Raw genomic sequence first — 56,552 nt, 5'->3', positions numbered from 1 at the left:
AAAACAAGTACGCAGAGCTAATGAAGGATGAATTTAACCAGTCTGTTGTAAAGACCATAATCAGGAGAATAAATAAAAGCACTAACACAAAAAAGGTTCCCCACTTCACATATTTATACGTTTTTGTATTCTTTGATAATGGCTCCATCTCTTTCCATTCATTCGGGATAAGAATATGTTGAAAATCTTTTTTTCCTTTTGGAAAAAGAGCATTATGGGACAACTCTGCTGCTTTTTTAATATTTAATCTGTATTGAATTAAATATCCAATACCTAAAATAAAAATAAGAATATATAAAATATCAAACATTGGGGTTCTCTTCCTCCTCTATATCAGATTCTACTACCTAATAGCCGGACACTTCTTACTATATAATACGGAACAAGTTTGTAAGAAGTTTCATAGTTTATGTAATATTTTACATTCAAAAATAAAAAACTGATCAGATTTTTTTGATCAGTTTTTTGTATATCTTTAAAATGGTGATACCCGATGTTTTGTTCCCTGCTCATATGAATAAGCAATTTCTATTAAGATTGGTTCCATGTATGCCTTCGCTGTAAATGTAATTCCCACCGGTTCTCCTTCAAGAGTGTATCCGGCAGGTACGGTAATCGAAGGGTAACCCGCTTTTGCAGGGATCATTGCCCCTATATTATTAGGAAAGACAATCGCATCTAATTCATGTTCTTTCATAGCAGCGTCTATTCCCTTTGTTTTTGATAAATAATCATCCTTCTCTAGACTCTCAATATATTGGGGATCGGTAAGATTTCCACTTGTAGCATCAGCGTCAAGAAAGACCTGTTGGCCATACTTTAATGCTTTTTCACCTAGTTTTTCGTTCGCTTTGATAACATCTGTTAATGAGTGAACCCCAACAATTGGATCAATCGTGTTTAAATAAGCATTGAGATCATTTTTAAATTCATAAAGCAATACATTGATATCCCATTGTTCATTCGTTGTTGGAATATCAACCAAATCAATAACAGTCGCGCCTAGATCCTCTAATTTTTTAATCGCCTCATCCATTACCGAAACCTGAGAATCCTTCAGTTCATCAAAATAAGTGTTACGAGCTATTCCGATTCTTTTCCCAGATAACCCATCTACTTTTAGGTTTTGTGTAAAATCGTAATTCGCTAACTCATTACTATGCGTTGCAGAATCAAAAGAATCTGTTCCTCTTAAACTATTTAGCAAGATGGTGGCGTCTTTTACGGTTCTAGCCATAGGACCTGCTGTATCTTGAGTATGAGAAATCGGGATTATTCCTTTTCGACTAATGAGCCCAACTGTCGGCTTGATTCCAACAAGAGAGTTTTGGCTGGCAGGACTTAGGATAGATCCGGAGGTTTCTGTTCCAACTGCTACAACAGATAAATTAGCTGCTATAGCAGCTCCGGAACCTGCGCTTGAGCCTCCAACTATGAATGATACACCATAAGGATTTAAAACCTGACCACCTCTGGAACTATAGCCTGTCGGCATGTCTTCTGCTATGAAGTTGGCCCATTCTGTTAGATTTGTCTTACCTAAAATAACGGCGCCCGCCTCCCTCAGCTGCCTTACTAGTGTTGCATCTTCCTTTGCATAAGAGTTGGCAAGCACAAGGGATCCTGCACTCGTATGCATTTTATCAGCAGTATCAATATTATCTTTAATGAGTATTGGAATACCATGTAACGGTCCACGACTTCCTTTTGTTTTTCGTTCATAATCAAGTGCTGCAGCAATATGTAATGCTTCTGGATTGACTTCAATAATTGAATTTAACATCGGTCCGGATTGGTCAATTTCGGCTATTCTTGATAAATACATGAGGACTAGTTCTCTTGAAGTAATTTCATTGCGATCTAGTTTCTCTTGGATCTCATCAATTGTTACCTCTACCAGCCATTCATTTTTCAACTTGTTAAGTTGCTCATTTATCATTCCATTACCCCTCCCACGTTACTTGCCATTTTCATTTTACTTGTTATATCCTTGTTCTTACAAAAAAGCAGTAAAACTCTCTCGTTTCACTGCCTTCCCTTTAATTATTTTTTAAATGTTTTAATACCACTGTTGCTAAACAGTCAATAAATTCAGGTTTTGCATTAGGCATTTCAGGGCGATAATAGCTTGCACCAAGCTCATCTGTAATAACCTTACATTCATAATCATTATCATAAAGTACTTCTAAATGATCTGCTACAAACCCGACAGGTACATAGACAAATGTTTTGTAGCCTTGATCATATAAATCTCTTGTTAAATCTTGAACATCAGGTCCTAACCATGGTTCAGGAGTATTACCGGCACTTTGCCATCCTGTTACATACTTTTTAACTCCTGATGCCTCTGCAATTAAGTCAGCCGTTTCCTGTAGTTGCTGTGGATATGGATCACCATTTGCAATAATTTTTTCTGGTAAGCTGTGTGCAGAAACAACTAATACAGAAGAATCCTTTTCTGCCTGTGTCATACTGCTGTAGGTTTTTTTCAGTTGATCTCCCCAATAAGAGATAAACTTAGGCTCTGTGTACCAGCTTTCAACTGATGTAATCGTTAAGCCTCCAAGCTTTTCGGCTTCTTCCTTTGCTCGTCCATTATATGACTTAACACTGAAAGTAGAGAAATGAGGAGCTAATACGATACTTACCGCTTCTGTTAGCCCGTCTTCATGCATTTGTTTTACAGCATCTTCAACAAATGGCTCAATGTGCTTTAAACCAAGATACATCTTAAATTCAATTTCATCTTGAATATTATTTAAGTGCTGTTCAAGCTTCTTTGCTTGTTCTAATGTAATTTTAGCTAGTGGTGATATACCACCAATGGCCTCATAGCGGTCTTTTAAGTCTTGAAGCATTTCTGGTGCCGGTTTACGGCCGTGTCTAATATGAGTGTAATAGCGCTCGACATCTTCCTCTTTATAAGGAGTTCCATATGCCATTACTAATAATCCCATTTTTTTCTTACTCACTTTATTCACCTCATAATTCTCCTGTAGTCTCACTTTATTGACTAACTTTTGCTTTCTTAGAATAATCATGGACAAAGGAAGTTAATTTTTTCAACGACTCAGGGTTTACTTGTGGGAAAACTCCATGTCCAAGGTTAAATATATAACCATCCTGTTTCATCCCTTGGTCTAATATTTCCTTTGCTCTTTCTTCAATTACTTCCCAAGGAGATAGTAAGATTGCCGGATCAAGATTTCCTTGTAATGTTTTTGTCAGTCCCATTGAACGGGCTTCTTGAATAGGTAGTCTCCAATCCAATCCAACTACATCAAGTGGTAAGTCATGCCATTCATGAGCTAGATGACTTGCTCCTACACCAAACATAATAAGTGGCACATTTTCCTCTTTTAGCTCACTAAAAATCCGCTCCATTGTCGGCTTAATAAATACACGATAATCTGCCACATTTAAGGCACCTACCCATGAATCAAAGACCTGGATAGCTTTTGCTCCAGCACGAATTTGTGCTTTTACATATGTAATGCTCATTTCAGCTAGTTTATCCATTAATGCAAACCAAGCATGTGGCTCAGAATACATAAATGCTTTTGTCTTGTTATAATTTCTTGAAGGACCACCTTCGATCATATAACTGGCAAGAGTAAAAGGAGCTCCGGTAAAACCAATTAAAGGTACTTCAAGTTGTTCTTGTGTTAATAATTTAATTGTGTCTAATACATAAGGTACATCACGTTCCGGATCAATTTCTCCCAGTTTCTCAACATCTTGAATAGAGCGAATCGGATCATCAATTACCGGGCCAATTCCTGTTTTTATCTCAACATTTACACCTAAGGCAGGCAGTGGTGTCATAATATCTTTATATAGAATGGCAGCATCTACATCATACTGTTCAACAGGCAGCCTTGTCACATACGCACAAAGCTCAGGTTGATGTGTGATCTCAAATAAGCTGTATTTTTCTTTAATCGCACGATATTCAGGCTGTGATCTGCCTGCCTGTCTCATATACCAAACTGGAACATAATCTGTCTTTTCTCCACGACACGCCTTTAGAAACGTGTCATTGATTCTTTTTTCAGCCATTCTAAAAAATCCACCTTTCTTCAAAAACGAGGACGCCTTGACATGCCTTTACCCCCAATTTTAAATTGGTTGTAGAACTAGAGGCAGGAGCTGGATGTCAAAGCGCTTATCCACAATTCAATTTTTTCGGGTGACCCCTATTATTAAATTATATTTATTATAAAGTAATACTTATTCTATATTATTATCTCTGCACTTTCAACTATAACGGTTTCATTTCCGGTTGTATAGCATAGAAAGACAAATGTCAAAAAAAAGACGAAAACACTTAGTTTGTAGAACTGAATAGTGTCGGCTTTGTGGACAGTGTTTGTTTTCCTTCTTTATTTGTTTGAACATTATAAGGAGCAACAGAATAAGCTGTATCTGAAAAAACATTAGCAAATGGAATTTCATAATATCCTTTGCCTGTTACAGTTCCTACAAGTTTCTTCTCCTCGTTTTGTGCAGATTCATAGATCCGATATTCTACACGCTCATCTGCTAAAGGTTCCCATTCAAGCGTTAACGTTATCAATCCTAATGGCTTAAACGTATATTTCGCGTTAACATTCTCAATTTCTTTCAGCCTTATTGGACTTTCCAAATCTTCGACACCTTCGGGAACGGAAAAAGCCACGTTTTGATCCCAATCAGCTTCCGTTAAAATATCCTTAAATAATTTGGTTGGATAGGAACTTCCATGCTTCAAGTAATGATTTTTGTCTGTTTTATCATACCCCATCCAAAGTGCACCAACAACATTCTCCGTATAGCCGACAAACCAGGCATCTTTTGCAGCGCCTTCAACACCGGGATAAGAGGTTGTACCGGTTTTACCAGCCAGTTCTCCATTAAACCTGCCATTTTGTGCAGTTCCTTCACTAACAACATGCTGAAGCATACGTGTCATATCCCAAGCCGTTTGTGGTGAATACACTTGATTTGGTTGTGATTGATGTTCTGCAACAACTTTTCCTTCTCGATCTTTTATTTCTTTTATAAGAAAAGAATTACTATAGATTCCATTAGCGGTAAAGGTTCTGTATGCATTCGCCATTTGAAGTGGTGTCACTCCTTCAGATAATCCCCCTAATGCAATGGCCAAGCCATCATCTTTAATATCAATTCCTACCTTATGCAAATACTGTTTACTCTCTTTAACCCCTAATTCAGATAAAGCCCATACCGCTGCAGCATTTTTTGAAGTAACTATAGCATCAAACATCGAAACTTCCCCTGCATATTTCTGATCAACATTTTGTGGAGAATAATCACCATATGATAACTTTTCATCTTTTAATAGCGAATAAGGCTGAAAACGTTTTGTTTCAAGAGTCGGTGCATAAACAGCTATTGGTTTAAATGTGGAACCAGGTTGCCTTGTTATATTCAATCGATTTAATCCCTTTGGTACATAATCCCGGCCACCTATAGCAGCAATAATCCCACCTGTGTTATTATCCATTAACACAAAGGCTCCTTGCGCATTTTCATCTGTCCCCGGAAAATAGTTCGCATCCTGGAATAACTCATAGGCAGATTTCTGGAGATTTACTTGAAGTGGTACTTTAATTGTATAACCACCTCTTAACAACTCTTCATTTGATAACGCATATTTTTCTTTTGCTTCATCAAACACCATATCAACATACGTTGTTAACCATGGATTTTCCTGCTTCTTATTCACTTTAAGGTTCACAGTTTTCCCATGGGTTCTTACAACCTCGTCATATGAAATATAACGTTGATCTCCCATTAAACTTAAAATCGTATTTCGTCGTTCCCTGCTCTTTTCCTTATTGGATATTGGAGAATAAGTTGAAGGAGCCTTCGGAATACCTGCAAGCAGTGCTCCTTCCTCTAACGTTAACTCAGAAACATCCTTATTAAAATAAAGGTCTGCAGCAGCTTTTATTCCATAGGCACCATGCCCAAAGTAAACCTGATTTAAATACATTTCAAGCAATTTTGATTTACTGTACCGATTTTCCAGGTTCACAGCAATAATGGCTTCCTTTGTTTTTCTCAGCCATGTTTTATCATTTGTCAGGAAGATGTTCTTGGCCAACTGTTGAGTGATCGTACTACCGCCTTCCACCTTCCCTCCAGCGAGGATGTCTTTATAAAGAGCACGCCCAATCGCTTGAATATCAATGCCGTGGTGATCATAAAAACGTTGATCCTCTACAGAGATAAATGCTTGTTGAACATATTCGGGAATTTCTGAGATGTTAACCAGTTCCCGGTTTTCTATATAAAGCTTTGTAATTTCATTGCCTTTTTCATCAACTAGTTTTGATGTTGTATTCATGACAAGTTTTTCTTCATCTATTACATAATTCCCCATAAATATGATAAATAGATAACCAAGAAGTGCGAAGATGACAATAGACACTAACGCAATTGCTGACAAGATGAACTTTCTTTTCATATCATCACCCCTTTTAAGCTTAGTATTGTTAAAAATAGGAATGTATATGTGTTAAAAACATTCCAACCGGGAAAAGAATAAAGATCATTGATATAATGACGTATAGACTAATAAAAACGAGGTGATTCAATCAATGCTCTACATTACATACGGGACAGTCGACTACTTAGAAAAATTGGTTAAAAACCATAGCAATGAGACACTAATATTGATGGCGAATCAAGATACTGCTGTTCTTTTTCATGAAACTGAAGGCTCAACCATCTTTAATGAACCCAAAAAATATGAAGTATTAGATTCAACTAATTTGATCACAAATGGTTCGTTTGCTGTTTTAAACAATATACCTGTTAGAGATGAAGGCAGACCTCTCTTTGAAAAAAGATTTAGCGAGAGAGCTCGATTAATTGAAAAAGAGCCAGGTTTTTCTGCAATACGTGTTTTACGCCCTACTCGCGGTGATACGTATATTATTCTAACACTGTGGGAAAGCGAACAACACTTCAAGGCTTGGCAGAATTCCAAAGCCTATGAACACGCACATAAAAAAAGAGGCAGTGAAGAGGGAATCGATCAAAAATCAATCTTTCCACGACCTTCATATGTCACAACGTATACAAAGGTTGCCATTGAAGATTAAAATGAATTTCCAGAGGAAAAGCCAGAGACAGTACCGTATGAACTGTCTCTTTTTTGGTTATTAAGTACCTATGGTGTATATCTGACAATATTTCCTTGGAAATGACAACTTCTTTCTACATAACATTACCCTGTATTTACCTACGTTACACAAATTCCCTACCATTCTGACAAACTATGAGTTTTTACATTAGAAAAGCTTATAGTACCGATTTATTCGCTTACATCCTAGATCCGATATACAACTAAAGCTAGACACGAAAATTACTTACAAACTTTTTTTACTTTTTCCTAGTGAAAATATATTCTTTAACCCTCCTCACACCTTCCTAACTTTGTTCATAAAGTGTAGTAAATACGTATAGGCATTTGCTGAGGAGTGATATAAATGGGGGTAGAAATAACACTCATTCATTGGGTTTATTTATTATTCATTATTGGTATTATTGGCTTCATGTTATTTCGTCGTGATACAACGATTGTTTGTATAGTTGGAATTCTAGCTGTTGCAGCTTTCTCAACATTATCTGTTAGTGATTCCATCTCAAGTTTATTTAATAGTTTTATTTTTGCTATTACTGAATTATTGCCTACCATACTAGTTATATCTATTATCGTCGCAATGAGTAAAATATTGATGAAATCAGGAATCAATGAAGTGATGATTGCACCATTTTCAAAGATTATTAAAAACCCTACTACTGCTTATTGGACAATTGGATTACTTATGATGATTATTTCCTTTTTCTTTTGGCCGTCACCAGCTGTTGCCTTAATTGGGGCAGTCTTATTACCAGTAGCCATTAGGGCTGGACTGCCGGCTCTTGGTGTTGCCGTTGCGATTAATTTATTTGGTCATGGAATTGCGTTATCTGGTGACTTTATTATTCAGGCGGCACCAAAACTAACAGCAGATGCTGCAGGGTTACCTGTAGGAGACGTCGTTGGGGCAAGTGTTCCACTCGTCATTACGATGGGACTCATTACAACTATTACAGCTTTCATTCTATTAAAAAGGGATATGAAATTAGGCAAGTCTTTTCCGACGGTATCAACAGAAACCTCAAATGAAGAAGCAGATCACAGTCTTTTATCCTCTACAACTAAGAGGTGGCTGGCGATTCTCATCCCTTTAATCTTTTTAGTCGATGTATTATTAATGATCACATTGAACTTGCAGGGTGGAGATGCTACAGCTTTAATTGGCGGAACGGCGCTTCTTATCTTAATATTGACCACTTGCTTAACACATAAGAAAAAGGGTCTTGAGGAATCGACGAATTATTTAATTCAAGGTTTTCAATTTGGTTTTAGAGTGTTCGGTCCTGTTATCCCTATTGCCGCTTTCTTCTATCTAGGTGATGCAGGTTTTTATACGATTATTGGAGAGTATTTACCGAAAAGCTCGGAAGGAATTGTCAATGACCTAGGTGTAGCCTTGGCAACCATTGTTCCATTAACTCCTGAAGTTGGGGCCATCACATTAACAGGTGTTGGAATTTTAACAGGTCTGGATGGTTCTGGCTTTTCCGGCATTTCGTTAGCAGGCTCTATAGCCCAATTGTTCTCTACAGCCATTGGCGTTAGTACTGCAACCTTAACTGCTTTAGGTCAGGTGACAGCTATATGGGTCGGTGGAGGCACCATTATTCCTTGGGCACTTATTCCCGCTGCTGCAATTTGTGGAGTCGATCCCTTTGAACTGGCACGGAGAAATCTACTGCCGGTTGCGATCGGATTAATAATCACAACGATTGTTGCGATGTTTCTTTTATAATTTCATGAGGAAAGGATGGCTCAGGACAACTAAGTCATCCTATTTTAAATTCTTTTCTGTGATTTAACCTTTTTTTCAACTAAAATACATATTGAGGGGAGGAATTTTTTTGAAACATCAAATCATTGTTGTAGGCTGTGGAAGCATGTCTAATACTTGGATTGATTATGTCTTACAAAGGGAGCATGCAGAAATAGCCGCATTTGTTGACGTTCATCTTGAAACAGCAAGAGCAATGGCTGCAAGCAAAGAATTAAATGTTCCTGTGTATTCTGATTTAGGAGAAGCATTAGCAACTCATCAAGATGTTAATCTTGTCTTTGACATCACCATTCCGGCAGCACATAAACACATTGTCTCAACTGCCTTACAAGCAAACCGCCATGTTTTCGGAGAAAAGCCCATGGCAGAATCCATGAAGGATGCTCGTGATTTAGTCAACATCACCCGCGGAACCGGTTTTACTTACAGTGTTATGCAAAACAGACGCTATAACAAACAAATTCGTGCTTTTCGATCGATACTTGCTGACAATGAAATTGGTCACATTACCTCTATTCATGCAGATTTTTTCCTCGGACCGCACTTCGGAGGATTTCGTGAAGCAATGGATAGTCCACTCATTCTTGATATGGCCATACATACATTTGATCAAGCAAGATACTTAACGAATGCAGATCCTGTGTCGGTCTATTGTCATGAATACAATCCATCAAGCTCCTGGTACAAAGGCAATGCTTCAGCTACTTGTATCTTTGAAATGAAGAACGGTGCTGTATTCACATATCAAGGATCCTGGTGTGCAGAAGGATTAAACACATCCTGGGAAGCGGATTGGCGTATTATTGGTAGTAAAGGAACAGCGAAATGGGATGGAATTCACCTTCCTTACTATGAAGTTGTTGACGAATCAAAACCGACTGAATTTATTCGTTCAGTAATCCGAAAAGAGGCTAAAGATATTTATTCAGGTTATGAAGGACATTGGGGCTGTTTAGATGAGATGTTTTTAGCACTAGAGAAAAACCGTAAAGCTGAAACAGATTGTGAAGACAATATAAAAAGCATGGCTATGGTTTTTGCTGCAATCGAAAGTGCTCGGTCAGGTAAAAAGATTTTGATTGATGAAATTTGATAACGCTAACAATATTAAAAGATCAGAAGGAAAGGACGTTCCCTTTCTTCCTGATCTTTTTTACAAATTTTTATCTTTTAAATTTCTCAAGAAACCGAGTTGGATATTCACTTGGAAGCTTACTTACTTCATCTAACTGATTCCATTGCTCTTCAGTTAATTCCCAACCGACACTTCCCATATTCTCCTCATATTGCTCTAAGCTGCTCGCACCAAAAATAGGTGAAGTAATTTCCTCTTTTTGCAGGAGCCATCTTAACGCAACTTGTGCAGGCGTTTTATCTAGAGATTGTCCAATTTCTTGTACAGCGTCTAAAATAGCAAAGTTCTTCTCATTCGCACGGTTTTCCCAGCTTGATTCTCCAACTCCATTGGAAAGTCTGCCACTATTCGGCGTTTCGTCTCTTCTATATTTACCTGTCAGGAAACCACCACCAATTGGAGCCCATGGGATGATGCCTACATTTTCTTCTTTACATAGCGGAAGAATTTCACGGTCCATTTCACGATTAATTAAACTGTACTGTGGCTGAATGGAAATAAATCTCACCATATTTTGAAAATCGCTATAAGATAATGCTTTCATCATTTGCCAAGCTAGAAAGTTGGAACAACCTATGTATCTTACTTTTCCGGAGCTCACAAGATCATCCAATGTTCGAATTGTTTCTTCAATCGGTGTTAAATTGTCCCATACATGAAGTTGATAAAGATCAATATAATCTGTATTTAGACGCTTTAAACTCTGGTCGACTCCTTCCATAATGCGACGACGTGAATACCCGAAATCATTCGGGTGAGGTCCTACTTTCATTCTAACCTTTGTCGCTAACACAACCTCTGAACGGCGCTCTTTAATCGCCTTGCCGACAATTTTTTCAGACTCTCCGCCAACATATACATCAGCCGTATCAATAAAATTACCACCTTGATCAAGAAAACGATGAATCATATTAATTGAATCTTCTTCATTCACTTCTTTTCCGAAGGTCATCGCCCCTAGGCAGAGCTCAGAAACTAGTAAACCACTTTTACCTAATGTTTTGTATTCCATTTGTCTTCCTCACCCATCCTTTTTCATTTGCTCTATTTTTTATATTCGTGGTTTAGTGATTTATTCCTTTAAATAGTTAATGTAAAAAGAAAAACCAACTCCGATAAGTTGGTTTTTGATCGAACCTATTCGGTAACATATTGAACATAGTCATACTTATCTACTAATTCCAAATCCTTAGGAATACGAAGGAAAAGCACATGTTCTCCCCATACATGATGTGAATCATCAAATAGCTCAAAGCCCTCATCACTCGTAAACTGAGAAATTGTAAATTCTTTATCAAACATTCCTATGTTTATATCTTCAAAATCACTATTCATTATTCTTAAATCTTCCTGAACTGTAACTGATATTGGACCAATTTCTTCACTAAGGTCAAGGTTTTCAATAATTGTCCTTGTTTCAAATTCAATATATTCAATCTCATTATCGTTTTCTAATTTTCTTTCAACAAGTATTGTGATAGGTCCATACGTATCTTCTACGGATAATTTCAGTTGTTTTCCCTCAAAAGGAATTGTCGACTCGTTCTTAATATTAACACCGGCAATATTTTCTTCACTAATATTTTTCCGATTGTATGCAGCCTTTACAAGCATCTCTCCAGCTTTTTCCGCAAGATCTCTTTCTGTATCTGATACTGTTTGATATTCTACTGATTTTCCAACAGGTAGTAGATAACTAAAAATCAATGCTGCCAACAGAATGGCACCATAGATGGCTAGAATCCATTTTAATTTAAGCTTTTGCAGAAGCGGTACCCTTCCAATATTTTTAACAAACAAATAAATCAGAGTAATGATAACTAATAGCAACACTAGGGGTACAAAAGCAGTCACAATCATTGTCTCACCTCCAACTTGTTTGTGAGAATACTAGAAATGGAAAATAATAAACCAGTTGTTACTCCTATTTTTAACAAAAAGAGAGGAAAGTGCGTTTCTTGTACGTAAAGGTTAAATAATTTCACAATAATCGATGGCTCTCCTATTGTGGTTGTCCCAATAATCATATAACCAATAACAATTGTAGGAAGCAGCACACTTAGCCAGCGATTAAGTTGAACAAGCATTCCAACTAAATAACCTAACGAAGCAAGTAAAAACACATACAAAATGCTTACAACAATACTCAATAACAGATCTGGAATTGGAACCGCACTTCCCATTACATATCCATCTTTTAAAATCAAATGCATCATGACCTTAAACAATTGTCCGGTAAGAACCGCAGAAATCCCGCCTATAACACTAGCAAAAAACAAAAAAGCCACATTTGATAAATGACTGCTTAATCGGTTAGAAACGAATACAAAATCATCATTCCGATAAGCCCTTGTTGTAATAATAATCGCTGTAATAAAACTCCATATTAAAGTGAAAATAATACTTAAATCTCCTGTATAGTAGTTAATATTAATTGAGAAACTGTTATAACTTGTTCCCATTGATCTGCTTCCGTTCGTAGATAATAAAAGACTAATAGCCTGGACTACAAGTAAAGAACTAAAGACGCCTAAATATGCTTTTACTTTATACAAAAATTGCTTTCTTACAATATCTGAAAGCTTAACTTCTGTTAAAGACATCATCTATACCTCCAATCGTCTTGTTTGTTAAATACGTGCACAAGTCATCCGCTGAGATTGGTGAAATATGAACCCCCATTGAAGCTGCTTCTTCCATCTCCAGGTTTGTAAGAGTATTTTCTATGCCTAGTTGCAAATGGTCGTGACCTAAGCTCTTTTCATAAAAGACTTCTTTGTTACCGGCAATTTCTCTTACACTTTTGTTAGAACCTTGCAAATAAACACCATATTCTTTCAGTTCCTCAATTGAAACATGGAGACATTTTTCCCCATCCTTTAATAACAGGATATCCTCAAGTAAATCTTCTATTTCATTTAATAGATGACTAGAAAGGATAATCGTTCTTGGATGATCAAGGTAGTCTTTTAATAATGCACGATAAAAATCCTTCCTAACCGAAGCATCCATACCTGTTGTCGGTTCATCAAATATTGTTAATGAACAACGTGAGGATAAGCCAATAATCATGTTAAATGTACTTTTCATTCCTTTTGAAAGCTGCTGATAACGCTGAGAAGGATGAAAGGTAAAATAATCGAATAGCTTATCTGCTAATGTGTGGTCCCAATTCATATAAAACGAAGCTGCAGATTGAAGAATGTCTTTGAGGGTTAACGTATTGGGAAAGTTCAGTTGATCGTCTATGTAGATTCTGTTTGCTGATACAAATAATGAATTAAATGGATTTTTTGAAAACACCTTAAGATCACCTTCTGTTTGATAAAAGAAGCCGGCGATTAGTTTTAGAAGTGTTGTTTTTCCTGCACCATTTCTACCGATAAGTCCTGTAATCGTATTTTCTTTTATCACAAATGATACTTGATGTAAGGCCCTCTTCTTTCCATAGTTCTTTGAAAGCCCCTTACATTCAATAACACTCATGACGTTCCCCCCTTACGTTGTTGATTTTCTTTTTTTACCATGTCTATTAATTCAGCTTCTTCTACTTGAAGTTGTTCTGCCTCAATTACGAGATCACGTATTAAGCGTTTTAATGTTTCATTTTTTCTTTTGGTAAGAATGATCTCCTTTGCATGTTCCGAAACAAACATTCCCAGCCCCCTCTTTTTATATAAAATAGCTTCATCAGCTAATATGTTTAACCCTTTGGCCGCTGTTGCAGGATTAATATTAAACATATCTGCCAGTTGGTATTGAGAATAGATTTTATCATGCTGCTTATGATGCTCTTTTAAAATCTCCGTCTCAAGCCATTCCGCTATTTGGATATATATAGGCTTAGTATGATCCCAATCTTTAATCAAACAAAGCCCCCCTTCCTTAGTGCATTACTAATGTAATGTACTGTATCATGATTTCCAGTTATTTGCAATGGGTGGATAAGTACTTGGCTTTTTACTTCATAGTATTGATGTAAGACATTTTGCCTTCTTATCTGACCCTCTTTGTCCTTCATCACACTCATGAAAGACATTCCACTCTCATATTGCAACCCTTCTGTCTTTCATCACACTCATGAAAGACATTTCACTCTCATATTGCACCCCTTCTGTCTTTCATCACACTCATGAAAGACATTTCACCCTCATATTGCACCCCTTCTGTCTTTCATCACACTCATGAAAGACATTTCACTCTCATATTGCACCCCTTCTGTCTTTCATCACACTCATGAAAGACATTTCACCCTCATATTGCAACCCTTCTGTCTTTCATCACACTCATGAAAGACATTTCACTCTCATATTGCACCCCTTCTGTCTTTCATCACACTCATGAAAGACATTTCACCCTCATATTGCAACCCTTCTGTCTTTCATCACACTCATGAAAGACATTTCACCCTCATATTTAACTCGTTTAGTCCTTTATCCCACCACAAATTACCTTTAACCATAAAAAAACAGCCCTATATTCATTAAAGGACTGTTAATCAATTAATATTTAGTTTTCAATATCTTAACGTTACATGGCAATTTCCTTCTTTATCTTCCTGTTTTTAACCAATTGATGTACGTACCTGTCAAGCTTGATCATCACAATCAACATAATACTTCCTGCGAGGATACCACCAATCACATCTGTCACAAAATGCTCTCCTTCCAGGAGTCTGCTAACACTAATAATTAGAATTAAAAAGGTCGTTATAGATATAATTGCCTGTTTAATATTCTTTTGGCTTGTTCTTTTCACAAGATTATATGTGATCATTCCAAGAAGAACTCCACCGATCATGACGTGACCGCTTGGGAAACTATAGCCTTCCTCTACATGCTCGGGAAAAGCCGGTCGCTCTCTTGCGATAATTGCTTTTAACAGCTTATTTCCGATATTCCCTAAAAGAGCGGTGAAAAATAGTACTGCTGATGAAACAAAGCTCCTTTCAAGCCAAGCTAGAATAATCATAAAAAGAAATAAGGTAGAAATGATACCAACTGTTGAGCCAATCATCCCTACACCTGATATAATCGTGGAAACGGGGGTATCGTGTAGATGATATAATTCCTTTCCAATTGTGTTATCCAAATCGTTCAATATATCCATTTTTATACATAGTATTAAGAAAAGAAAAGCTAAAACTAGTACAATTAGTATGTATTTTATTTTCATAATATTCTCCCTTCTCAAACAATTATCTTGTCTTTTACTTTATTTTTCAATACAATCTAGCTAATTATAAATTTCCCAAGGCTATTTTAATACAATTTATGTTTAGAACATATGATTCTATATCGCTTTTATTATTTTTTAAAGGAGGTAATTTTCATGCTTGAACATCTCTACAACGATCTTGATCATCACTTTTCTGAAATGGTCAACATCCGTCGGTATTTACATATGAATCCTGAAGTTTCTTTCAAAGAAGTGAAGACAGCTAAGTATATTGCTGAATATTATAAAGAACTTGGTATTAATGTTAGGGAACATGTCGGTGGAAATGGTGTTGTTGCGACTATTAAAGGGGGTTTTGAAGGTCCTACAGTTGCATTGCGCGCCGATTTTGATGCACTTCCAATACAGGATGAAAAAGAGGTTGAATACAAATCAACTGTACCTGGTGTTATGCATGCGTGTGGACATGACGGACATACAGCAACTTTACTAGTGTTAGCTAAAATTCTTTTTCAAAACCGGGAGCACCTGAAAGGGAATGTTGTACTGATTCATCAACATGCAGAGGAATATGCCCCAGGTGGAGCTATTTCCATGATTCAAGATGGATGCTTAGATGGGGTTGATGTAATTTTTGGTACACATCTTTGGGCAACTGAACCGGTAGGAAAAATTCAATATAGAGTCGGTCCTATCATGGCAGCAGCTGATCGATTCGAAATTAATATCCACGGTAAAGGTGGACATGGAGCACAGCCTCATAAAACAAAGGATGCGATTTTGATTGGGTCTCAGGTCGTCACAAGCCTTCAACAAATTGTTAGCCGTAAGATAGACCCCGTTCATTCAGCTGTTGTGACTGTTGGCTCGTTTGTGGCAGAGAATGCCTTTAATATTATTGCAAATTCAGCTACTCTTATCGGAACAGCAAGATCTTTTGACGAAGAAGTAAGACAACAAATTGAGTATGAAATTGAAAAGGTTGTTAAAGGAACTTGTTTGATGAATGATGCGGACTATCAGTATGACTTTTTTAGAGGCTATCCTGCCGTTGTGAATCATGAAGAGGCGACAAATTTCTTAAAAGATGTGGCAAGCGAAGTTCCAGGTGTTCATGAAGTTGAGGAAAGTCCTTTACAAATGGGTGGAGAGGATTTTTCTTACTATTTACAACATGTAAAAGGAACATTTTTCTTTACCGGTGCCCGACCTTATCAGCAAGATCATGCCTATCCACATCATCATCCTAAATTTGATATTGATGAAAAAGCTTTACTAGTAGCTGCAAAAACGCTTTGCGCTGCTACCATCCATTATCAGATGAAATTAAAGCAGGAATCCTTAACCGATTCAATGAAATAGAAAAATAGGGATGGTCATTGTGACCATCCCTATTTTTGTGCAGAAAATACCCTTAATCGATAGGCATTCATTGCACATTCCCCAAGATGCTGAACAAGATGATAGTTTGCAACTCCACCAACTACAGCACCGATACCAGGAACAAATTGCATCAATTTCACCAAATCAATATAATCCCGATATTCTTGTTGAAAAATACGCCAATCTAATTCTTTAATTTCTTCTTTTCTTATTTCCCAATTTTCAATCATATCGAGTACCTCTTCCTTATGCTTTTCACTCGAGAATGCCAGCTGAAAGACATACAATAAAAACAAGCGTTCTTCATATTCCTTTGTGCTGTATCCATATTCGCTTGCCACTTCAAAAAGGAATTTCATCTTAATACTTAAAAATAAGGGAAAATCAGCTAATCCTAACAAGATACCGCCTGCACCCGTTGATGCTCCTTCAACAGCAGCTGTTTTTTTATATACATCGATTGATTTTCTTACTAGTTCTTCCCTTTCTTCAAACGTCAGATTCTCTACTTTTCTAGGAAATGTTGTCATATTTGAACCAATTAAAGTGGCTTCTACCATTTTTTTGATCCCTTCAGTTACAGTTGCATGCACTTTTTCTGGGATAAACCCATTGATTTTACTTTGGGCTTTTTTTGATGAACGTTCTAAGAAGGACGGCTTTCTTAGAAGCTTTTGCTTCCATAATTTTGCTTCCTCTTCAGCTTGCTGTTCATAACTCATTAAACGACATCCTTTTCCTTTTTCTTTATTCTGCCTTGCATGTAACCATAGACAAACAGGGAAACAAAAAAGACTGTTACAATGAGTACTTCTACAAAGATCATCAGGCTGGATATAGCCAATGTAACAAGTGAATAAATGACAGCCTGAATAAGGAGTACTTTAAAGATGATCTTTAAAAAACTGCTCATTTTTTTCTTTTCGGCATGTGGATAAAGATTTGGCAGCTCCAATAATTCATAATGCTTAAATAAACTCATTATTTGTATGCCTGTTAAAAATGTAAAGATTAACGAAATCACAAGACTTCCGATCAGCCCATTATCCATAAAGGATAAAATTACACAGCCAATAATTGTTAGCCTTACTACGATTCCGAAATAATCTCCGGACCGAATGAATGCACGAAGAAATAAATATTCATATACATTATCCTGGCTGTATTTTACCCGATTGACAACCCAATCCAAGTAAGCACGACGCTTAGCCTGCTTCTTTAGCTTAGGTACGTCTGTAAACAAGTTTGCCAGCTTGTAAAAGGATTGTTTTTTCTGTTCTTCTCTCGTAATTAGTTGCTCCCATTTTAATGCCTTTTTCTTTGCTGCGTTTGAAAAATAGACATTATACACAGCCATGATGACAAATAGAATCACCACAAATAGAAATGCTTGGGATAAGATAAAAAAGATGACACACATATTGATCGCTAAGCGAATAAGGATATCTCCCCATTTTGCAGATGCTTCTGTAAAAAACCCTAGTCTCCAACTCACTCGCAGGTTCCAATATTTAACAAGTAGCAATAAAACAAGGCTAATAATCAAACTCTGTCCGTTTGCATTTGTTGCATTCACATAAAGAGGTATAAAGATAATGAACGGTACAATTACAAAAAAGCTTTGTGTAATAAAGCTATATGTAAAAGCCTTTTGAAAATACTCCTGCAGCTTATATTCCATAGGAAGAAGGAACACAATATCTGCTTCTTTCAAAAGAGTTCTAACACTGGAAGCGATCATGATAAATGCAAAGGTTACCGTCATAATTAAAACGGCCGGAAAGTCCGGTGATAAAGTCTCAAGCCATTTCGAATAGGTTAAAGCCCCGCCTGCTGCAAGGAAAATAAACACAAAAAGCAGATGGTCATTTAACATATATTTCAAGTATGACCTTGTTTCATTTATATGCTGATGAAGTCTTGTTTGCCAAATTTCATTAACGTTCTTCATCTTGATCTTCCTTTGTTAATTGAATATAAAGATCATCTAATGTTGCATCCCTCATTCCGAATTGCTCTCTCAACTGAAGCAATGTACCTTTTGCACGTATTTTTCCATTATGTAAAATAACAAATGAATCACAATAACGTTCAGCAGTTGCTAAAATATGTGTGGACATTAAAATCCCTGAACCTTGTTTTTTTGCTTTATCCATCATCTCAAGCAGAGAGTTAATCGCTAATGGATCCAATCCGACAAAAGGTTCATCAATGATATACAATTCAGGTTCAATTAAAAAAGCGCACATAATCATCACCTTCTGCTTCATTCCCTTTGAAAAATGAGCAGGAAACCATTTTAATCGCTTTTCCATTCTAAATTCCTTTAGTAAAGGTTGAAGACGCTTTTGGAATGTTTCTTTATCAAGTCCATATGCCATTGCCGTTAATTCAAGATGTTCATGCAATGTTAATTCATCATAAAGAATCGGTGTTTCAGGGATAAAACTAAATTGTGACCGATAAGCTGCTGAATCCTGAGCAAACGAATTTCCATTAATGGAAACTTGTCCTTTATGAGCTTCCATCGTGCCGATAATATGTTTAATGGTTGTACTTTTCCCTGCTCCATTCAAGCCAATTAATCCAACAATATGGCCTTTTTCAACTTCAAATGATATATCCTTTAAAACAGGATTTCGAGTATAACCACCCGTTAAATGTTCAACTTTTAATAAAGACATTTTTAGTGGATCTCCTTTTTCTTTTAATAGTATCAAAAATCAAGGCTTTTTCGCATACTTTGTTGCTTTTAAATGCAGTTAAAGGTAAAAATTAGTTCGTTTCATTCCACTATAAAGTTAAGATAGTATTCAAGGCAACTCTTTGCAAAAATCCCCATTAACAAATACACATGCCCAGTAAAGATGATTTTTTTTTGCATATCTTTCTGATCTCCGGACATCATAATTAGTGAGGAAGGGATCCTTGTCAAAACAAAAAACCTTATAAATGAGGTGTTTGTTCCAGACAATATCTTTTAACTCAAGGGATAAAATGAATAACCATTGCTTTGCTTTATAAACCACTTACGAGATGAGGTGTTTACGGGCCGCTATTCATCTGAATTAGACGCTCGGCATGACATCATTTTGTAAATGAGGTGTTTATCAAAGACAATATATTTCTCTTTTTGTTATGTTAAGTAAACAACTAACAAGGGGATGGTTGTATTGAACAATGGTCAGGACACTCAAGAAGCATTTAAATAAATGTTAAATGAGGTGTTTGTCAAAGACAATTTATTGTTTTTTAAACCATTGATGATAAAACACTTACTGAAATGAGGTGTTTACGGGCCGCTATTTACTTTAAATAAACGCTCGAATATAACATCATTTTTGTAAATGAGGTGTTTGTCAAAATACAGTTTCATTTCTCAATATGTTAGGTCGTTTATCACTTAACAAGGGGATGGTTGTATTGAACAATGGCGATTTCACATCAGATAACATTTAAATCTAAATGTTAAATGAGGTGTTTATCAAAGATATTTTTCCCATAAAATGAGTTATTTTATTCCCTTCTTCAGGAACAGAGTGAACAATCGTTTCACTCTGTTCTTTTTCATTTAAAGACGCTTGTGGTAAAATATAGCTGTTCATACATAGATAATTTCTGATTGAAACAATAACATACTTACTTTACAAATGATGTTGAAACATGTTGAACGTGAAAATTAATATCAAAGGATGTGTGCGTTGATGAGTGACTGCATTTTTTGCAAAATTGTAAATGGAGAAATCCCAAGTGCAAAGGTGTTTGAAAATGAACATGTTGTAGCATTTCTTGATATTAGCCAGGTAACAAAGGGTCATACACTTGTTGTACCTAAAGTCCATAAAGAAAACATTTATGAACTTACTCCAGAGATTGCCGGAAAATTATTTGAGGTTGTCCCTAAGATTGCGAATTCTATTAAAGAGCAATTTCAACCTATTGGATTAAATCTGCTGAATAATAACGGTGAAAAAGCTGGACAATCTGTATTCCATTACCATATGCATATCATCCCTAGATACGGCAAAGGTGATGGCTTTGGAGCTGTATGGAAATCACATGCAGAAGAATATACTCCAGAGGAACTACAGGAAATTGCTTCAACTATTCAAAACGGGGTATCTTAATTCACAGCCGCCTGGAGCGGCTTTTTTTGTGTATTTTTGTAATCGCTTTCTGTTATTAATTTCACAAAGATGAAAATTTTCAGTCTACATTTCCTTCTCTATTCATGATAGGATATGAGTATTATTTTACGTTCTAATCAAGGAGGCAAATTATGAGAGCTTATAATTTCAATGCAGGACCAGCAGCTATTCCATTACCTGTGCTCGAACGCGCACAAAAAGAACTAGTCAATTTCCAAAATACAGGCATGTCTGTTATGGAGCTTAGCCATCGTAGTAAAGATTACGAAGAAGTTCATAATCGTGCAAACTCTTTACTTAGAGAACTTCTAGGAATTCCTGACAACTATGAAGTCCTATTTTTACAAGGCGGGGCAAGCCTTCAATTCTCCATGATTCCAATGAACTTCTTAAAAGAAGGCCAAACAGCTCATTTTATTATGACAGGTGCTTGGTCTGATAAAGCACTTAAAGAAGCAAAATTTTTCGGAGAAACAAGGATTTTAGCTTCAAGTAAAGAAGACAATTACACACATATCCCAACAGACTATTCTTTAGATGAAGTAAAAGATGGTGCTTATCTTCATATTACATCAAACAATACAATTTTTGGAACTCAGTGGCAGAACTACCCAGATAGCCCAATTCCATTAATTGCAGACATGTCTAGTGATATTTTATGTAAAGAAATTGATGTAGAGAAATTCTCACTCATTTATGCAGGGGCTCAAAAAAACCTCGGTCCATCTGGTGTGACAGTTGTTATCGTGAAGAAGGAATTTTTAGAATCTGCAAAAGAGGATGTTCCAACAATCTTAAATTATCGCACTCATGCTAAAAATAATTCTTTATTCAACACACCACCAACCTTTGCTATTTATATGCTTTCACTTGTATTAGAATGGGTAAAAGAGCAAGGCGGAGTTAAAAATGTTCAAAAAATCAATGAAGAAAAAGCTGGATATATCTATTCTGCCATTGATAACAGTGACGGTTTTTATAAACCACACGCAACAGAAGATAGCCGTTCATTAATGAACATTACCTTCACTCTTCCAAACGAAGAGCTAACGAAAAAATTCCTTCAAGAAGCAAAAGAACGCCAATTCATCGGCCTTGCAGGACACAGATCTGTTGGTGGTTGCAGAGCATCAACATACAATGCTGTTCCAAAAGAAGCTTGTGTGGCACTTGCTCAATTTATGACTGAATTTAAAAATCAAAATAGCTGAGTTATTTAAAAGAAAAGGATTTTGATGGTCCTTTTCTTTTTTTGTTATTAATTTCTCCATATTTTCCCACAGTATAAACCCACTGTACGACATGCATAAATGTTGCTATAATAATATATAAGTTCTCTCGCAATAGGAAATGAGTTCACTATTGGGGAGAAGAAATTTAGGAGATTAGAAGAGGAGAGATGAGAAAATGAACACAAGAGTATTAGTTATTTTATCTTTATTTGCTGCAATTGGTGCTGTACTAAGTATGATAATGCCTCCATTTTTCGGTGGTATGAAACCAGACATGATGTTAACAATGATGTTTATCGGAATTATTATGTTTCCTGCAATTCAAAATGTCACATTGCTAGGTATTGTGACTGGATTTTTATCTGCATTAACATCAGCATTTCCTGGCGGTTTCGTTCCAAATATCATTGACAAAGTGGTAACAGCATTCCTATTTTACGGTCTAGTTCTAGCATTTAAGAAAATTGCACAAAAAATTGCAACAGCAACAGTACTCACAGTGATTGGCACAATTGTTTCAGGGACAGTCTTCCTTACTGCCGCTTCATTAATTGTTGGCTTACCAGGTGCTTTTACAGCATTATTCGTAACGGTTGTATTACCGGCTACATTATTGAACGGTGCTGCGATGATTATTATCCTGCCAATTGTTCAAGCTATTTTCAAACGCTCAAGAATGATTACAGTCGCTTAAGACACTACAAAGCAAGAAAGAGGATGTTTTCTAGATTCATCCTCTTTCTTGCTTTTTTATATTAGTTTATCTCAGCTTAATAGTATAAGAAGGAGCCCGATTAACAGCATGATGACTCCTCCGGTAGCAAGTACCGAAATCTTTTGTTTTACTAATTTTTTAGGTGGATAAGATGCTGATTGCTGTAGAAGCTTAAAGTAATGAAATGCACCGATAAAAAGTAACAAACTAATAATAAAAAATAAAAAGATTACACCTGACATTCTCATCCCCCCTTAGAAGTAACATCTTCTATAGAACTCTTCTGGATTATATTTTTTGTAAAGGACTTTTCCGGGGCTTTGTCGTTTAATTCTTATATGAAGGACATATTACAGGCGGCTTTTTTTGCTATTTGTCCTTTATTCCTTTTATGAAAGACATTTTGACGCACTTCCCGGACAGCTTTGTTCTTCATCCCTCATATGAAAGACATATCCAAACACTATCCGTAACAGCTTTGTCCTTCATCCCTCTCACGGAAAGACATACCCACCAGTCGGTACCTTATATCCTTAATTCTCCTATACATGTCCATCTAGAATAGGAGACTGGGACATATAAATGACTTAATAAATAGGTATGCTAACTTCTGGATATGTATGTATAATGTTTATAGAAGACATCTTTGGGTATGTTGAAGAATAGGTATGTCCAATTCATCTTACATAGTTATGGAGGGATACATTTTGTCAAATAATAAATCATTGTTAGTAGGATTACTTGTTGGAGGTGTAATAGGCGGTGTTGCCACATTACTCTCAACTCCCTCATCTGGAAAAGAATTACGAAGTCAAATTAACCTCAACCGTAAGCAAATTGAAGATCTAATTAATCAATTAAAAAAGGAAAGTAAAGCGCTAAAGGTTCAATTAATTCAAACAGCAAAAGAAGGTTCTGTCGTTGTAAAAGAAGTTTCTGCTGACTTAATGAAGTCTGTTCAACAGTACCAACAAGAAGCTGAACCACATAAAGAAAATATTATGAAAGAAATTGAAGAAATTGATAACAGAATTAAACAGCTAGAAAATACATTGAACTAGCATTTAAATTGAAATTACTTTTGGAGAAATAAAAAAGTGTGATAGACAAGCTATGTCTTCACACTTTTTTTTTGATCTAACCCTTGATATAAAAGGGTTTTGAAAAATTTTTAAAAATTTCGTAAATTTATATCTTTATTAATCTTTATTTTATTGGCATAATAGAGAATAATACTGGGAGGATCAGGGGTGACTGCTGATGAAACATAATGAAAGGGAATATACAGTTAAAGAAGCCTTGTTATTTAGTCAACGAATCGCTCAGCTGAGTAAAGCATTGTGGAAAACCATTGAAAAGGATTGGCAGCAGTGGATTAAGCCTTATGATTTAAATATTAATGAGCACCATATATTATGGATTGCTGATCATTTAAATGGTGCATCTATTTCAGAGATTGCTAAATTCGGAGTAATGCATGTTTCTACTGCTTTCAACTTTTCAAAGAAGCTTGAGGAAAGAGGATATCTTGAATTTTCAAAAAAGGCTAATGACAAGCGAAACACGTATATTAAGTTAACAAAACAAGGCGAAGAAGTACTGTCAAATCTTTTAGAAGACTTTAGTCCAGAAAGAAACTCTGTCTTAAAAGGGGCTTTACCACTACAAAACTTATATGGTAAATTTCCTGAAATGATGGATATGATGTGTATTATACGTAATATATATGGCGAAGACTTTATGGAAATTTTCGAACAATCATTCCATAATATTGAAGATTCATTTAAGAATGATCAAGAAAAAGAGTCTAAGACTGAACAGCTCATTTCTTCTCCTTAATGAAAAAATGAAAACTACAGTAGATCTACAAAATCCTTCATTAAGGAGCTATATAAATTTTGTCTATGTATGGCATGGATTGTTTCATATAATTCTAGCTTTGGGTTTAATTGGCCCGCAAATCGCGTAAGGAGGTCTGTATAGATCACTAATCCTTGCGCTTTTTGTTCTTCATGTAACCTGGAAAGTTCCTCGCAAATCTTCAGTACTTCTTCTATCTCATCCTTACTTAAACCTTTTGCCATCACTAAATGATAAAAGGGATATTTTGTTGGCTCCACTATTTTTAATAATAATGATTGGTAATATTCTAAGGTTTCCAATCTTTTTTCTATTGAATCCATTTCTTACCCTCTTTCTTATTTCACATTGTTGTTTTTTATTGTATAGTATTCCCTGTTCGAAAGGAAGTTTTTATCAATTTCCAAGTGTTCATAATATAAATTTCCCATTTTCTTTTTATTAATCGTTTACATTTGCAATTCCTTATTGATTTTTTCTTCACACCATCGTACAGTATGGTAGTAATTAGTTTTGTAAAGTTTGGATGGTGAGACAATGTACTGTTGGAAAACCATAAACCTTTCGAGGGATATTGGTCTACACAGAATTTTATTCATATCGATGCTAACAATGATTTTTGTGTTTATTTTAACCTACTTACCTATTAATCTGCTATTTCCAAAGATACATTATCATGATGAACATTTTTTATTATTTGTGTTTATTTTGATTAGTATGATGCCTATTCATAAATTACTTCATGTCGTTCCGTTAGTATTAACAGGATGTCGTGTATCGTTTCATATTAAATTTTATCGGTTATTCCCTACCTTCCAACTCAAGACTTGTGAAGGTATTAAAAAAAAGCGTATGATAATTTCATTATTAACACCTTTTCTTACCTTCATAATTTTATTTGGGATTGGCGGCCTTTATTATCCTGCCTATATGCATTACTTCAGCATTGCCCTTGCTTTCCATATTGGCATGTGTGTACCGGATTTCCTGTTACTAAGACACCTATTATTTGCTCCTAAGGTTTGTACGATTGAAGAGTATGAGGATGGATATGAGGTACTTGTCCAAAACAATAGATAAAGAAAACTCGATGACTGGCGAGCCCGAAATGCGAAGACAGAGTCGTAGTTGCGCTTATGCTTAGTTCTTAACGTATAAAGAAGTGACAATTTCGCTTGTCACTTTTTTACATTTTTGTGCAAATCGGGTGTCAATGCTATCTTTTTCATAAATAGTTTGGTAATCTAATATGTATAATGTGGGAGGGGATCTCTGATGTTAATTTTCTTTATCTTGTTTGCAGTCTTTATCTTGTTTTACATTAATAAGCTTACAAATACATTGTGTTTAGTTCGCGAGATTCCTGAAGACCGTCAAACAAAGGTTTTTAGAACAATTAATGTACTAATTACAATTTTACTTATTTCGTCATATATTGAAGTTCTCTACACCTAATCGCTCATGTACGGTACTCTTTATACGAGTCTTATGCTAAAATACTAGAAAAGCTAACAGGAAAGACTGTTAGCTTTTTTTATTAATCTTATAACCAAGCTGCACCAACAATGATCAACAAGATGAACAATACAACGATTAACGCAAAACCGCCTGCATAAGCTCCGCCGCCCATAATGACACCTCCCTTATTATCGTTACAATATCCTATGATTTAACCTCGTTAATGGTATAGGCAATTATCCACACTATCTCAATTAATTAGTAAAGATAACAAGCTCCAATAATAATTAACAAAATGAAAAGCACGACAATCAAAGCAAAGTTATCTGCAAAAGCGTGACCCATGATCAATTACCTCCTTTATTTCTTTCAATACATCCTATGTCAGAGAGCTCATGTTGATTGGACGATAGCCCAGTTCCATTTAATTGTTTTTAAGAGTGCAGAAACCGCATTTTATTTAAAATTCTTCAATCCTTCATCAAAGGACAGCGTTTTCAACGAAAAAACTTTTTGAACGTGACTCATTATGGTATAGTATTTCTTGTACTATCAGAAAGATAAAATTTTATGGTTGATAGTATAAGAAAAACTAAGGCTTTCGCCATTAGTGCTTGGCCATAAGCCAAGTTTTTCTAATATAATCTGGCATTACATAGAAAAGCTGGATCCAGTAAAAAACTAATTTAACTAGGAGTTGTAGAAAAAGATGAAAAAATTAGCCATTGTACTAGCAACAGCAACAAGCTTACTTGCGTTAGGCGCATGTAATAATGCTGATTCAGAAGTTGTTGTTGAAACAAAAGCTGGAAATATTACGAAAGATGAATTTTATCAAGCCATGAAAGAACGTTTCGGTGGAGATGTTCTGACAGAACTTGTTCACGAAAAGGTACTTAGCGATAAATATGAAGTAACAGATGATGAAGTGCAAAAAGAATTCGACAATTTAAAAACTCAATACGGTGCGCAATTTGAAAGTGTTATCCAAGCACAAGGTGAAGATGTAGTTAAACAAATGGTTAAAGTAGATTTATTAAGAAAGAAAGCTGCAGAAGCTGAAGTTGAAGTCACTGATGAGGATATTAAAGCTTATCACGAATCATTAGAAGGTCAAATTAAAGCTAGCCATATCCTTGTTGAGGACGAGGCAACAGCTAAAGAAGTAAAAGAAAAGCTTGATGCTGGAGAAAAATTTGAAGACCTTGCAAAAGAATATTCAAAAGATCCAGGTTCTGCTCAAAACGGTGGAGAACTAGGATGGTTTGGTGAAGGTGCTATGGTTAAGGAATTCCAGGATGCTGCCTTTAAATTAAAAGAAGGTGAAGTAAGTGCCCCTGTGAAATCTGAATTTGGTTATCATATCATCAAAGTTACACAAACAGTAAAACCACTGGAAGAAATGAAAGAATCACTGACTGAAGAGGTTCGCAAACAAAAGGTCCAACAGCCTGATACAATCCAAAGTGCTTTAGACAAGGCAATTAAAGACTCAAATGTTGATGTGAAAGACGAAGATTTAAAAGATCTATTTAAAGCTGAAGAAACGAAGGAATAAGGAACTGTTCCAAAATAAAAATAAGGCTCTCGTTAAAATGCGAGAGCCTTATTTTTTTAGCTAGCAGACTGGTCATCTTGCAGTGGTTGCTGTTCAAGCAGCGCCTTTTTCTTTTGGCGCTCCTGCTCGATTCGATCAAGATAGACTTGACCTTCCTTTTCAATGAAATCCTCATCAATCATTTTATCCTGACGGGATGTTTTAAATGCCATATATCCACTGATGAGAATTCCAATAATACATAAATAAATCCACCAAGGTAATATCACCATATGGTTTCCCCCTTTAACTTGTACAAAGACAAGCCTTTTTCTAGGAGCATATGATGACCGTTCTTATTTTATGCCTAATGATTTATTAATTATGAAAAGATGGCTTATAAAATGAACGATTATCTAAAGCAAAAACTCTTTCTGTATATTCACCTGGCTTCACACGTTCAAGTGCACGATCCAGCATGTTCATTTTTGCGTCCAGATTATCAATATAATGGAGAATTTCAGCTTCTTTGATCATTGGCGGCTTAGGACTTCCCCATTCTGCCTTTCCATGATGACTGAGAACTAAATGCTGAAGAACAACAATTTCTTCCCCTTCAATTTGCAAATGTTCTGCCGCTTTCGCAATTTCATTTACCATGATTGAAATATGACCTAATAAATTTCCTTCAACCGTATATGTTGTGCTAATTGGTCCAGACAATTCAATTACTTTTCCTAAGTCATGAAGAATCACACCGGCATAAAGCAAATCAGTATCAAGACTCGGATATAAAGTGGCAATTGACTTGGCCAAGTCTAGCATGGAGACAACATGATAGGCTAACCCTGATACAAACTCATGATGATTCTTTGTTGCGGCTGGATATTCCATAAAAGCTGAACCATGTTTTTTTAATAAATACCTTGTTACTCGTTGAATATTTGGATTTTTCATGTCAAATATATATTGAGTAATTTTATCATTCATCACATCTTTAGCAATTGGTGCCGTCTCTAAAAGATCTGATATTTCAATTTTCTCTTCGTCATGCTTTGGACGAATTTTTCGGATTTTCAGTTGATTACGTCCACGATAATGGTGGATATCCCCTAATACCTTTACAATACTTTGCGGGCCATACATTACTTCATCTTCTTGTGAGGCATCCCATAGCTTTGCTTCTATTTCACCGGAGGTATCTTGGAGAATTAATGTTAAAAATGCTTTTCCGTTACTGGCAACGCCTTTTGTAGAAGATTTGATTAATAAATGAACTTCTACCTGTTCCCCAATGTCATAATGTAATATTCCTTTTCCCATCCTAAGTTCTCCTCTCAATGCTTGTTTATCTTGTATTTCGATATCATTTTAATAATAAAGATCATTTGTATGGCTAGTATAGCATAGATAGGTTACATCCTGTTTGAGAAGTATCTTATCTTGTGTTATTTAGCCAATATTCGTAGTATCAGAGAGATTAACCATATTCTCCGGCTGAGCTGATTCAGCTATGTGGTGATGACATGTAAAGAAAATCACTTGTTGGTCTTTTTTTAGTTCATGCAATAGCTTTAATGTATTTGATGTTCTACTATGATCGAAATGAACAAAGCTATCGTCAATGATGACTGGCAGCTGTAGCTGAGAATTAATGTTTTTTATAATGGCTAGTCGAATTGATAGATAGAGTTGCTCTGCGGTAGCTTGACTAAGTTCCTCTGCAAAAAATTTCACTCCATCTTGACGTTCAACTATAAAGGATTGCTTTTCAATCGGTAAATATACTTTCTGATAGGAATTGGATGTAAGCAATTGAAAATAATACGTTATAGAAGCTAACAATTCAGGCAGCTTTTCCTCTCTATGCTGATGAACTGTTTTTTGAAGGAGATCTTTTGCAAGGGCCCTAATAATCCATTTCTCTGCTTCATCTTTCACCATTGCTCTTTCATTTTCAAAGGCATGTCTCAACTTAGAGTAAGTTCCGCTTTGCTCCATTTCTTCGATTTTGAAAAGAATACTTGAGTACTCCTGTTGCAACTGATTTTCCATTTTCTCCATTTGATCAATTTCATTCACTAATTCTTGTATTCTCACATCTATAGTTTCTATTTTTTCATTGGATAAAGCCCCTGGATCCAGATCGCTCTCCGTAGCCAATTGCTTTTCAACCCACTGCATTTTTCTTTGGATTTCTTCTCGCTGCAAATGAACTTTTGCCAGCTTTCTAAATTCATCTTCTGTTTCACACTTGCTGCACCTGATTAATTCATCTCGTTGTTGTTCGATAAAGACGATCTCTTCTGATAATGAAGTCAGTTCTTCTTCTATCTCTGCTTGTTTTTCCTTAATCTTCTCTCGCTTAGCAGCATTAGAAAGTTCCAAACTACTCTGTTCACCTAATATATAGACAGATTCTTTAATTGAGGAGCGCTCAATCTGACAAATTTCTGCTAATCTCTTCACTTCCTCTTCAAACTTCCATTGCTCCTGGTTGAGCAATCTGACTTCTGTACGGTATTTATTCAATTCCATAATTAGACTTTGGAGGTGTTGTAATGCTTCAAAGGCTTCCAAAACAACTTCAGATGAAGCATTTGTCTCCACTTGAATTTGTTCAGCAATTTCTGAAAGCTGCTCACGCTCATAGAATTGATTCTTTTCCCATTCTTCATACTGTTTTAGTAGTCTCTCATATGCCCTTTCCTGCTGTTCGAGGATATGCTCTTCATGCTGTAATGATTGTTTCACCATTTGATCTTTTTCTAAAGAAGTTATAATATCTGATAATGCTCTTCCCGATGTTGATTCATGTTGCTGAGCATGATATAACCTCTGTTCTAAAACCTTTAACTCAGATTCTAAATGTTCGACAAGTGTATCCTTTTTTGTTTGCAAATTCTTGATTTGAAAAAGGACACCAATACATGCGACTAATAAAATTCCGAAGAGTGGCCAGTTTTCTTGAAAAAATAGCCACGTAGATCCTATTAATAAAATGAGAGTAATTACACTGAGAAAAATAGATTGTTGTTTCTTTTCTCCTTTGTACTCCTGCTTTCGTTTTTTCAGTTCTGTAGAAACCTGCTTGTGTTCCTGCTTAAGTTCAGGAAGGTTAGCATTCTTTCTTGCGGTAAGTTCCTGCTCCAAAGAAGACCTTTCTTCATCTCTCAAAACGTCAGTTTTTAATTTACCTATTTTCCACTCAGCTTCTTCAAGAGCGCTTTGCACCTGTTCAAATTGCTCATCAAGCAATTGTTTTCTATGTTTTGACTTTACCTCTTGTTCAAGCAGCCTTTTTAGCGTGTCTTTCATCATCATTGTTGCTTGTATATTTAGGATGTCATCCTCGGTTAAAAACGGATACAACCTTTGTTTTAATACTCCATATTCGTGTTGAAGCTGTTCGATCTTATTCTCGATATATTGCTTATTTTTTAGTTTTTCCTCATATAGTGACAGCTGCTCACGAACATGTCCAATCTCGGTCTTATGTACAATATATGCATCATTTACATGAAGCTCTGATTCTTCTTCCTCAAGTTTTGCTATTCGTACTTGCATGGCATGCAGCTGCATGTTCAGTGGCTGAAGTGTCACATGAAAATGATCCAGCTTGTTTAGTCCATCTTCTGGTAAATGGTCTGTAGCCGGCAGTTGCCTCAACTGATCATTACACCATTTTTTTTCTTTTACTAATGGAAGAATTGTTTTCGCTTTTTCCAAGTATCTTTGCTCTGCCATTTTATCTCGTTTTGTTTGAGTAATAGATGAAAGTTGGGAATGTAGAGATGCTTTTTCAGCTTGCAATTGCTCATACTGATGATTTTTCCGTTTTGCCTCCTGTAGTTTTCCTGCATGTTCCTTTAACTTCACAAGTCCTTCATTTACTGTTGGTCTTCTTCCATTTGGTTTATATAAGAGGTCCAATTGCTTTGTTAGATGGTCTTCAATTGCAAAAAGTGCATCAGCTCCATAGATACTGGAAAGAAACAGATATTTTCCAATTTGATTAGCATCAAGCTTTTGAATTTGCTGTAAACCATGGACATCAAAGGAAAAAATGGAGCGATAAGACTCTTTATCCACCCCACCTAAAAGTGTTTGAAGAAATTCTTCATTCGCGGTTGTCCCGTCTTCATATTCAATCAAAACCTCGCCGCCAAATTTACCTGGCAATCGTTCAATTTTTATGCGCTGTCCTCTTTCTAATGTGGCGATGAGATACCCACCATAGCTTGTTGCTCTTTTTGGTTCATAACGGTTTTCCGATTGCTGCTTGGTTGGAAAGCCAAAAAGAATACTATGTATGAATGACATGATCGTTGATTTCCCTGCTTCGTTTTCCCCGTATATGACAGAGAAATTTGATTTACCTAGGATGAAATGCTGATTTTCAAATTTTCCATATCCATAAATTTGTAGTTCTTCAATTTTCAATCTCATCACCTCACTTTTGCTCTTGGTGTTGCAGTAATTCACGATGCAGTAATAGCTCCGCTTTTTTGAGAAGCTGATTTTGCTCCTCTTTGGTAAAACCATCGATATGCTTGCGGAATATTGAATTTTTTTTCAATGGTTCAATCACTTCATCGAATTTGTCATAGTTTTTTATTGTATTTTCCAGGTCATGATAAAAAGTCGATAGCTTTTGTGAGGTAGTTCGAGGTTTTATTGTACGATCAATGATTTTCACTACCCACACAAAGTTCTCCTGCTCATTTTGTTGATCATTTAAAACATCAAGAAGATCCTCGATAAGATCCTGAGAGTTTAGTTCGTTTGCTAATTCACCTGAGTCTACAAACGAGATTGTTAAACAAATCGCTTTGTTTTCTCTTTTTAAGGTGTCTATTGATCGTTCACAGGCTTGAATTAACTCTGATAGGTTTTGACATTCATTGATTGACACGTCAATCTGTTCCCACCTGATTTCTTCTGTTGAAATAAACGAGCTTTTTACTGTTCCCTCTTCCATTTCAACTAAATAACAGCCTTTCCTACCCGTTTCCTTCGGATGCCTGCCTTGGATATTACCTGGATAAGCAATAACTGGGTGTGCTTCATGCAACATTTGACGTTTATGAATATGTCCTAAAGCCCAATAGTCAAAGTCTTTAGTTAGTAAATCATTTACTTTAAATGGACAATATACATCATGCTCTTTGTTTCCTTCTGTTGACCCATGTAACAAGCCGATATGAAATACGTTGGGATTTTCTATTTTTATGTATTGTGACGTGATGTTCTCATGTACAGCACGCTCAGGATAGCTATACCCGTATATATAAGCGAGCGGTGCTTGATTTTTCTGATATTCTTTTACTTCAACCTTATGACTTGAAAACACATGAACATTTTCCGGCCATTCAAGGTCCAGCCACTTCCCGCCCATATGATCATGATTTCCATGAATAATAAAAACCTGTATATCCTTTTCTGCCAAGCGTTCAAATTCTTTTTTTAATTTTAATTGAGCTTTTAAGCTTCTTTCATCTTCATCATATAAGTCACCGGATAGTAAGATGAAATCTACTTTTTCGTTAATGGCACATGTAATGATTTTTGAAAAGGATAAAAAAGTACTTTCTCTTACTCTTTCAAAAAAGTTTGCCGGCATATGTTTTAACCCTAAAAAAGGGCTATCTAAATGCAGATCTGCAGCATGGATAAATTTAATGGCACTCATATATACCTCTTTCTTTATCTTCCTTTGTTTACCTTTTATTTTACCATCTATGAAATACGAATGCACGTTCTGTCAGATGAACTTTATTTATAATCTTTAAATGATATAACATGACGTATCCTTAAACCATAAAATTAGTGTTTGAGGGTGGATGGCAACTCCTGGATGCTCGCCCTCCATCCACCAAATTTTTTTAGTCAGTGTATCTAGTTCTTATATAAACACTAGAAAAAAACAAAAAAGAGAACAGCTTTATAGCCATTCTCGTACAAAATCACTTATCCTTCGATAACATTAGCGCCCTTTTTAAATCCTTAAATGAGGAGGATTTTCCGTAAATGAGGACTCCCCCTTTGTACACTCTTGCTCCAAACACTGCTAATATGATAATCGATCCAAGCAGGATGGCAATCGATAACGCAATTTCCCAAAATGGAATATTCAGCATTCCCACGCGTAGGAACATAATCATTGGGGTGAAAAACGGAATATATGAAGTTACCGTAATGAATGGAGCTTCAGGATTCGTTAATCCAAACATAGCAATCATAAATGCACCGACAATGATAAAGATCATAGGTGATATTAATTGTTGTACATCTTCAATTCTACTGACTAGTGAGCCTAAGAAAGCTGCAAGTGTTGCAAAAAGGAAATATCCTAATAGGAAGTAAATTCCTGCATAAATGAATGTTGAGGTTGGGATATCAGAAAACCCGAACATACCTCCTGTCATTAACGATAAATCATTTATTTTTGCCTGTATAGAAGCATAACCTACAATCAATATAACGAGCATTTGTGTTAAGCTTAACAATCCGATTCCAATCAATTTCGCAAACATCTGCTTAACCGGTGAAACACTGGAAATCAAAATTTCCATAACTCTAGAAGACTTTTCGGTTGCGACCTCTGTCGCAATCATACTTGCATAGAAAATAACAGAGAAATAAATAACAAACAAGAGAACATACACTAAGCCTCTTGCTTGATTTAATTCTTCTTCTGTTTTCGCATTATCCTCTAGCGCAACTTTTTCAACTGTAACAGGTGTAAATAATTGATCTAATTCATTTGTTTGAAGACCAAGCTTCTCTCTTCCTATTTCAAGTTTCGTTTGCTGCAAAACTTGCTCCACCTGTGTAAAAACCTGGCTATCAGTGATCGAGCTTGTTTTTACAGTAGCCTGTGGTAGCTGATTAGCATCATTTGATAACACAATAATTCCATCTAACTCTCCGGCTAAAACACTGTTTTCTAATTCTTCCTCACCCTTGTCTGATGTTTTAATGGAAAGGGGAATTCCGGAAACAGCCAGATTAGCTTCAAATTTATCATAATACCCTTCTGATTCATCAATGACAACAAACTCTTTTGTTTGATCACTATTATCAAACATATCAATGATCGTTGTAATATTAGATAACCCATACAAAATAAGTGCTGTTAATAATGTTGTAATAATAAATGATTTTGTCTTCAGTTTATTCAGATACGTATGAGCAACCATAATCCAAAATTTATTCATAGGAAGCACCTACTTTTTCAATAAAGATATCATTTAATGATGGTTCCTCAAGTGCAAACTTTCGGACAAATCCTTTATGTTGAAGTTCATGAAAGATTCTGGACGAGACTTCTTCATTTTCAATTTGCAATTCCATCCCTTCACTAGTCGACTTACTCTTTATAACCCCAGGGATGTTTTCTAAAAAGCTCATATCAAAATCTCCATGTATAAAGAGATTTTTCTTCCCAAAGGATCTCTTAATATCACGTAATGCACCATGTACAACCGGTTTACCTTTATGCATAATGCAAAGATGCTGACATAGTTCCTCAACATGTTCCATCCTGTGACTCGCGAAAACGATTGAAGTACCGGCTTCCTTCAAATCAACGACAGCCTTTTTTAAAAGCTCAACATTAATAGGATCTAATCCACTAAATGGTTCATCCAAAATTAACAGCTTTGGTTTATGAAGAACAGCTGCAATAAATTGTATTTTTTGTTGATTTCCTTTTGAGAGCTCTTCAACCTTTTTATTGGCATACTCAGTAACATTAAATCGTTGCAGCCAATGATCCATCTCATTTGCCACCTGCTGCTTTGACATTCCTTTTAATCTACCTAAATACATAAGCTGATCTTTCACCTTTAGTTTAGGGTAAAGCCCTCTTTCCTCTGGTAAGTAACCAATCATATCGCTTTCTTCATACGAAATGTTGCTTCCATTCCACTTAATTTCACCATCTGTAGGATTTAGCAAGCCTAAGATCATCCGAAATGTTGTGGTTTTCCCTGCACCATTTGCTCCAAGGAAACCAAAAATCTCATGTTCCGGTATTATGATAGAAAGCTGATCAACAGCAAGATGTGAACCAAATCGTTTTGTTACTGAATCAATCGTTAAACTCATGTTTTCCCTCCTCAATATGTACTACGAATATGGAAATAGAAGGTTTCATCTTTAAGCAGGAAAACTCCTGTATAGTAAGAATACTATGAAAGTATGGATCTTCAACTTGGGAGGAATGTAGAATTGGCAATCTATTACTTAACTGTTTTTGAAAAAAACGGAGAAAAATTATTGGATGAAAGCTTTGAAGCACAAAGCGAAAAAGAAGCAAAAGAAATTGGCCAGAAAAAATTAGAGGAACATCATTTTACAGATAAAACTCATCGTTGCACATCATCATCGGGAAAGCTTGTACTATTTGCGAGATAAGCACAAAAGCGCAAGCGCCTTGATCAGCCTAGGGCAAATAAGACGCAAATGAATAGAAGACGTTCTTTGTCTTCAATTCATTTGTGACTTATGTTTGTCAGGGCTAGGCGCTGGAGCTGGATGTCGAAGCTCTTATCCCAAGTTCAAGTATTTTATACTTCCAATCTTTCCTAAAAGTTAGTCTTTACGGGACTACCTTTCTATTTTTAGTCTTTATTTTCCCGTAAACAGTGGTGCCCGTTTTTCTAAGAATGCCGCTACCCCTTCACGGTGATCCTTCGTTCTTCTCATCTCGAACTGGCTGATTGTTTCAAGCTCTATCGTTTGAACGAGCTCCTGCTTTTCTTGAGAGCTATAAAGTAGCTTGGTTGCTATCATTGCCTTTAAAGGCCTTGCTCCTAATCTTCTTTTCATTAATTCCAGCTGTTCTTCTGTGTCACCTTCATAGATTCCATCGATCATTCCGATTTCCAATGCTTTTTCACTATTCATTGATTCGCCTTTCCAAATAACCTGTTTGGCTCGGTGTTCCCCTAATCGTTTCTTTAGGAAAAAATGTCCGCCACCATCTGGAATAAGACCTATGTTGATAAAATTCATGGCTGCTTTTGCGTTTTTTTCTGCTAATACTTGATCACAGGCTAAAGCAAAGCTAAGACCTAAGCCTGCAGCAGCTCCATTGATTAAGCTTGCTGTAACAGCTGGCATTGTATAGAGGGTGACAATGATCGTTTTGATAAACCCCATAACTTCTTCAAATCCCTCTTCACTTGCACTTGATAACATTGTTTTTAGATCTCCACCAGCTGAAAATGCCCTTCCTTTGCCTGTGATAAACAAAAGAGTAATGTTTGATGTAGAGATTTCGTTAAGACATTCAGACAGTTCCTTTAGCATTTGAACATCCATTGCATTTAACGCATCTACTCTGTTTAAATAAAGAGTTGCTATATTTCCCTCTTTGACCAGTTCAAGCGTTTGATAAGACATTTCTTCCACCCCTTGTTTTTATTTCAATCTATTAATTCTAAAGAACGGGAAGGATATCCTGCTTTTTTTACTTCCAGACGAAAGAAGGTTTTTTCTTATACTTTTCTGTTAGATAACACATTTTAAGTGAAAATTAGTCCGTTCCATTTCGCTCCAGAAACTATAGAGTTTTTACAATATTATTCAAAGAGCAACACTTTGGCTAACAAACTAAAAAAAAGCAGTAGAGACTCTACCATGTAAAATCCCTACCACTTTATCTATTTAGAGAACAATTCCTCTAAGATCCTAATTTTTTCGGTCGTATAGTGTTCAAAGCCGTCATTGTAGGATTTAGGGTCCTTCGGGTTGGCGAAGTGTGTAATTTTTCTTGTTGTTGGATCCACAAATTTGCTTGCTGCTCCACAGCCAATTCCAATGATGGTCTGCTGCTCTTCCATAATCATGATGTTATAAATGCTATCCTGACCTTTAAGCGCATAACCCACATTTTCTAAGTTTCCTAAAATATTTTTTTGGCGGTATAAATAATAAGGAGCATAGCCATGGTCCTTCGTCCATGAAACAGCATGATCCATCATCGTTGTGATTTCTTCACGACTTGCTACCTTGTATTTATGCTTGTTTTGTGTCATTTCTGAGGCACGTTTAAATGAAAGTGTGTGAACAGTTAAAGATTCCGGCATTAGTTTTGCTGATTCAGAAAGAGAATAATCAAATTCTTCTACTCCCTCACCAGGTAACCCGATAATTAAATCCATATTAATATTGTTCATGCCCATACGACGTGCCAAATGGAATTTCTCAATTGTTTCTTCCACTGTATGATGACGCCCGATCGCTTTAAGTGTTGCCTGAGTATATGATTGTGGATTAATACTAATACGATCAATTTTCCATTTATTTAGAACATTGAGCTTTTCTTCGGTAATCGTATCAGGTCTACCGGCTTCAACCGTAATTTCACGGATATTTTTCACATCTGGAAATGATTCAACCATTTCCTCATAAAGCATATCCATTTCTTCTGCCGTAATACTTGTTGGAGTGCCGCCTCCATAATATACCGTTGTTATTTTAATATCATTGTCTTTTAACCACTGACCTATTGCTTTCATCTCATGGTGAAGTCCACCTAAAAACGATGTAACAGATCCCTGCCTTCCGTTGATTGCATAGGCCGGAAATGTACAGTACGCACACTTCGTTGGACAAAACGGAATGCCAATATAAATACTAACTTCATTTGCCAGACGATCAAGATCAGGTACTACCTCAAGTTGACGCTCTACGATTTGCTGCATCAGGTTAATTTTTTCATCAGACAATAGATATTCTTCTTTAAACATTTTATGAATTTCCGATGTCTTCATACCTTCTTGTCTCTTTTTATGATAAAGCTTTGTTGGACGAATACCTGTCAGGATTCCCCATTTTTGAATCATGCCAGTGTAGTCTTGAAGAAGTGTTAAATAAACATAGGAAAGGGTATTTTTTACATGTCTAAGTCGATCTTTTCCTACGAAATGTGAAGGTATTTCCCTTTCCTTACTTGCTGAAAATTGCTTTCCATCTTCAGAGAGCAATGTCCCTTTAATCGAGATTTTTTCAGTTTCTTCTTCAATAAAAAACTCTGCTTCTAGAAAATGATCGTCTTCTGTAAAGCAGAGTTCTGTTTCTTCAAAAAACAAATTACCTATTAATGTGAGTGGCCGATGGAAACGTTCATCTTCAATACCTTTTATATAAATTTTCATTATAATCACCTTAACTTTTTTTGTGAAAACTTATTTAAGTTTACAAAAAAACTGGTTCATTGGTCAATGTTAACATATTCTTATTTGTTTATAATAGGTTTAAACGTGAGAATCGTCCGTTCCATTACGCTCCAGACACTCGCTTTCCGCGGGGAGGAAGCTGAGCCTCCTCAGCTTCGCCTGCGGGGTCTCACCCTTTCCTCACTTCCCGCAGGAGTCGAGTGTCTTCCGCTCCATTCCACTAAGATTATAAGAATAGGAGGCATTAGAAACATTCCCTACGAAAACAGTTCTTTTAATAAACCATTTAGAACACTACATAAAAAAGACAAATAATAATAATAATTTCTATAAGTAAGTTCATAGAATAAAAGTAAAAGTAAGACAAGTATTAGAACAGGAGGCAGTGTTCGTTGAAAAAATTTGCTCCTTTTATATTGATTGCGGTCGCTATAGGGATTATAGGTTACTTTGATTCTCCTAAATTTGCGGAAAAAGAACAAGCAGTTACTACTTTTCCTGTACCTGAGGAAGATACAACTTCAGCTATTTCAGCTGAGGAGGAAGAAATAAAAGGAATACCTGAATTAGAGAACAGGCTCGTTGATATGTATCAGGAAGATGGGTATTCTATTGAAGTTTACCAGGAATATGAGGTATATAAGGACGAGCAGGGGAATGTTATTGAGAGAGTTGCAACAGAAAATTATAATTATTTACGGTATAAATTGTAAAAGCATAAGGGTGCTCTCTTATGCTTTTTTGTTTTATAAAATTGTAAATTCTTTTGATTTAAATTCTTTAAAATTCACCAAAATTTTTAAAATAAAAAATGAACGCTTTTACTAATTTAAACGTCCTATAATAGACAGAGAAAAGGAGGTGGGCATGGAAGTGGATATAGAAAAGGAACATGAACTAATTAAAGCAGCAAAACTCGGTGATGATAAAGCCTTTTCTATCCTGTATCAGCAATACTATCCGTACTTATATAAATATTTATTAAAATTGACCTTACAAGAAGAATTAAGTAAAGATCTCGCTCAAGATACGATGTTAAAGTGTTATAACCATTTGCATGCCTTCAAAGGAGAAAGTAAATTTTCATCATGGATGATTTCGATTGCCTCCAGGTTGTATATTGACTCATTGCGAAGGAAGAAACGGGAAAATAGATGGTATGACCAAGTGAAAGCGTCTTTATCAAGACAATTACTTTGGGTAGCACAATCTAAAGGAATAGAATGGAGTGATCACTTTACGGATTTTAATAAACTAGATGCTGATGTAAGAATCCCTATTTTACTCAGACATTATTACGGATACACGTACGAGGAAATCGGCACTATGCTTGGCATAAAGGCAGGGACAATAAAATCTAGAGTTCATAAAGGATTGAAGCTAATACGAAAGGAGTGGAACGAGGATGGACAATCACGATAAAGAGAGTGATATGTTGAAGGTGCTGAAGGAGGATTGGGAAAATATCGATGCTATTGCCGGAACTCCCCAGATTACTCAGCATGAAATTCACGAGCAGCTTCATTCATATAAACTTAAGAGAAAAAGAGCTTTCCGAAAAGAGTTATACCTTTTTATTTTGACAGCCATTTTCATTTTAGGTCTTTTCATTACAATCATTTTTAAAAGTAGGGAAACTATATTATTCATCCAAGTGTGTGCCTGTTTAATAGGGCCTGTAATTTACCTTTTCCTTACCAAGCGTGAAGGGAAGGTACGGCTATGACCAATCAGGATTTACTTATAATCATTCTTCTTTCGCCAATTATGTTAACGCAAAGTATTCTTCTTTTTATTGATGCAAAAAAACGGGATAGCTTTGCCTGGTTTTGGGGAATTTGGGGATTGATTCAATTTCCCCTTCCGACTATTTTTTATTGGTTTTTTGTTATAAGACGGCAACATAAACGAAACAGAAAGGATTGATTTGATGGATGAAATACTGCAGCTGAACTGGGCGATTATTGCGCCAATATTCGTGTTACAGCTTATCTTATTGGTTACTGCGATCGTGAGTTGTTTGCGACAGGAAGAAACATACGGACCAAAGTGGCTTTGGATTTTAATTATCATATTTATTAATATTTTAGGGCCTATTCTGTACTTTGTAATCGGAAGAAAAAATGATTAAGGAGAATGCATAATGCTTTTGCAGGTAAAAGAACTTGAGAAAAAGTATAAAAGCCATATTGCCGTAAAAAAAATCTCTTTTCATATTGAGAAAGGGCCATGTATTGCTTTACTAGGTCCAAATGGCGCAGGTAAAACAACAACTCTTCAAATGTTAGCTGGTCTTCTTACACCTTCAAGTGGTTCTATTCAGTTTGAACAACTTGAAGAGAAAGACTACAGGTCAAAAATCGGCTTCTTACCGCAACATCCTTCGTTCTTTAGCTGGATGTCACCAGTTCAATTTTTACAATTTGCGGGTGAACTATCCAATATTCCTAAACAACAAATGAAAGAGAAAATCGATGAAGTCTTACAGTTTGTTAGTTTATCAGATGTTAAAAAGAAGCGAATTGGTGGTTTTTCAGGAGGAATGAAGCAACGATTAGGATTAGCACAAGCATTATTACACGATCCTGAACTGCTTATATTAGATGAGCCTGTCTCTGCATTGGACCCCGCTGGCCGCCGAGACGTCCTATCTTTAATTACAAAATTAAAGGAAAGGATGACTATTCTTTTCTCCACTCATGTGTTACATGATGCCGAGCAGGTTTGTGATAAAGTGATTATGCTGAAAAACGGGGAAATTAAATGGGATAATAAGCTTGAAGAATTAAGAAATGCTTTCATTACTTCTGCAGTAAACGTGCACACTGAGGAACCTATTGAAGATAAACTTTCTGAACTACCCTATGTTGAAAAAATGAAACGAATAACAGATAGAAGTATAACCATAATCGTTAGTGAAGAAAATTCCAATTCAAATGAACTACTGTCTGCAATCATGGAAAAAGGTCTAACAATTAAACGATTTGAAAAACTTCAGGATTCTTTAGAAGAAGCCTATATGAAGGTGATGGAACAATGAGAAACCTCTACGTATTATGGAAAAAAGAAATGATCGAAAGCAGCAAAAATGGGAAGTGGATCTGGCTACCTATTGTCTTTATGATTATCGGTATTACCCAACCCATCACAAGCTACTACATGCCAGAAATTCTTGAGCATGCTGGTAATCTTCCGGAAGGGGCAACGATTTCAATTCCTACTCCAACAGGAGCCGAAGTATTGGCAGGTACTTTATCTCAATATGGAACAGTTGGGACGCTACTCTTCATCTTAGCAACGATGGGTGTCATTTCGAATGAAAAATCGAGTGGTGCAGTTACTCTTGTAATGGTACGACCTGTTTCATCATTACAATACGTTACAAGTAAATGGTTAGGCCAACTCATTATTGCTATCGTTTCCTTGTTTGCAAGCTATTCCCTAACTTGGTATTATACAAATTTATTATTTACTTCTGTTGATTGGTTATTATTTCTACAAAGTTTCCTAATTTATAGTCTATGGATTACCCTCATTGTAACTTTTACAATTTGCATGGGCACTATATTTAAAGGGAATGGAGCAATCGCTGGTGTAAGTATTTCTTTTCTAGGAGCATTATCCTTATTAACTAGTTTACTTCCAAAGTTTATGAACTGGAGCCCAGCAAATCTAAGAGAACATGCTACAATTCTATTAATGGGTCAACCTGCACAAGACTATCTACTTTTAACATTATCTTTTTCAATCGTTATTTGTATCATCTTTTTTGTATTAGCAGTGATCAGTTTCAAAAGAACTGAACAATATTAATACCTAAGATAACTTGAAGACAGGATCTACTTTTCAAATCACCTCATTCTGATACTTGTTCATTGAAAAGTTTCTATAAGAAAAGCGCCCGATCCTATTATAAGGTCAATCCATAATTGGGATGGGCGCTTTAATGAAATTCCAGATACATAAATAATTTTTACATAAAGTCAAAAAAATACCGAATCACATGAAAGAACACAGGTGACGTGTAGGCTAAGCTATCAACACGAGTTAAATAACTTTTGTTTAAGGTATTTAACTTCTTTTGATCTCCGATTAACAGATCTCTCCTTAAAACAGAAATCGTCAAGCTTCCGAAGAAACCACTTAAACTAATTAAAATACCTGAAAAAATAGCAAATGTACTGTCCAGTGGTGTCAAGAACGGATAAATGAAATAAGCGGCAATTGTTGTGATTACTGTTGCCCCTATGTATCCTTCCCATGTGATGGTTGGATTTGCTGAAGGAACAACCTTTCTTTTTCCTAGATAAATAGAAATTAAATAATGAACAATATCATTTAACTGTGTTAACACAACAAGAAATAAGACAAGATTTGCCCCATATTCAGGTGTAGCGAATTGATAATAGGCTAAGTGACTAAGACCGAAAACCATCAGCATCAGTCCCCATTGTGTCGAACTAACTGACCGAAGAAAGCCGCTGGTCCCCTTACCTAATAATCGTGGCAACGGAAGAAATAAAAACACATAAACTGGAATAAAAACAATAAACATACCGTACCATCCGATATAAATCCAATAAAACTGAACGGGAATCGCCAAATATGACCAAAGAAATAACCGTCGATCTGCTTTCCTGGTTTTCATCATTGAAAAGTATTCTTTTAAAGCAAAAAAGCATAAAATCATTAAGGAAAACAACGAAACAATTGGATTAAATAGTGTAGCCATACAAAAGACAGCAAACATTCCCCACCATGTTTTAATCCGAATAAAGACGGTTGTAAAATCTTTTTCCGGTTCCTTTTTGCTCATGAAGAGAAAAACGAGATGTACACAACTTAATCCAAGAAAAATAATTGCTAATGTCCAAAGGGTCGATATCACCTTTACTCCTCCAACTTCGTATTTCTATTGTATAATTAAGGATAGAATATTATGGAAGAATTTAAAAGAGGGAAACGAAATGACGCCAAAAACATATATATACATTTTGCTTACTGACACCGGAACTTTATTTACAAAGTCTATTAAAAAATATACAAAAGCACCTTACAATCATGCTTCCATTGCATTTGATGCACGTCTATCAGAAATGTATAGCTTCGGAAGAAAAAACCCCAATAATCCAATTAATGGTGGGTTTGTGAAAGAGGATATATATACAGGGACATATAGCAAGTATCCTGAAACAACGTGTGTCATCTATAAACTGGAAGTAACAAGCCGTGATGTGGAAAAAATGAGAAGGGTTTTGAATGTTTTTATTAAGAACCAAAAGAGGTTTCTTTATAACTTAATTGGAGTCTTAGGTGTATCCTTAAATGAACCCGTGGAATTTAGCAATTCGTATTTTTGCTCGCAATTTGTTGCAGAAATGCTTCAGCGTTCCGGAATTAAATTATGGGATAAACTCCCTGCCTTAGTGACTCCGGATGACTTTCGAGCGAACCCGAAACTCCAGCTTGTTTATGAAGGTAAGTTAACAGAATATCCTTTAATAAAAATAGAAGAAGGGAAAGATTAAACTCTCCCTTCTTCTATTGATCTATTTTAATTTTGCGTAAAAAATCCTGTCTTTGTTGCTTACGAAAATGCTCTTTTACCATATAGTCTACACCTTGCTGATTATTTGAACGAGTTACCCAATCAGCCGCACGCTTTACCTCAAACGGTGCATTCCACATGGCAACACCTAATCCGGCGGAAGAAATCATACCAATATCATCTTCAGCATCACCAATTGCCACCGTTTTTTCTATAGGAATGTTCAAATGACTTGCTAATGCACGCAATCCATTTTCCTTCGATACTCCTTTTTTCACGATGTCAAAACTGTTTGATGTTGAATGACTTCGAATATCCACCACATCAAATGCTTCCTTTACGACAGTCTCAGCTTCCTGTCTTTCTTCTTCATTTTTAAAATGAGCATCTATTCTCATCGCAGAAACTGGTTCATCACGGAGAGTGTCCCCTAATGAATCAACAAACTGAACAGGATAAAACATAGAATCTGATGTATTTAGAATTGATTTGCTTAATAAATTAGAAGCTACCTTTTTTCTATTTCCTATCGAAAATCTTTCATGTGTAAGGCGAATATTACAGTTAAAATTCTCTAATACCTGCACAAGATTGAATGTTGTTTCCTCTGAAATTCGTTTTTCAAATAAAGGCTTATCTAGATTTTCGGAAATGAACGCTCCACCATGTGTGACAAGGATAGAATCTAATCTCAATGCCTTTGCAAGCTTTCTCGCAGATTGAAAATGTCTATTTGTTACAAGCGTCACATACACTTCTTTTCCCTTCACAAATTCAATTGCTTCTTTCGTGGATGGATGTAGACGACCATTTGATCGAAGCAATGTTCCATCAATATTCAAAGCAAGTAATCGATATGCAGTCACAACAGGTCCCCCTTCTACAGATGTCAAAACCTATTATGAAGTTATGTCCCTTTTTATAAAAATAGAACACAAGAGATCGGACAATGAGTATAAAGGAATAAAAAAACAGAACGGATCTTCATCCATTCTGCTTACAAACTTACGTAGATCTATGTATATGAGTTGTCTTACATACTTCCGTACATTTCCTCAAGCGGCTTCATAATGATTTTGTTTAATTCTGTTACAACCATACTTAATCGTTGCTCTGCAGCCATTAATTGAGAGATCAATTCATGCTGTTGAACAAGCTGAACCGATTTTTGTGCCTGATCGATTTCCTCTTGCGTAATTTCTTCACCTTGCATTTGTTTTTGCTGCAGGTTTAATTGAATATTACGGAAGTTTTCAAACATTTTGCTTGCAGATTCATCTGCATTGACTTCATCATAAAGTCTTTTTAGATTTTTGAAATCATCACTTTCACGTAGTGCTTTTTCTAAGTTGTATGCAACATCATATAAATTCTCTGCCATATGATGAGCCCCCTTTCTAGTTTTAACCTATGTAGGCTCTTCTTTCACTATAACAAACTCTTTCTAAAATTGCATTTGATGTGAGGAATTTTACTGAACGATCATCAAATTGGAAATCCCTCATTACTTGATACCTTCCTCAACCTCACCGATTTTACCTCCGTCACATACGATGTTATATCAACATTTGCCCACGGCATGTTGGCTTCATCTTGTACAAATGAGGGATTTACATGACGCGAGGATCCATTGAAATTAGAGAAAATATAACTTCTACCTTTGATTTATGTGAAATAAGCACAGGCCTAAGAGATCATCTCGGCCTTTCAAAAAATATTCATGCCTTGAAAATTAGTTGTGGGATGCATACTGTGTCCTGTCCAATCGTATTTATAGATGAAGAGGATCTTAGTTTGTCCTTGACGACAAGTATGTTTGAAGAGCTTCATCTTCCACATCATACACTGTCACTGCAAGGGCAACTAGTTAACCAAAAACATTTGAAGCTGGGTCCCATCATCGGCCTTCTTACTGAAGTGAAAGGAAAAGATCACAATGTACACTTTGGTTCAATCCATGAGTTTTGCAGGGAGCTTGCTACTTTCTGCTATAACAATGGTTGTTTCTTCTATATTTTTTCCTTTTCTTCATATAACAAAGAAAAAATGCTGGGCTATTGTTTCTTTCAGGATAAATGGGTAAAGACGACCGTTCCATATCCTGATGTTGTGCACAACCGAATTCATTCTAGAAAACTGGAAAAATCAAAGACTTTTTTAGAACTCACCACAGATTTAATCGAAAATAAAATTCCGTATTTTAATGATCGATTTTTAAACAAATGGGAGGTACATCAGATTCTTTCCGCAAATGAACATCTCCTACCTTTTCTCCCTGAGAGTGAATTGTTAGAGTCGAAAAGCATATTAAAAAACATGCTTTTTAAGAAAAAGGATCTTTTTATTAAGCCTATTAACGGGAGTCAGGGAAAGAGAATCTTTCGAGTTAAGCAAATTGACGAAAATCAATACCACCTTGATTTCACAACCTTTTCCGGTGATATCAACAATGAGTATCAAAGCTTTGAAGAACTATTCAAAACATTGTATCCAAGGGTAAAAAAGGAAGGATTTCTTCTGCAGGAAACGATTCAGCTTAAATCCTATAATAATCGCACCTTGGATTTCCGATTTCTATGTCATAAAAAAGATCGTCACCAATGGAAGGTTACCTCTGCTGTAGCAAGAGTGTCTGCAGATCAACAATTTGTCGCAAATTTGGCAAGAGGTGGTGAAATCCATAAAACAAAAGAATTACTGCAAGAACTTTTCGGAGAGAAAGAAGCTCTTCACCTGCGGAAATTATTAGCTGAGCTTTCAATCGAAATTGTCGAGGTTATTTGTATCCAAGCAGGTGGAGAATTCGGGGAATTTGGCATTGACCTTGCCCTTGATGAAGATGGCCACCCATGGATTATCGAAGTAAATACAAAGCCATCAAAATCAGAGGATGATCTTAAAACTGGAAAGGTTCGTCCTTCAGCCAAATCCATTATCAACTATTGTCAATTTCTATATGACCAAAAATAGCAAGCCTGGATGAAAGGAGTGTTGTGTTTGGAACGAATAACATTAGGTATGATGTCAGTCTCTATATCACATGAGCATGGTTATATGACAGAGATTGCCAAACGAAGTGCCACGTACGGGATAAATTGTGTTCGATTTGTCCCTTCTTCCATAGATCCTACTGATTTAACCATAACTGGTGAAATATTTAACACACAAACGCAAACCTGGATAAGTGATACTTTTTCAATTCCTCCATTTATTTATGATCGTTGCTTTTACAATCAAAACCAAGCTTCAAAAAGATGTAAACCAATTGTCGAGTGGCTGAAAAAAAATCCCGATATTATTTTTTTAGGATATGGGTTACCTGATAAATGGAATGTTTATTCTGAAATTCAAAAAAACAATCACCTTAATTCATACTTACCTGACACTGAGTTAATTTCTACACCAATGCAGATTGTAAAACATTTAAAAAACGACTCGAGTTGTTTATTAAAACCTGTTACTGGATCAAGAGGTATCGGCATTGTTGCCATTTTCCAAACTCAGAAGGAAATGACAATATCGTACCATAGTGGCCCTGATAGAAAGTCGAAAACGTTTCAGTCGATGAAACTATTTAATAACTGGTGTGAACGTCTATTAAAACAACAAACCTATCTTCTTCAACCTCTACTACCACTCATCGACAGTGAAGGGTATCCATTTGATATACGAATTCTTCTGCAAAAGGATGCAGGTGGCAAATGGTCACAAGTCGAAAAGGGAGTAAGAAAAGGATATCAAGGTTCTTTTTTATCAAATTTAACAACAGGTGGTGAGCCGGTTACTTATGAGCAGTGGTCACAGCAGCTCACACCTAGACAACGATTTCTTCTTGAAGATGAGTTATCCACGATTACTTCACACCTTCCACCTCTACTTGAAGAACGCTTTGGCCGTCTATTTGAGCTTGGAATAGATATCGGCTATGCAAAAGATGGATCAATCTGGATATTAGATGTAAATTCAAAGCCTGGCAGAAAAACATTTATAGAAACAAAGCCACAATTGAAGCAATCACTTTACAGCGCACCTTTAGCTTATTGTAAATATTTAAGCACAAAAAATAATCAAAAAGGAGCTACGATCATTGACTAAGATTTATTCAATCCAAACAACGGATTCACAGGACTTTATTGTCCATTTACCTAAACACGCACAGCTTGATGGTGATGTTCACTCTGTATCTTTTGGTACGTTTATTATGCCGTGTGACATTGTCTATGATGATCACCTGCAAGATAACATTCTCGTTTCCCAGGAAGTCGCTAAACAGCTGCTTCTACCTGTTGGTGGAAGTACTACCCTTATTAGTCATGATAACATCTTACATTTAGGACCTATTATCGGTATTTTTACAGCCGGCTTTACGGAATCTTTATTACGTCCAATTGGTGAGCGCTCTCTCTTTTTTGCCAAGTTTTTATCCATTGATTCTTCACTTGGAATACACTCTTATGTATTCGGTGCCCATCATATTAATTGGGAAGAAGGAACAATTGAAGGCTATACATACGGAAAAGCCGGTTGGAAAAAGGGGCTCTTTCCGTTTCCTAATGTCGTGTACGATCGCCTTCCTAATCGACGAATCGAAAACCACAATGCACTTAAAATCGTCAAAAAACGACTCACAGAAGAATACTCCATCCCTTGGTACAACCCGGGATTTTTCAATAAATGGTCCATACATCAACTTCTCATTCATGACAATGAAGCTAACTTATATTTACCTGAAACGATTCATACACCAACGATCAGCCAAATGGAAGAGATGCTTTCAAAGTACCAAAGCATTTACTTAAAACCTGCAAATGGAAGCTTGGGTTTAGGCGTATTTCAGCTTATGTACTCACGCGAGGATAACATGTATTACTCCAGATATCGAGATGATCATGAAATCAACCGCCTTAGAAAATATCCTTCCCTTGAAAGCTTTCTAAAAGCATCCTTTAAAGACCGGCACCTTTCAAGCTATCTAGCACAACAAGGAATTAAGCTAACTCGTATTGAAGGAAAAGCAATTGATTTTCGTATTCATACTAATAAAGATGAACATGATACATGGAAGGTTACAGCCCTTGCAGGAAAGGTTGCGGGTAAAGGCAGTGTGACAACTCACCTAAACAATGGCGGTGTTGTGAAAAGTCTTGAGGAAATTTATGAGGATCCGCAAGAAAGAATACTTGCTCTCCATGAATTAACAGAAGCTGCTATCACGTTAAGTAAAAAAATTGATCAGCATATCACAGGCTTTATCGGAGAAATCGGCTTTGATTTAGGGATTGATATAAATGGTAAGGTTTGGATGTTTGAAGCAAATTCTAAGCCTGGAAGATCGATCTTTTCACATCCTGAACTTAAAGATGCCGACCTCCTCACACGTAAAGCATCCTTACAATATGGCCTTTATTTATCAAAAAAAGCGATTCTTCAACCTGAGGTACTTATAAGTGGAGATGTATAACTACCCTTTAGTCGGTATTCTAGCAAGCAACGGGCGAAAAGCAGATACATTCCGTGGAGACATAGCAGTTTTTAAATCGATTCAGAAAGAAATGAAAGCTCGTGGAGCACGATCATTTGTTTTTACTACAGCAGGTATTCATTCTACCGGCATAACAGGATATGTCTATTATGAAGACTACAATAGATGGGGAAAGATTTCTTTCCCTTTTCCAGATCTTATCTATAATAAGATATCGACGAGATCTGAAGAAACATCCTCAGAATTTCAAAATCTTTATGAGCTGTATAAACAAAAAGAAAAACCTTTCTTTAATCCCGGATTTTTCAACAAATGGGATTGTCACATACTTTTATCTCAGGAGAAAACATTGCAATCTTTATTACCTAATACTTGGTTGTACACAAAGGAATTAGATCTCGTTAACCTCTTCCATACCCACCCTTCACTATACGTAAAACCAGTAAATGGCTATAAAGGCAGTGGAATTGTTAAAATCAAGAAAACAGATCATCATAATGTTATCGTTCAAACAAAAAAAGAAAAAATAACATTATCAAATTCCGAATTTTTGAATTGGGCGGAACACACTCTTAAAAGGAATTCTTATATTATCCAAGAGGAAATTGAAACGGACAAGTTTGAAGGGTGTAAATATGATTTACGTGTTCTAAGTATGTATAGACAAGGTGTTTACTCATCTGTAGGTATCGGAGTCCGGAAAGCCGCAAATGACTCGATCGTAACACATGTACCAAATGGAGGGGAAATTGTTTCTTTTCATCATGTTCAAGATCGCTGCTCCATTAAGCAAATTGACTTGCTGGCCAACCATATTGGAAGCACTCTTTCAAAAAATGTCGGGTTCATTGGAGAATTTTCAATGGATATCGGCTTAACCCCATCTGGTTCACCCTATCTATTTGAAGTTAATTCAAAACCGATGATTTTTGACGAAAATGCTATCCAACATAAACGAATTCATCAGTTAGTTGAACTATTCCTTACTTTAATAAAGAAAACTCGTTGATTGGCGAGCCTGTAAGGGCGAATCGTGATGCGTAGTTGCACTTATACTTTGTACTTAAAATTGGCCACTACGTCGATTAAACTTCCATGTTGCCAATTTATACTTTCTTAACGTATAAAAAATCCCATTATTAGGTAGAAGGAATTTCACTCATTTCGCCGTATAATTTTCTATATAACAGGAAAGGAGCGGTACAATTGATTACACATTTTCAATACAAACCATTGTTTAAGCAAGCAAATTTACCTGGTTGGCGAATTTCCTTTTACTTTCGAGGTGCACATTATGATGGAGTGTATCATAAAAATGGACAAATAGAGTGGGGATCTTTAAAGCCTCCGAAAGAAGAGGAAATAGATATCCAATCTCAAATCCACGAACTGATGCTATTTCACGTATATGAATAGAGCTAGACTTCCATCTGTGGAGGTCGTTGCCCATTGAGAATGGGATAAAACTGAATATTACACCTCCCAAAGCACAAACTAATGTGCAAAAGGAGGGATGAAAAAAATGGCTGACAAAGAATTAGGTGTAAAGCAAGATCTTAATTACGAGGGTAAAGACAAAGCCTATTTAGATATAGATCGTATCATTAATGAAGGGTTATCCGGCGGCTCTGTTCACATGAGAGAAGAATATACAAATATTGAAGAAGCCCGGGATCTTATAGAGGAAGAGCCACCTTATTCAGCTGATGAGTAGTCAGTTAGTAGACAGTTCATTTTGAACTGTCTTTTTTCCTTTTATCCATGTTGTATCTCTTCTATAATGGAGATATGGACAAAGAACAAAAAGGAGTAAGCTCATGTTAGATAATCTGATGAAACACTTTAAAGAGACAATGACACTGACATATATCCCTGACGATACAACCTATGAATGGTTTCAAACAGATGCAGGACAAGTTTTTGGGATTTTAAAATCAGCTTTACATACTAGTGAAAAAGAATTACTCTCTTCCCTCTTTCAACCTTTAGAAACTATAAGTGATGAAACATATACATTCAATCAGCAAAAATGGTATACTTTTTTATTTTCAGAAGAAAAGGGACAGTCCTCTCCACTTCCTGTTGACAACACATCTGTACGATTTTATTATTTCTTCTTAAAAAAGCCGATTGATGATAAACAAAATTTTGAAGAAGCTGTAAAAGGAATTATAAACTCTGAACTTATTATTTGGTTAAGCCTTTCCCACGGAATTATTATTGAAGACAAGCCTCAAGTTTCGCTTGAAGTTGATATGCTAAAAGACTTAAGTGATACACTGACAACTGACTTTTATGTTGAACCTTTTATTTATATAGGACAGCTTCAAAAAAATGATGAAAAATTAAAAGAAAAGTTTCTATTAGAACAAAGTTGTTTTCATACAATACATCGAACTAGTAATCGCGAAAAAGTGATGAGTTTTTATGAGGTACTTCCGATTTTCATTATGCAAGTCCCTACTCCAAATAAAAAAGATATATTATCAAATCATATAATAGAGGCCATTGAAGACAAAGAACTTCACCATACAATTGAAGCATTTTTTCACTCAAATTTGAATGCTTCTTCAACAGCAAAAAGATTATTTATTCACCGAAATAGCCTTCAATATCGTCTGGAGAAATTACTAGAAAAAACAGGATTAGACATCCGTACATTTTCAAATGCTGCCTTTATATTTCTTGCTATTGTACTTGTTCATTATGAAACTTAAGATAACGTTTACAAGTTGCACAAAAGAGCCTGGTTATTTTCGTGCAACTTGTACGTTTACTTCTTTATTTGAAATCCCTTACAATAAAACCAAGTTAAAACGCTTTCAAACAAGGGGAGGAATTAATAATGGCTGAGTTAAAATTAGATAATATTTATAAAATTTATGACAATAAAGTAACTGCGGTAGAAGATTTCAATCTTCATATCCAAGATAAAGAATTCATCGTTTTCGTTGGTCCATCTGGTTGTGGTAAATCTACTACACTTCGTATGGTAGCCGGATTAGAGGAAATTTCAAAAGGAGATTTCTATATTGATGGAAAACGTATGAACGATGTTGCACCTAAAGATCGTGACATTGCGATGGTATTCCAAAACTACGCGTTATACCCACATATGAATGTATATGATAACATGGCATTCGGTTTAAAACTTCGTAAATTACCGAAAGACGAGATTGATCGTCGTGTAACCGAAGCAGCAAAAATTCTTGGTCTTGAACAATACTTACAACGTAAGCCAAAAGCTCTATCAGGTGGTCAACGTCAGCGTGTTGCATTAGGTCGTGCGATCGTTCGTGATGCAAAAGTATTCTTAATGGATGAGCCTTTATCTAACCTTGACGCTAAGCTTCGTGTACAAATGCGTGCTGAAATCACAAAACTTCACCAACGCTTACAAACAACAACGATTTACGTTACACATGACCAAACAGAAGCAATGACAATGGCGACTCGCCTTGTAGTATTAAAAGATGGGATTATCCAACAAGTTGGTTCTCCTAAAGAAGTATATGACAAACCTGAAAATGCATTCGTTGGCGGATTCATCGGTTCACCTGCAATGAACTTCTTCAAAGGTAAGTTAACAGATGGTAAATTCTCTTTCGGAACAACATCTGTAGCAGTTCCAGAAGGAAAAATGAAATACCTTCGTGAGCAAGGCTATGTAAACAAAGAAATTCTAATGGGCGTTCGTCCTGAAGAAATCCATGATGAGCCTGTCTTCATCGACTCTTCTCAAGGCTCAAAAATTACAGCAACAATTGAAGTTGCTGAGTTAATGGGTGCTGAAACAATGCTTTACTCTGAAATCGATGGTCAATCTTTCGTAGCACGTGTTGACTCTCGTACAGATGTAAAACCAGGTCAATCACTTGACTTAGCATTAGATATGAACAAAGCCCACTTCTTTGATAACGAAACAGAATTAAGAATTCGCCCTGCTGGCGAAAAATAAGATATAGGTGTAAAAAAGAGGGTCTGGATTTTAATCTGGCCCTCTTTTTCCTATTCCTGAATTGAATCTGTTTCTTGACGCTGACAATTTGGACATAAAAAGTAATGTAAGCATAAGTGGTCTTCCAGAGAAGACTTATGGCCATCATATAGTTTCATGATCTCAATATCCATATAAGCGCTGTAATCATCAAAATAATCTGTGACCTTCCCCACATCTTGCATAATCGTTTGACAATTCGGACATTGTTTAGTTTTCTCTCCAAGGCCATTACACAAAGGACATAGATGCATCGTTCGTTTCATCCCCTTTATTATCTCATAAAGATAGAATCCCAAAAAAAACGTCCATTTATGTAAATTGTAAAAAGACATCTTTTCACTAACCTTTTTTGCATACTTTTTATCAAACTTACTCATAATACTAAACAATTAATCCAACAGCTTTATGTTTCGAATCAAAACAAGTAAAAATTACCAATTAAAACATGAATATAGCTTAAAATTTTAACCATACTACTTAATAACAACAGCAACACGAGTAGTAACTAACTACATCAATGGGTTACGCCGAGTTAGGCTATGAAGGACAACATCCTCCATATGTTGGTGCAATTCCAGCTAACCCAACCATAAAAACCTATTATGAGGAGATGAATATAAGATGGCACAAAACAGTTCAAACAGCAATTCGTCAAATCAATTAGTAGTACCTGGAGCAGCTCAAGCAATCGATCAAATGAAATATGAGATCGCTTCTGAGTTCGGTGTAAACCTTGGTGGAGAAACAACTTCACGCGCTAACGGTTCTGTAGGTGGAGAAATCACTAAGCGTTTAGTATCAATGGCTCAACAATCTATGAGCGGTTTTTCTCAACAATAACAATTCAATATAATTGGCTAGAGACCAACACGATGTGTTGGTCTCTTTCAGTTTTCATGAAAATGTATCAAACAAGTTCTTTAGACCATATAGTATAAGTAAAACCTCAACTCATCTTTATACTTTTTCAACACTATTCCTCGTAAAGCATTTAAGTACTCCCCTATTCAAATACCTTTTGAAAAGGAGCTAAAATGACATGTTTGATGCGATTGATTGGAAGCAAGTCGGCTTTGTTGGCTATACCTTATTTCATGAATATATGATATACGTCCGTTTTCCACAAATATACTATTGGGACCAGGTAAAGAAAAGGTTGGATTGACCATTCTATATATAGCACCCTTACGTACACAATATTATTTCATTCTCAAGGAATTTACGATACATTAAGTAATGACGAAGTATTTTAAAGAGGTGAATTCCAGTAATGAATATCGCATTATTTGGTGCAACAGGACGTGTAGGAAAAGAACTATTATCCTCTCTTTTAGATGAAGGTCATTTCGTCACAGTACTTGTCCGCTCCCCTGAGAAAGTGGATAGATCTGCACCAAACTTAACCGTTATAGCAGGAGATGCTACACAATATGAAGACGTACTAAATACGATTAATAATCAGGATGCTGTCATAAGTGCCCTAAGCACGGATGGACAACAGATTCTCTCAACGGCTACTCCACATTTGATAAAAGCAATGGAGGTCAACCATATCAAGAGGATTATTACAATTGGCACAGCCGGCATCCTGCAATCCCGTTCACAACCGGAGCTTTACAGATATCAATCAAATGAATCAAAAAGAACACTAACAAGAGCGGCTGAAGAGCACTTAGTTGCCTATCAGCTTCTAAAATGCAGTTCTTTAATGTGGACGCTTGTATGTCCAACCTATCTTCCTGATGGAACATTAACAAAAAAGTACCGTTTTTCTCCTGACTTTCTCCCTTTAAACGGGAAGGAAATCTCTGTCCAAGATACGGCACATTTTGCTTATCAAGTACTTTTAAACAACAAATTTTTAACTAAACGTGTTGGTATTTGTTATTAAATGAAAAGGGACTGGAATACACCAGCCCCTTTTCTATTTCCTACTATTCTTCTACAATAACCGCTGTGCCATAGGCAATGATTTCCGAAGCATTTTGCATAACCGCAGATGATTCAAGTCTCATGCATACAATGGCATTCGCACCCTTTGTCTTTGCATCCTCAACCATACGTCCGATCGCTTTTTGACGAGCTTCCTCCATCATCTCTGTGTACTCTTTAAGCTCACCACCAACAATCGTTTTTAAACCGGCCATGATATCTTTTCCAATATGTTTAGATTGAACAGTGCTCCCTCTAACAAAGCCTTTATATTCCTTAGTCTCTTTTCCAGGTACTGTCTCAGTAGTCACGATAATCATTTTGATCATCCTCCTTTTTTTCATCTATTCGAAGTTTAATAATCGTTATCAGTAATAGTAGCAATGATAGAAAATATACGATAAATAGTCCGATGGCAACCTTTATGTTAATAAATAAAAAAATAATTCCCGTAATCTGTGTAATAACGGCCGAAAGCATGCTTATGTATTTTAGCTTTTCCATCCCATCTTCCTTCCTCTCTTCTTCTTTTACTATACCTTGTTTACCTTAAAAGATGAATGATTTTCATCCGACATTATACGTGGTTTAGGAATTAAGAACTACCCTAGGACTTTTGTTGTGATTTTCTTCTAATAGGTTTCTTAACTCACATGAGGAGGTAAGGAATGAGAAAACAAACATATAACAATTTTATGGAGGGAATTCATATGAATAAACCCACTACATTACAATTTACATTTAAAAATCATATACGACTTGATCAAGTGATAAAAATTAGCCAATTAGCCAAGTCCTACAGCGGCAGTATTTACCTGATTACAA

General features: G+C 36.0%; 64 protein-coding genes (2 of these 64 running past the window's edge). 32 read left to right on the top strand and 32 right to left on the bottom strand.

The window, feature by feature from the left end; genetic code table 11:
- The 5 genes from HWV59_RS05455 to HWV59_RS05435 form a co-directional block, all read right to left on the bottom strand.
- Window positions 1-310, bottom strand: the 5' portion of a protein-coding gene (locus HWV59_RS05455) for a hypothetical protein (RefSeq protein WP_102228339.1). The gene continues 296 nt to the left of window position 1, outside the view; the window shows 310 of its 606 coding nt (coding positions 1-310); it begins with the start codon at window positions 308-310; its stop codon lies off the left edge, out of view.
- Between the two features lie 165 nt (window positions 311-475).
- Window positions 476-1,939, bottom strand: a complete 1,464-nt coding sequence (locus tag HWV59_RS05450; RefSeq protein WP_102228338.1) for an amidase family protein — start codon at window positions 1,937-1,939, stop codon at window positions 476-478.
- Window positions 1,940-2,039: 100 nt separating this feature from the next.
- Window positions 2,040-2,972: a ferrochelatase gene (gene hemH, locus HWV59_RS05445; RefSeq protein WP_102228816.1), complete on the bottom strand. Its 933-nt coding sequence runs from the start codon at window positions 2,970-2,972 to the stop codon at window positions 2,040-2,042.
- A gap of 34 nt (window positions 2,973-3,006) precedes the next feature.
- Complete coding sequence (gene hemE / locus HWV59_RS05440; protein ID WP_102228337.1) at window positions 3,007-4,059, bottom strand: uroporphyrinogen decarboxylase; 1,053 nt, start codon at window positions 4,057-4,059, stop codon at window positions 3,007-3,009.
- 268 nt (window positions 4,060-4,327) lie between these two features.
- Window positions 4,328-6,472 carry a transglycosylase domain-containing protein gene (locus tag HWV59_RS05435; protein WP_102228336.1) on the bottom strand — a complete coding sequence of 715 codons (2,145 nt, stop codon included), beginning with the start codon at window positions 6,470-6,472 and terminating at the stop codon, window positions 4,328-4,330.
- A 133-nt stretch (window positions 6,473-6,605) separates the two neighbouring features.
- Here HWV59_RS05435 and HWV59_RS05430 point away from each other — a divergent pair, with 133 nt between their 5' ends.
- The 3 genes from HWV59_RS05430 to HWV59_RS05420 all read left to right on the top strand — a co-directional run bounded on the left by HWV59_RS05430 (window position 6,606) and on the right by HWV59_RS05420 (window position 10,023).
- On the top strand, window positions 6,606-7,112 hold the full coding sequence (locus HWV59_RS05430) for an antibiotic biosynthesis monooxygenase family protein (protein WP_102228335.1): 507 nt from the start codon (window positions 6,606-6,608) through the stop codon (window positions 7,110-7,112).
- A gap of 387 nt (window positions 7,113-7,499) precedes the next feature.
- Complete coding sequence (locus HWV59_RS05425; RefSeq protein WP_102228334.1) at window positions 7,500-8,888, top strand: hypothetical protein; 1,389 nt, start codon at window positions 7,500-7,502, stop codon at window positions 8,886-8,888.
- Between the two features lie 103 nt (window positions 8,889-8,991).
- On the top strand, window positions 8,992-10,023 hold the full coding sequence (locus HWV59_RS05420) for a Gfo/Idh/MocA family protein (protein ID WP_102228815.1): 1,032 nt from the start codon (window positions 8,992-8,994) through the stop codon (window positions 10,021-10,023).
- Window positions 10,024-10,093: 70 nt separating this feature from the next.
- Here HWV59_RS05420 and HWV59_RS05415 read toward each other — a convergent pair whose 3' ends face one another.
- From HWV59_RS05415 to HWV59_RS05390, 6 genes are all read right to left on the bottom strand, one after another.
- Complete coding sequence (locus tag HWV59_RS05415; RefSeq protein ID WP_102228333.1) at window positions 10,094-11,077, bottom strand: aldo/keto reductase; 984 nt, start codon at window positions 11,075-11,077, stop codon at window positions 10,094-10,096.
- A gap of 125 nt (window positions 11,078-11,202) precedes the next feature.
- Window positions 11,203-11,925 (bottom strand): hypothetical protein, encoded by a 723-nt coding sequence (locus tag HWV59_RS05410; protein ID WP_102228332.1) that lies wholly within the window; start codon window positions 11,923-11,925, stop codon window positions 11,203-11,205.
- The gene (locus HWV59_RS05405) at window positions 11,922-12,668 is read right to left on the bottom strand and encodes a hypothetical protein (protein ID WP_102228331.1); all 747 of its coding nucleotides are present in this window, start codon (window positions 12,666-12,668) and stop codon (window positions 11,922-11,924) included. The genes HWV59_RS05410 and HWV59_RS05405 overlap by 4 nt, the downstream gene beginning before the upstream one ends.
- Window positions 12,649-13,551, bottom strand: coding sequence for an ATP-binding cassette domain-containing protein (locus HWV59_RS05400; RefSeq protein ID WP_102228330.1), 903 nt, complete (start codon window positions 13,549-13,551; stop codon window positions 12,649-12,651). The genes HWV59_RS05405 and HWV59_RS05400 overlap by 20 nt, the downstream gene beginning before the upstream one ends.
- Window positions 13,548-13,934 carry a GntR family transcriptional regulator gene (locus HWV59_RS05395; protein ID WP_175638260.1) on the bottom strand — a complete coding sequence of 129 codons (387 nt, stop codon included), beginning with the start codon at window positions 13,932-13,934 and terminating at the stop codon, window positions 13,548-13,550. The genes HWV59_RS05400 and HWV59_RS05395 overlap by 4 nt, the downstream gene beginning before the upstream one ends.
- 661 nt (window positions 13,935-14,595) lie before the next feature.
- Window positions 14,596-15,240, bottom strand: a complete 645-nt coding sequence (locus HWV59_RS05390; protein ID WP_175638259.1) for a phosphatase PAP2 family protein — start codon at window positions 15,238-15,240, stop codon at window positions 14,596-14,598.
- Between the two features lie 156 nt (window positions 15,241-15,396).
- Between HWV59_RS05390 and HWV59_RS05385 the strand changes: the two genes are divergently transcribed.
- Window positions 15,397-16,605 carry a M20 family metallopeptidase gene (locus HWV59_RS05385; RefSeq protein ID WP_175638258.1) on the top strand — a complete coding sequence of 403 codons (1,209 nt, stop codon included), beginning with the start codon at window positions 15,397-15,399 and terminating at the stop codon, window positions 16,603-16,605.
- Between the two features lie 29 nt (window positions 16,606-16,634).
- Here the strand turns inward: HWV59_RS05385 and HWV59_RS05380 are convergent, their stop codons facing one another.
- From HWV59_RS05380 to HWV59_RS05370, 3 genes are read right to left on the bottom strand one after another with little or no spacing between them, the layout of a single operon-like run.
- Entirely contained in the window at window positions 16,635-17,348 is a 714-nt protein-coding gene (locus HWV59_RS05380) for an EcsC family protein (RefSeq protein WP_102228326.1), read from the bottom strand.
- The gene (locus HWV59_RS05375; RefSeq protein WP_175638257.1) at window positions 17,348-18,577 is read right to left on the bottom strand and encodes an ABC transporter permease; all 1,230 of its coding nucleotides are present in this window, start codon (window positions 18,575-18,577) and stop codon (window positions 17,348-17,350) included. The genes HWV59_RS05380 and HWV59_RS05375 overlap by 1 nt, the downstream gene beginning before the upstream one ends.
- A complete protein-coding gene (locus tag HWV59_RS05370) occupies window positions 18,564-19,310 on the bottom strand; it encodes an ABC transporter ATP-binding protein (protein WP_102228324.1) in 747 nt (248 codons plus the stop codon). Before HWV59_RS05370 ends, HWV59_RS05375 begins: the two co-directional genes overlap by 14 nt.
- A 1,020-nt stretch (window positions 19,311-20,330) precedes the next feature.
- Here HWV59_RS05370 and HWV59_RS05365 point away from each other — a divergent pair.
- From HWV59_RS05365 to HWV59_RS05355, 3 genes are all read left to right on the top strand, one after another.
- Window positions 20,331-20,753, top strand: a complete 423-nt coding sequence (locus tag HWV59_RS05365; protein ID WP_175638256.1) for an HIT family protein — start codon at window positions 20,331-20,333, stop codon at window positions 20,751-20,753.
- Window positions 20,754-20,902: 149 nt separating this feature from the next.
- The gene (gene serC / locus HWV59_RS05360; protein WP_175639985.1) at window positions 20,903-21,985 is read left to right on the top strand and encodes a 3-phosphoserine/phosphohydroxythreonine transaminase; all 1,083 of its coding nucleotides are present in this window, start codon (window positions 20,903-20,905) and stop codon (window positions 21,983-21,985) included.
- Between the two features lie 196 nt (window positions 21,986-22,181).
- Entirely contained in the window at window positions 22,182-22,700 is a 519-nt protein-coding gene (locus tag HWV59_RS05355; protein WP_175638255.1) for a tryptophan transporter, read from the top strand.
- A gap of 71 nt (window positions 22,701-22,771) precedes the next feature.
- Here the strand turns inward: HWV59_RS05355 and HWV59_RS05350 are convergent, their stop codons facing one another.
- Window positions 22,772-22,963 carry a hypothetical protein gene (locus tag HWV59_RS05350; RefSeq protein WP_175638254.1) on the bottom strand — a complete coding sequence of 64 codons (192 nt, stop codon included), beginning with the start codon at window positions 22,961-22,963 and terminating at the stop codon, window positions 22,772-22,774.
- Window positions 22,964-23,428: 465 nt separating this feature from the next.
- On the opposite strand from HWV59_RS05350, the gene HWV59_RS05345 reads away from it, so the two are divergent.
- Both HWV59_RS05345 and HWV59_RS05340 read left to right on the top strand, forming a co-directional pair.
- Window positions 23,429-23,782 carry a YtxH domain-containing protein gene (locus HWV59_RS05345; protein WP_102228319.1) on the top strand — a complete coding sequence of 118 codons (354 nt, stop codon included), beginning with the start codon at window positions 23,429-23,431 and terminating at the stop codon, window positions 23,780-23,782.
- A 199-nt stretch (window positions 23,783-23,981) separates the two neighbouring features.
- A complete protein-coding gene (locus HWV59_RS05340; RefSeq protein ID WP_102228318.1) occupies window positions 23,982-24,560 on the top strand; it encodes an HTH-type transcriptional regulator Hpr in 579 nt (192 codons plus the stop codon).
- A gap of 14 nt (window positions 24,561-24,574) precedes the next feature.
- Here the strand turns inward: HWV59_RS05340 and HWV59_RS05335 are convergent, their stop codons facing one another.
- On the bottom strand, window positions 24,575-24,904 hold the full coding sequence (locus HWV59_RS05335; RefSeq protein ID WP_102228317.1) for a DUF1878 family protein: 330 nt from the start codon (window positions 24,902-24,904) through the stop codon (window positions 24,575-24,577).
- Window positions 24,905-25,118: 214 nt separating this feature from the next.
- On the opposite strand from HWV59_RS05335, the gene HWV59_RS05330 reads away from it, so the two are divergent.
- Complete coding sequence (locus tag HWV59_RS05330; RefSeq protein ID WP_175638253.1) at window positions 25,119-25,661, top strand: DUF3267 domain-containing protein; 543 nt, start codon at window positions 25,119-25,121, stop codon at window positions 25,659-25,661.
- A gap of 195 nt (window positions 25,662-25,856) precedes the next feature.
- Entirely contained in the window at window positions 25,857-26,036 is a 180-nt protein-coding gene (locus tag HWV59_RS05325; RefSeq protein WP_102228315.1) for a hypothetical protein, read from the top strand.
- Between the two features lie 88 nt (window positions 26,037-26,124).
- On the opposite strand, the gene HWV59_RS05320 is transcribed toward HWV59_RS05325, so the two are convergent.
- Window positions 26,125-26,211, bottom strand: coding sequence for a YjcZ family sporulation protein (locus tag HWV59_RS05320; protein WP_078435598.1), 87 nt, complete (start codon window positions 26,209-26,211; stop codon window positions 26,125-26,127).
- 86 nt (window positions 26,212-26,297) lie between these two features.
- On the bottom strand, window positions 26,298-26,384 hold the full coding sequence (locus tag HWV59_RS05315; RefSeq protein WP_102228314.1) for a YjcZ family sporulation protein: 87 nt from the start codon (window positions 26,382-26,384) through the stop codon (window positions 26,298-26,300).
- Window positions 26,385-26,748: 364 nt separating this feature from the next.
- Between HWV59_RS05315 and HWV59_RS05310 the strand changes: the two genes are divergently transcribed.
- Window positions 26,749-27,597 (top strand): peptidylprolyl isomerase, encoded by an 849-nt coding sequence (locus tag HWV59_RS05310; protein ID WP_175638252.1) that lies wholly within the window; start codon window positions 26,749-26,751, stop codon window positions 27,595-27,597.
- 56 nt (window positions 27,598-27,653) lie between these two features.
- Here HWV59_RS05310 and HWV59_RS05305 read toward each other — a convergent pair whose 3' ends face one another.
- The 6 genes from HWV59_RS05305 to HWV59_RS05280 all read right to left on the bottom strand — a co-directional run bounded on the left by HWV59_RS05305 (window position 27,654) and on the right by HWV59_RS05280 (window position 35,688).
- Complete coding sequence (locus tag HWV59_RS05305) at window positions 27,654-27,869, bottom strand: sporulation YhaL family protein (protein WP_102228312.1); 216 nt, start codon at window positions 27,867-27,869, stop codon at window positions 27,654-27,656.
- A gap of 85 nt (window positions 27,870-27,954) precedes the next feature.
- Window positions 27,955-28,899 carry a 3'-5' exoribonuclease YhaM gene (yhaM, locus tag HWV59_RS05300; protein WP_175638251.1) on the bottom strand — a complete coding sequence of 315 codons (945 nt, stop codon included), beginning with the start codon at window positions 28,897-28,899 and terminating at the stop codon, window positions 27,955-27,957.
- A gap of 129 nt (window positions 28,900-29,028) precedes the next feature.
- Window positions 29,029-32,019: an ATP-binding protein gene (locus HWV59_RS05295; protein ID WP_175638250.1), complete on the bottom strand. Its 2,991-nt coding sequence runs from the start codon at window positions 32,017-32,019 to the stop codon at window positions 29,029-29,031.
- A gap of 10 nt (window positions 32,020-32,029) precedes the next feature.
- Window positions 32,030-33,268, bottom strand: coding sequence for a metallophosphoesterase family protein (locus HWV59_RS05290; protein ID WP_175638249.1), 1,239 nt, complete (start codon window positions 33,266-33,268; stop codon window positions 32,030-32,032).
- Between the two features lie 274 nt (window positions 33,269-33,542).
- Window positions 33,543-34,796, bottom strand: a complete 1,254-nt coding sequence (locus HWV59_RS05285; protein ID WP_102228308.1) for an ABC transporter permease — start codon at window positions 34,794-34,796, stop codon at window positions 33,543-33,545.
- Window positions 34,789-35,688: an ABC transporter ATP-binding protein gene (locus tag HWV59_RS05280; protein ID WP_175638248.1), complete on the bottom strand. Its 900-nt coding sequence runs from the start codon at window positions 35,686-35,688 to the stop codon at window positions 34,789-34,791. Before HWV59_RS05280 ends, HWV59_RS05285 begins: the two co-directional genes overlap by 8 nt.
- Window positions 35,689-35,811: 123 nt before the next feature.
- Between HWV59_RS05280 and HWV59_RS05275 the strand changes: the two genes are divergently transcribed.
- A complete protein-coding gene (locus HWV59_RS05275) occupies window positions 35,812-35,997 on the top strand; it encodes a YhzD family protein (RefSeq protein WP_102228306.1) in 186 nt (61 codons plus the stop codon).
- Between the two features lie 213 nt (window positions 35,998-36,210).
- Here the strand turns inward: HWV59_RS05275 and HWV59_RS05270 are convergent, their stop codons facing one another.
- Together HWV59_RS05270 and HWV59_RS05265 are read right to left on the bottom strand one after the other, a co-directional pair.
- Entirely contained in the window at window positions 36,211-36,987 is a 777-nt protein-coding gene (locus HWV59_RS05270) for an enoyl-CoA hydratase (protein ID WP_175638247.1), read from the bottom strand.
- Window positions 36,988-37,247: 260 nt separating this feature from the next.
- The gene (locus HWV59_RS05265; RefSeq protein WP_175638246.1) at window positions 37,248-38,744 is read right to left on the bottom strand and encodes a coproporphyrinogen III oxidase; all 1,497 of its coding nucleotides are present in this window, start codon (window positions 38,742-38,744) and stop codon (window positions 37,248-37,250) included.
- 413 nt (window positions 38,745-39,157) lie between these two features.
- Between HWV59_RS05265 and HWV59_RS05260 the strand changes: the two genes are divergently transcribed.
- The 7 genes from HWV59_RS05260 to HWV59_RS05230 all read left to right on the top strand — a co-directional run bounded on the left by HWV59_RS05260 (window position 39,158) and on the right by HWV59_RS05230 (window position 42,578).
- Window positions 39,158-39,478, top strand: coding sequence for a hypothetical protein (locus HWV59_RS05260; protein WP_175638245.1), 321 nt, complete (start codon window positions 39,158-39,160; stop codon window positions 39,476-39,478).
- A gap of 160 nt (window positions 39,479-39,638) precedes the next feature.
- Window positions 39,639-40,187 carry an RNA polymerase sigma factor SigY gene (sigY, locus tag HWV59_RS05255; RefSeq protein WP_175639984.1) on the top strand — a complete coding sequence of 183 codons (549 nt, stop codon included), beginning with the start codon at window positions 39,639-39,641 and terminating at the stop codon, window positions 40,185-40,187.
- On the top strand, window positions 40,171-40,491 hold the full coding sequence (locus HWV59_RS27500; RefSeq protein WP_102228301.1) for a YxlC family protein: 321 nt from the start codon (window positions 40,171-40,173) through the stop codon (window positions 40,489-40,491). The genes sigY and HWV59_RS27500 overlap by 17 nt, the downstream gene beginning before the upstream one ends.
- The gene (locus HWV59_RS05245; RefSeq protein ID WP_102228300.1) at window positions 40,488-40,691 is read left to right on the top strand and encodes a transcriptional regulator; all 204 of its coding nucleotides are present in this window, start codon (window positions 40,488-40,490) and stop codon (window positions 40,689-40,691) included. Before HWV59_RS27500 ends, HWV59_RS05245 begins: the two co-directional genes overlap by 4 nt.
- 4 nt (window positions 40,692-40,695) lie before the next feature.
- A complete protein-coding gene (locus HWV59_RS05240; protein ID WP_175638244.1) occupies window positions 40,696-40,896 on the top strand; it encodes a PLDc N-terminal domain-containing protein in 201 nt (66 codons plus the stop codon).
- 12 nt (window positions 40,897-40,908) lie between these two features.
- Window positions 40,909-41,805, top strand: a complete 897-nt coding sequence (locus tag HWV59_RS05235; RefSeq protein WP_175638243.1) for an ABC transporter ATP-binding protein — start codon at window positions 40,909-40,911, stop codon at window positions 41,803-41,805.
- Entirely contained in the window at window positions 41,802-42,578 is a 777-nt protein-coding gene (locus HWV59_RS05230) for an ABC transporter permease (protein ID WP_175638242.1), read from the top strand. Before HWV59_RS05235 ends, HWV59_RS05230 begins: the two co-directional genes overlap by 4 nt.
- Window positions 42,579-42,738: 160 nt before the next feature.
- Here HWV59_RS05230 and HWV59_RS05225 read toward each other — a convergent pair whose 3' ends face one another.
- Window positions 42,739-43,581 (bottom strand): phosphatidate cytidylyltransferase, encoded by an 843-nt coding sequence (locus HWV59_RS05225; protein WP_407941612.1) that lies wholly within the window; start codon window positions 43,579-43,581, stop codon window positions 42,739-42,741.
- Between the two features lie 151 nt (window positions 43,582-43,732).
- Between HWV59_RS05225 and HWV59_RS05220 the strand changes: the two genes are divergently transcribed.
- Entirely contained in the window at window positions 43,733-44,293 is a 561-nt protein-coding gene (locus HWV59_RS05220) for a C40 family peptidase (protein ID WP_102228297.1), read from the top strand.
- A gap of 13 nt (window positions 44,294-44,306) precedes the next feature.
- Here the strand turns inward: HWV59_RS05220 and HWV59_RS05215 are convergent, their stop codons facing one another.
- Window positions 44,307-45,179 carry a Cof-type HAD-IIB family hydrolase gene (locus HWV59_RS05215; RefSeq protein ID WP_102228296.1) on the bottom strand — a complete coding sequence of 291 codons (873 nt, stop codon included), beginning with the start codon at window positions 45,177-45,179 and terminating at the stop codon, window positions 44,307-44,309.
- Between the two features lie 167 nt (window positions 45,180-45,346).
- Window positions 45,347-45,694: a YlbF family regulator gene (locus HWV59_RS05210; RefSeq protein ID WP_102228295.1), complete on the bottom strand. Its 348-nt coding sequence runs from the start codon at window positions 45,692-45,694 to the stop codon at window positions 45,347-45,349.
- A gap of 233 nt (window positions 45,695-45,927) precedes the next feature.
- On the opposite strand from HWV59_RS05210, the gene HWV59_RS05205 reads away from it, so the two are divergent.
- The 8 genes from HWV59_RS05205 (at window position 45,928) to HWV59_RS05170 (ending at window position 53,753) form a co-directional block, all read left to right on the top strand.
- Window positions 45,928-47,283 carry a YheC/YheD family endospore coat-associated protein gene (locus tag HWV59_RS05205; RefSeq protein WP_102228294.1) on the top strand — a complete coding sequence of 452 codons (1,356 nt, stop codon included), beginning with the start codon at window positions 45,928-45,930 and terminating at the stop codon, window positions 47,281-47,283.
- Between the two features lie 27 nt (window positions 47,284-47,310).
- On the top strand, window positions 47,311-48,408 hold the full coding sequence (locus HWV59_RS05200) for a YheC/YheD family endospore coat-associated protein (RefSeq protein ID WP_175638240.1): 1,098 nt from the start codon (window positions 47,311-47,313) through the stop codon (window positions 48,406-48,408).
- The gene (locus HWV59_RS05195; protein WP_175638239.1) at window positions 48,401-49,774 is read left to right on the top strand and encodes a YheC/YheD family endospore coat-associated protein; all 1,374 of its coding nucleotides are present in this window, start codon (window positions 48,401-48,403) and stop codon (window positions 49,772-49,774) included. Before HWV59_RS05200 ends, HWV59_RS05195 begins: the two co-directional genes overlap by 8 nt.
- Window positions 49,767-50,804, top strand: a complete 1,038-nt coding sequence (locus HWV59_RS05190; RefSeq protein ID WP_235991800.1) for a YheC/YheD family endospore coat-associated protein — start codon at window positions 49,767-49,769, stop codon at window positions 50,802-50,804. Before HWV59_RS05195 ends, HWV59_RS05190 begins: the two co-directional genes overlap by 8 nt.
- Window positions 50,805-51,001: 197 nt before the next feature.
- On the top strand, window positions 51,002-51,211 hold the full coding sequence (locus tag HWV59_RS05185) for a YheE family protein (protein WP_102228290.1): 210 nt from the start codon (window positions 51,002-51,004) through the stop codon (window positions 51,209-51,211).
- A 106-nt stretch (window positions 51,212-51,317) separates the two neighbouring features.
- The gene (locus tag HWV59_RS05180) at window positions 51,318-51,509 is read left to right on the top strand and encodes a hypothetical protein (RefSeq protein ID WP_102228289.1); all 192 of its coding nucleotides are present in this window, start codon (window positions 51,318-51,320) and stop codon (window positions 51,507-51,509) included.
- 103 nt (window positions 51,510-51,612) lie between these two features.
- Window positions 51,613-52,512: a PucR family transcriptional regulator gene (locus HWV59_RS05175; RefSeq protein ID WP_102228288.1), complete on the top strand. Its 900-nt coding sequence runs from the start codon at window positions 51,613-51,615 to the stop codon at window positions 52,510-52,512.
- A 128-nt stretch (window positions 52,513-52,640) separates the two neighbouring features.
- Window positions 52,641-53,753: an ABC transporter ATP-binding protein gene (locus HWV59_RS05170; protein WP_102228287.1), complete on the top strand. Its 1,113-nt coding sequence runs from the start codon at window positions 52,641-52,643 to the stop codon at window positions 53,751-53,753.
- Window positions 53,754-53,803: 50 nt separating this feature from the next.
- On the opposite strand, the gene HWV59_RS05165 is transcribed toward HWV59_RS05170, so the two are convergent.
- A complete protein-coding gene (locus HWV59_RS05165) occupies window positions 53,804-54,046 on the bottom strand; it encodes a hypothetical protein (RefSeq protein WP_175639983.1) in 243 nt (80 codons plus the stop codon).
- Between the two features lie 370 nt (window positions 54,047-54,416).
- Here HWV59_RS05165 and HWV59_RS05160 point away from each other — a divergent pair, with 370 nt between their 5' ends.
- Both HWV59_RS05160 and HWV59_RS05155 read left to right on the top strand, forming a co-directional pair.
- The gene (locus HWV59_RS05160) at window positions 54,417-54,635 is read left to right on the top strand and encodes an alpha/beta-type small acid-soluble spore protein (RefSeq protein ID WP_026560354.1); all 219 of its coding nucleotides are present in this window, start codon (window positions 54,417-54,419) and stop codon (window positions 54,633-54,635) included.
- A gap of 430 nt (window positions 54,636-55,065) precedes the next feature.
- On the top strand, window positions 55,066-55,686 hold the full coding sequence (locus HWV59_RS05155; protein WP_175638237.1) for an NAD(P)-dependent oxidoreductase: 621 nt from the start codon (window positions 55,066-55,068) through the stop codon (window positions 55,684-55,686).
- A 43-nt stretch (window positions 55,687-55,729) separates the two neighbouring features.
- Here the strand turns inward: HWV59_RS05155 and HWV59_RS05150 are convergent, their stop codons facing one another.
- Window positions 55,730-56,047, bottom strand: a complete 318-nt coding sequence (locus tag HWV59_RS05150; RefSeq protein ID WP_102228285.1) for a YbjQ family protein — start codon at window positions 56,045-56,047, stop codon at window positions 55,730-55,732.
- On the bottom strand, window positions 56,028-56,231 hold the full coding sequence (locus HWV59_RS05145) for a hypothetical protein (RefSeq protein WP_175638236.1): 204 nt from the start codon (window positions 56,229-56,231) through the stop codon (window positions 56,028-56,030). Before HWV59_RS05145 ends, HWV59_RS05150 begins: the two co-directional genes overlap by 20 nt.
- A gap of 164 nt (window positions 56,232-56,395) precedes the next feature.
- Between HWV59_RS05145 and HWV59_RS05140 the strand changes: the two genes are divergently transcribed.
- A protein-coding gene (locus HWV59_RS05140) for a hypothetical protein (RefSeq protein WP_102228283.1) crosses the window boundary here: on the top strand, window positions 56,396-56,552 show its 5' end (the start). The gene runs 203 nt beyond the window's last position; only the first 157 of its 360 coding nucleotides appear in the window; the start codon lies at window positions 56,396-56,398; its stop codon lies beyond the right edge, outside the window.

The organism is Metabacillus schmidteae, assembly GCF_903166545.1.
Taxonomy (GTDB): domain Bacteria; phylum Bacillota; class Bacilli; order Bacillales; family Bacillaceae; genus Metabacillus; species Metabacillus schmidteae.
Note: the sequence above shows the minus strand (reverse complement) of the source record. Positions and strands in the feature narration are given on the sequence as shown.

Excerpts from the sequence above, each read along its gene's own strand:
- HWV59_RS05415 (WP_102228333.1), bottom strand. The coding sequence starts at position 11,077 with ATGGAATACAAAACATTAGGTAAAAGTGGTTTACTAGTTTCTGAGCTC.
- HWV59_RS05270 (WP_175638247.1), bottom strand. The coding sequence starts at position 36,987 with ATGTCTTATCAAACGCTTGAACTGGTCAAAGAGGGAAATATAGCAACT.
- HWV59_RS05435 (WP_102228336.1), bottom strand. The coding sequence starts at position 6,472 with ATGAAAAGAAAGTTCATCTTGTCAGCAATTGCGTTAGTGTCTATTGTC.
- HWV59_RS05365 (WP_175638256.1), top strand. The coding sequence starts at position 20,331 with ATGAGTGACTGCATTTTTTGCAAAATTGTAAATGGAGAAATCCCAAGT.
- HWV59_RS05430 (WP_102228335.1), top strand. The coding sequence starts at position 6,606 with ATGCTCTACATTACATACGGGACAGTCGACTACTTAGAAAAATTGGTT.
- HWV59_RS05210 (WP_102228295.1), bottom strand. The coding sequence starts at position 45,694 with ATGGCAGAGAATTTATATGATGTTGCATACAACTTAGAAAAAGCACTA.
- HWV59_RS05390 (WP_175638259.1), bottom strand. The coding sequence starts at position 15,240 with ATGAAAATAAAATACATACTAATTGTACTAGTTTTAGCTTTTCTTTTC.
- HWV59_RS05175 (WP_102228288.1), top strand. The coding sequence starts at position 51,613 with ATGTTAGATAATCTGATGAAACACTTTAAAGAGACAATGACACTGACA.
- HWV59_RS05400 (WP_102228330.1), bottom strand. The coding sequence starts at position 13,551 with ATGAGTGTTATTGAATGTAAGGGGCTTTCAAAGAACTATGGAAAGAAG.
- HWV59_RS05155 (WP_175638237.1), top strand. The coding sequence starts at position 55,066 with ATGAATATCGCATTATTTGGTGCAACAGGACGTGTAGGAAAAGAACTA.
- HWV59_RS05285 (WP_102228308.1), bottom strand. The coding sequence starts at position 34,796 with ATGAATAAATTTTGGATTATGGTTGCTCATACGTATCTGAATAAACTG.
- HWV59_RS05190 (WP_235991800.1), top strand. The coding sequence starts at position 49,767 with ATGTATAACTACCCTTTAGTCGGTATTCTAGCAAGCAACGGGCGAAAA.
- HWV59_RS05265 (WP_175638246.1), bottom strand. The coding sequence starts at position 38,744 with ATGAAAATTTATATAAAAGGTATTGAAGATGAACGTTTCCATCGGCCA.
- HWV59_RS05180 (WP_102228289.1), top strand. The coding sequence starts at position 51,318 with ATGGCTGACAAAGAATTAGGTGTAAAGCAAGATCTTAATTACGAGGGT.
- HWV59_RS05325 (WP_102228315.1), top strand. The coding sequence starts at position 25,857 with ATGTTAATTTTCTTTATCTTGTTTGCAGTCTTTATCTTGTTTTACATT.
- yhaM (WP_175638251.1), bottom strand. The coding sequence starts at position 28,899 with ATGGGAAAAGGAATATTACATTATGACATTGGGGAACAGGTAGAAGTT.
- HWV59_RS05170 (WP_102228287.1), top strand. The coding sequence starts at position 52,641 with ATGGCTGAGTTAAAATTAGATAATATTTATAAAATTTATGACAATAAA.
- HWV59_RS05410 (WP_102228332.1), bottom strand. The coding sequence starts at position 11,925 with ATGATTGTGACTGCTTTTGTACCCCTAGTGTTGCTATTAGTTATCATT.
- HWV59_RS27500 (WP_102228301.1), top strand. The coding sequence starts at position 40,171 with ATGGACAATCACGATAAAGAGAGTGATATGTTGAAGGTGCTGAAGGAG.
- HWV59_RS05205 (WP_102228294.1), top strand. The coding sequence starts at position 45,928 with ATGACGCGAGGATCCATTGAAATTAGAGAAAATATAACTTCTACCTTT.
- HWV59_RS05425 (WP_102228334.1), top strand. The coding sequence starts at position 7,500 with ATGGGGGTAGAAATAACACTCATTCATTGGGTTTATTTATTATTCATT.
- HWV59_RS05290 (WP_175638249.1), bottom strand. The coding sequence starts at position 33,268 with ATGAGTGCCATTAAATTTATCCATGCTGCAGATCTGCATTTAGATAGC.
- HWV59_RS05335 (WP_102228317.1), bottom strand. The coding sequence starts at position 24,904 with ATGGATTCAATAGAAAAAAGATTGGAAACCTTAGAATATTACCAATCA.
- HWV59_RS05310 (WP_175638252.1), top strand. The coding sequence starts at position 26,749 with ATGAAAAAATTAGCCATTGTACTAGCAACAGCAACAAGCTTACTTGCG.
- HWV59_RS05230 (WP_175638242.1), top strand. The coding sequence starts at position 41,802 with ATGAGAAACCTCTACGTATTATGGAAAAAAGAAATGATCGAAAGCAGC.
- HWV59_RS05165 (WP_175639983.1), bottom strand. The coding sequence starts at position 54,046 with ATGCATCTATGTCCTTTGTGTAATGGCCTTGGAGAGAAAACTAAACAA.
- HWV59_RS05240 (WP_175638244.1), top strand. The coding sequence starts at position 40,696 with ATGGATGAAATACTGCAGCTGAACTGGGCGATTATTGCGCCAATATTC.
- HWV59_RS05380 (WP_102228326.1), bottom strand. The coding sequence starts at position 17,348 with ATGAGTTATGAACAGCAAGCTGAAGAGGAAGCAAAATTATGGAAGCAA.
- HWV59_RS05405 (WP_102228331.1), bottom strand. The coding sequence starts at position 12,668 with ATGTCTTTAACAGAAGTTAAGCTTTCAGATATTGTAAGAAAGCAATTT.
- HWV59_RS05330 (WP_175638253.1), top strand. The coding sequence starts at position 25,119 with ATGTACTGTTGGAAAACCATAAACCTTTCGAGGGATATTGGTCTACAC.
- HWV59_RS05280 (WP_175638248.1), bottom strand. The coding sequence starts at position 35,688 with ATGAGTTTAACGATTGATTCAGTAACAAAACGATTTGGTTCACATCTT.
- HWV59_RS05315 (WP_102228314.1), bottom strand. The coding sequence starts at position 26,384 with ATGGGTCACGCTTTTGCAGATAACTTTGCTTTGATTGTCGTGCTTTTC.
- HWV59_RS05220 (WP_102228297.1), top strand. The coding sequence starts at position 43,733 with ATGACGCCAAAAACATATATATACATTTTGCTTACTGACACCGGAACT.
- HWV59_RS05385 (WP_175638258.1), top strand. The coding sequence starts at position 15,397 with ATGCTTGAACATCTCTACAACGATCTTGATCATCACTTTTCTGAAATG.
- HWV59_RS05340 (WP_102228318.1), top strand. The coding sequence starts at position 23,982 with ATGAAACATAATGAAAGGGAATATACAGTTAAAGAAGCCTTGTTATTT.
- HWV59_RS05150 (WP_102228285.1), bottom strand. The coding sequence starts at position 56,047 with ATGATTATCGTGACTACTGAGACAGTACCTGGAAAAGAGACTAAGGAA.
- HWV59_RS05245 (WP_102228300.1), top strand. The coding sequence starts at position 40,488 with ATGACCAATCAGGATTTACTTATAATCATTCTTCTTTCGCCAATTATG.
- HWV59_RS05320 (WP_078435598.1), bottom strand. The coding sequence starts at position 26,211 with ATGGGCGGCGGAGCTTATGCAGGCGGTTTTGCGTTAATCGTTGTATTG.
- HWV59_RS05305 (WP_102228312.1), bottom strand. The coding sequence starts at position 27,869 with ATGGTGATATTACCTTGGTGGATTTATTTATGTATTATTGGAATTCTC.
- HWV59_RS05350 (WP_175638254.1), bottom strand. The coding sequence starts at position 22,963 with ATGTCAGGTGTAATCTTTTTATTTTTTATTATTAGTTTGTTACTTTTT.
- HWV59_RS05370 (WP_102228324.1), bottom strand. The coding sequence starts at position 19,310 with ATGTCTTTATTAAAAGTTGAACATTTAACGGGTGGTTATACTCGAAAT.
- HWV59_RS05450 (WP_102228338.1), bottom strand. The coding sequence starts at position 1,939 with ATGATAAATGAGCAACTTAACAAGTTGAAAAATGAATGGCTGGTAGAG.
- HWV59_RS05355 (WP_175638255.1), top strand. The coding sequence starts at position 22,182 with ATGAACACAAGAGTATTAGTTATTTTATCTTTATTTGCTGCAATTGGT.
- HWV59_RS05235 (WP_175638243.1), top strand. The coding sequence starts at position 40,909 with ATGCTTTTGCAGGTAAAAGAACTTGAGAAAAAGTATAAAAGCCATATT.
- HWV59_RS05145 (WP_175638236.1), bottom strand. The coding sequence starts at position 56,231 with ATGGAAAAGCTAAAATACATAAGCATGCTTTCGGCCGTTATTACACAG.
- HWV59_RS05375 (WP_175638257.1), bottom strand. The coding sequence starts at position 18,577 with ATGAAGAACGTTAATGAAATTTGGCAAACAAGACTTCATCAGCATATA.
- hemE (WP_102228337.1), bottom strand. The coding sequence starts at position 4,059 with ATGGCTGAAAAAAGAATCAATGACACGTTTCTAAAGGCGTGTCGTGGA.
- HWV59_RS05225 (WP_407941612.1), bottom strand. The coding sequence starts at position 43,581 with ATGAGCAAAAAGGAACCGGAAAAAGATTTTACAACCGTCTTTATTCGG.
- HWV59_RS05160 (WP_026560354.1), top strand. The coding sequence starts at position 54,417 with ATGGCACAAAACAGTTCAAACAGCAATTCGTCAAATCAATTAGTAGTA.